Genomic DNA, 53,814 nt, shown 5'->3' on the forward strand with positions numbered 1-53,814 from the left:
AACGCGTTGTTGTTGCGGATATTCATGGATCCAATTGCGACGGAATAAACCCAACGCCTTGCGTCACCTCCAGTGTTTGGGATGCGGACGCTAAGACGTGGCGCTCGTCTGCTGGCGATTGGGAATAAGTTGCATTTGAGAATTGCAGATAAGCCAAAGGAGCTGGTCTGTTCGATGGGTACTCTGTGGCACGTAAACTTATGGGCAAATCGTGCAAAGTTATGCGCAAATACCGCGCAGAGTTATGGGCAATCTTCCAAGATTTTCTTCAATGAAATCAATGTTAGGAATGCAGCGTTATGAGCGCACCTACACGGTTGTAGTTCGGCCCAATACAATACGCGATGCCCCAGTGCGCCATTGCGCAATTTGGATCGGCAGCCACGGCATTCTGAAAGCATACAATCGCTTCTTCGTGGTTGTACGCGTAAATCCAAGCCAAACCACGATCAAACCAAAGCTGGGCTTCGTCCGACGAGGTTGTGATCTTTCGGCTGTAGCTACCGAGATCATAGTATTCCATCACAATAACCCCCTAATCAAAGGTAGGAGGTTACCACAATGGGCTGCTTCTCGATACTGGCGACATCAAAGCCGACCCAAGGCATAGACCCGACTTATATGAGCCCCATTTGATCGAAGCACTCTTCTTGGCGACTGATCAACTTATCGGCTACGTGCGTGACGCACCGTCCAATCCATCCACAGTAGCCCACCGACAAGACCACAAACACCGCTCGCACACCTAAGACGGTCTTTTGAGAAAGCTGATGTCGGCAGTCAGGTTGGTCTTTTCCGCCAACCAACACTTTTGGGGCCTGGTAACGTCGTGCGACAGCTTCTGTTCTAACTGGCGTTGAAAACGTGTAATTTGTACTCATTGCGGGCGTCAAAAATACGGGCACCCTACCCTTCTAGCGTGGCAACTGCATGGTCGTGAGAGGTATGCGGTCGATGCATGTTGAGGATACGTCGAGCTTCATTCGATTGTCCCGATATTGCCAGCGCATGCGCCAATGAAAACTCAATAATGTCGCGTTGCGCCCGGCTACCACCAAGGCGTTCGTGCTCAGACATGACACTTACGAATTTCTCAATCGCTTCATCCGCATTTCCATCCGCCAACGCACGGAATGCGCCTGCGACAGAAGCAACGGTGGGGCCTGCGGGTCCCTTTGCGCCGTCAATGGTTGGTTCCAGACGCTCTCTGTTTCCAGCCATCGCATGCGCAAGAGCAGCGTGAACATCCGCAAAAGCCAAGCCAGGTGAAGGAAAGAACTGAACAGCATAGTCACTGAGTTGTTGCCAACGCTCCTGGGGAATTTGCTCGCCAGCCAAAAAGGCGCGGTGAACAATTGCCACACTATCAGTCAGAACGTTCAGAGGTGGCGCAGGAGGTCGGTCGGGGGAAACATAATCATCGAACAGCTTCCACATACCCGCCACATCGCCGCTCTCAAGCGCCCACAGAGCGACGTGCCAACTGAGATGGCAGTGCAGATACGCTGTGAAGGGATAGTCTTGCCAGAATTCGCGTAGATAAGCGTAGCCAGCGTCCGTTTCCCCGTTCTCATAGTAGAGATGGGCCCTGACATGTGCACTGTGTGCGCTGTCTGGCTTCAACTCAAGCGCGCGCTCGATGTTTTCCGCGGCCGGGCCAATCTGTCCGGCCTCCATCTGGGCAAACGCATGCTGGCAGAGAAACCACCAGTCGTCGCCATAGTGAGGCGTTAACATGGTTGTGTACGCAAGCTGCTCCGCCTCGCGTCCAGCCTGACCTGAAAACCCTATTAAGCCAAATACGCTGGTACATGTCTGTGCCAGCAAAATATCTCGTGGATGGTCTGCGACGTGATCTCGGATGCGTCTATAGGCCTGCGGTACACGCCCCTCAATGAGATCGCTGATAATGTCGATCTGGGCGGCTTCGCGCGGGCTGACGCCATGCGAAAGTTCTTTTGCGACGGCTATTTCACGCTTTGCATCTTGTCCACGCCCGACAGTAACAAGGTAGCGCGCAAGCCCAACATGAGGCATAGCAAAGCCAGCATCTGCCCGCATTGCAGAACGGTAAGCTTCTTCAACATCATCAAAAGCACCCAGAAAACGGTCGATGCCTTTAACATAAGCGTCTCGCGCAGTTTGTGATGTGGTCGTTAGCGGGCTTCCGTACCGATCTTCAAGCATCCAAACCTTCCACTGTCTTTACCAAACCAGTCCGTCAGTGAGCTATATGAGCATGCTTAGACTTAAACGAGTCAAAGGAAATCGACATTACGAGGTGCCATGATTTCTGCATCCGTTCTTTTCGCAAGTCTCATGAAATCATCAAAATGCCGTTCAAACATTGTTGCTTCATCAAATCCCGATTTCCCAAAATTGGACTCCGAAAGCAATTTTGGGGATTATTGCATACGGCTCGACCCGCGTCCGGTTAGAGGAGAACGTAGGTATGACAACCCAAACTCGCCCACTCATTGATACGGCTTGGTTGGCATATAACCTGACTGAACCGAAACTACGCATCATTGATGTTCGCTGGAAGTTTAGGGAGGAAAACGGCAAGGGCGTGGCCTATGACGATAGGAGCGAGTTCCAAGCCGAGCACATTCCTGGCGCAGTGTATGTTGGTATGTCGACAGAGCTTGCAGACAGCACTCAGAACACTCCCGATATGTTGCTCGAGCCAGCGGATTTTGGGAAAAAGATGCGCGAGTTGGGTGTTACTAACGACAGTCATGTCGTGGTCTACGATGACTCCGGGCTTCCATTGGCGTCTGCGCGTCTTTGGTGGGCACTTTCGCACTATGGCCATAAAAACGTGCAGGTCTTGGACGGCGGCTTGCAGCAATGGAAACTCGAAGGTCGGCCCACTGAAACTGGCGATCTAACCGTTGAGCATGGTGACTTTGAACCAACAGTGCAGAGCAATTGGATTGCCCGCAAAGCTGATGTCTTGGATGCGATGGATAAGCCCGGAGTCAGAATTGTGGACTTTCTACCAAACGACCTCTTCCGAGGCGACGGAGTTCACACATGGGGAGGTCGCTCGGGACACATCCCAAGTGCCGTCAACATACCGGCGATATCGAACATCGATCCGGATTTGGCACACATACCCATTGCCGAACGTGCAGCTAAACTAAAGGAACATGGTTCATTCAAGTTGGCGGATCATTCCAAGCTTCTCAAGCACTATCAGGACAAGGGAATTCAAACTGACGATGAGGTCATCGCCTATTGCGGCCGTGGCATAGCTGCTTCTTGTGGGCTCCTTGCGCTGCGCCAAATGGGGTTCGAAAAGTCCCGCCTGTACGATGGTTCATGGGCTGAGTGGAGCGCCGATGAGAGCCTTCCGGTTGAAACCTCGTGAGACTACGATTTTGGGTCACTTTGGGTGGTCCAATTATTGACGCGTCGCTAGGAGGATATTTTGATGACGGACAATTTCCGGCTGACCAAAGAGGCTGCGCAGAAGTACAACAACCATAGTGTGCCTGCGATGTTCGGCCCATTGGCTGAAGCAACAATGCAGAAGGTTCGGCTTCGAAGCGGCACTTGTGTTATCGACATCGCATGCGGCACCGGGGCTTTGACGCGAGAGATTGCAAGGAAACTGACGGGCGAAGGCCGGGTTGTTGGCGTAGATCTGAACGAAACCATGATTGAGGTCGCGCAGTCCAATCAGCCGGATTGTCGTCATGTGCTCGAGTGGTATGCAGCAGATGTAACCGAGTTACCTTTCGGAGATGCTACGTTTGACTATGCCTTCATACAACAGGGGCTTCAGTTCTTCCCCGACAAATCCGCCGCGTTGCAGGAAGTTCATCGGATCTTGCGCAATCACGGTCAGCTATTTTTGACATGTTGGCGTGCAGTGTCGCCCTTCAATGGAGCGCTTGCAAAAGCTCTCGAACGGCATGTTGGAACAGATGCCGCAACAAAGGCCAGAGCGCCTTTTTCGTTTCGAGATGGGGACATCATTTCGAACTTATTGGTCGATGCAGGCTTCGAGATAGCTCGTTACGAGCCGTTGGTACTAGAGCGAAGATTTATTGATCTTCGTGCGCAAATCATGGCGCTGCCAATCGAAACTGATCTTAGGGATGCAGGTGCTGACGTCACCAACAAGGTCGTGGAAGAGGTTGCAGACGCTTTGTCTAAATATGACAAAGAAAGCGTATTGCACGTACCTCAAGAAGCGCACCTTTTTGTCGCCGCGGCATAGGTGAACGACCACTGGCTCAGTTCTCAATTACGATCTTTACCATGGTCGAATGACAATGCGGCATTAGTGGCTGCCGAGCGGGGCTCCGCGTTGACGGTTGAGAGTGCATCAAACTATACTTTTTCCATGGCCAGCGGAAAATACATCGACGATTTGTCGGTTGGCGAAACCTTCGAAACCGGTGGCGTTACGCTGACCGAGGGAGCGATTATTGACTTCGCACTGGTTCATGACCCGCAGCCCTTCCACGTTAACAAAGTGGCTGCCGCAGAGTCGATTTTCGGTGGTCTCATCGCCAGTGGATTTCAGACAATAGCGCTTACTTTCAGGTTGTTCCGCGACACTGGTGTACTTACCGGCACCAACCTGGGTGGACATGGTATGGACGATGTACGGTGGCTGGCTCCGGTGTATGCTGGTGACACGATCAGCGTGTGCGTCACGGTTGAGGCAATTACACCATCACGTTCGAAGCCAGACCGGGGAACGGTCAAATTCCGATACCAGACATTTAACCAGAACGATGTTGAAGTTCTTAACCTGGTCATGCACCACGTGATGGCATATCGGAGTTAAGGCAGTTTGCAGCGGCTTGGGCGCGGCGATCAGTTTGACATCCCGTTGTCATCTTCAAGAGTATCTTTGGGCTCGCCACATAAGGTTTCTATTGCTGCGGTCGTTCGAACGTCTGATCAATGCCTGCACGTCTGGCACTTCCTTGGGGCTTCACCGACGACAATTAAGTACGGACAAAAGAATTGCAGAACCAATTAGGGCGATTGTTACACCAGTCGTGGTCTCTTGAACCGCGACTTTCAAGAAGCCCGTGGAAGAAACTAGGCCGAGTTACTTAGCTCGATCACCCCTTTCTACGCACCACGACGATAAATTGGGTCATCGAAAAAAAGAAGCGTCCAACTTTTGCAAGGCTGAGCTGCTCGTCGAACCACGATTGCGCTATGTTGGGATCAACATGGTCATTTGCGACAGCGTATTGCTTCATGAGGTGCATCATCATGATTGCGAGACCATCAGGCCTTAGCTGGTGATCTGTCATTGTGAACGACAAGACATCTTCCACGTGGTCACCGCGGGCCTTTATTAGTGCAGGCAGTCTTTCCGGAACGGAACCACTCACAAAGTGCTGGTTCCAGGATGTCAGCATCTTTTGCATTCTGTCAGGCTCGCCGCTGAACCAAATCAAGCTACCAAAGTGTAGATCGCTGATGACGAGGCGCCCGCCGGGTTTGACGCACCGCAGCATGTCAGCCAATGCACCGTCTACGTCTTCGATGTACTCAAAGACCTGTACCGAGACAGCCTTGTCAGCACTCTCATCTTCAATAGGTAAGCTATTTGCGGCACCAGCACGAAACTCCACGTTTGCGTAGTTGCTGCATCGTTCTCTTGCGGCTGCTGTCATATCCTCGCTTGGGTCGATCCCGATGACATAGCCATCCGAGCCAACTGCGCGGGCCAACTCCGCTGTTAACATCCCGTTGCCACAACCGATGTCCAAAATAGTTTCACCGGGAGCCGGGCACAGCGCATCAAATGAAGCTTGTCTTCGCCGCGTCAATTCAGCTCCTTGATAGGCGATTTCAAGTAATCTCGTTGTCTCCGCGTCAAACTTAAGCAACTCTCACCCCTTACAAAGCCCACAAGTCTCCAAACCTTATCAGAAAATGGGTTATCTACGAAAAGCAGAGCCGATCATTGAGGCTTGAACATGGATCTACCAAAATAACTGAAGGTGCCGACTGGTATCGACGAATTGGTTAACCTCGGGACGTAAGGACGTTTCTGCCGCTTTATTGTCCCAGCTTTTTGCGGCGGCTCGAACTTTAGAACAACATCAATTCAAGGGATGTCGAGGCCATTCTCCCGGCCGAAATCGGTATAGAAGGTGTCGCTGCGGCATCGGTTTAAAGTGGCCTCGTCCGCTTGTCTTGGGTCGTTGCCAGGACTTTGAACACCTGTTCCTTCTATGAAGCGGTTCACGAGATTAAAGACACCGCACACTTGGATAGCATCAAACAACGCACTCTCCGACCAGCCTGCGGCGTAGACCGCTTTTGCATCGGCTTCCGTCATTCGCGATGGCGAGACGGTGAGCTTTTCAATGTATGCTAGTAACGGTTTAAGATGATCCTCGATGGGCGCCGTATCGCGGTCTTCCATCAGTGCCTCGATTGTCTCGACCTCAACGCCATAGGCTTTGGCGAAAACGATGTGTGCGCCATGGCAATAGGCACAAGCATTCAAGCCCGAGACATAGGCTGCAATCAATTCACGTTGGGCGACCGATAGGTCGCTCTCTCCCCTCATCACCAAGCTTTCGTACGCACAAAGCGGAGAAAGCTTGTCCGGAAAGGCTTGATAAACACTTCCCAGTGTTGCGTTCTCGGGCAGAGATGGAAACAGGCGATTCATTCAATTCTCTTTCAATCTTGTTTTGGATAACTTCGTCTCACGTGAGGAACCAACGATGTTTACGCAACCTTAAAGCAATTCCGGGTTCCGCACAGAGATTCTGTTGGAAACCTGCGAACGGCAGGTTTGCCTGATTGAGTGGCAGCGTGTTCGTCACTTCGTGAAAGGTAATTTCGTGCGGTTCTCATAAAATATGCAAAGTCCGCTTTCTGCGCATTGCTGACCTTATAGCGTAGGGAAGCATTCTGAACTTTGGGTCTAAGGCTGGCACTGACGGAATATTCGCGATTGGCCGATGTGCAGATTAAGCGGGTGGCTGGTTGCCGACAGCGCAAACGCTGCATAATCGCGAGTTTTTCTATTTTTTTCAGTCTCTGGATCGTGGGCAAAGTACCCAATTCTTATACCTGAGATTAATTTCGATCTGCAATGGTTGCCCGGCATTCAACAAGAGGATTGGACATGAAAAAACTTGCAACCATCGACCTGCCCAGAACAAACCCCAACGCTTTTAAAGTGCTGGCACGTTGTCAGATAGCAGCCGAAAAAGCCGGAGTAGGGCAAGCACGAATTCAGGCCTTTCTTGAGGACGCCGTCCAGGGTGACTTTGAGCATTTGTTGCGTGTGGTGAATACCCACTTCGAGGTCTCTAGCTCCGGGCCTTGATTAGAGAGGGCCCGGTATGCCGCCACGAGACCACTAACCCGCAATTGAACAGCGCAATTAGTGGTCTTCTTTCGACTTCAGCAACCAACTCGGCAATCGTCAGGTGTGGTGGTCACTTCAAACAGTCTTTTTGGAGTTCGCACACGACAGGTTGTGAGTGAATTTCATCATTTTCCAGCTTCGTTGGCGCTTTCAAGGCACGCGATCAGTCAATTGAAACTCAGCGGCACAGATAGACGCGTTGTCGTCAATGAACTTACGGAAAAGATGAAAGAGCTTTCCGTTCTGAACGTTGTTTTGCCTTCTTAGCTCTTTAAACCACTCCTCATCTTCCGGCAAAACCTTCAAGTGAAGCTGGCCTGTGTAGGGCGATACTGGGCGCCAGCGGTTACGCTTGCGCACTACGGTGGGAGGTTCTTCTTCCACGCTTTTAGTAGATTGCTCACCCTGACTCGAAACTGCATCCAAAACTTTTTCAGTAACAACTTGGACTAACACAGCGAACTGATCGTCAGACAACTTTTTTGACATGTTCCGTCTTTCCTTGCACGAGCCAGATCAAGTAGATTTTTGGAATCTGCATTCCTAAAGAGTTTCTTTCCGTTCCACTCAGTATTCACAGTATACTTCATAGCCGCAAGCCACTCTTTGGCCCCTTTGTCCTTTTATGGACCGTGAACGAATCGATGACCCAATGATAGCCGCGCTCGCAATCGTGTTGAGACGTCACAGGCAGGCCCAAAAACTCTCGCAAGAAGAACTTGCACACATGGCGGGTAGAAGCATGCGCTACATCTCCCTGCTGGAAAGCTGTCGACATCAACCAACTCTTGCTACCCTACAACGGCTTAGTGATGCGTTGGGTCTTTCCTTGAGCCAATTGGTGTTGGAAATGGAGGCCGAGATTTCCAACCCCAAAGGGTAACAAACCTAAATGCCCCGTTTCGGTGTCCGACAGAGGACAATTTGTCGAGTTCGTCGCACGGGGAAATGTCGATGCCAGGTTGCCCATAATCGGGTAGTGGAGATTGGCGTGGCAAAAGTTTATTGGGGACAATATCCGACTAAGTGCCTACATAAATAATCTACCCTAGGAGCTTTTGCTCGTGACGATTGCTAGCGAAGGTTAAAAATTGAAAACAATTCTGAGCAAACGATTTCGAAAGCGTTTAGACGAGCAAGAACCTTCTGGACAATTGTGTAAACGACCGTTTTGTACATATAATCGAGGCTCATCGACCGTCCGATCTTCCAATGAACCGGTCACTCAATAAGCGTTCTCGCAGACACACAGCCTTGGTATCGGGAGCGCATGATGGTTCAGACCACGCAGCAACATGAAATCTGGACGCAGGCTACGCCCTATAGTAGGCATTGCGGGCAACCTGAGAAAGTTTGTTGCGCCATTTGGTTAAAAGCCAAGCTCTGCTAATTCCACCGACCTTGGAGCAATTTACACTTTGTCTAGCCGCACTGAAAAAGGCGCTGAAACACAGCGTCCGACTACGCTGACTGCAATGGCAGTCGACGTGCTCTCCACGGCGGATGGTCACGCAAAAACAGCCAAATCACGAGCTTACGCTTCTGTTTGGAAAACTGCGCGGACTACGGGTGAAGTTCTTGAACTCGGGTGTTCTATTCCACCAGATCATCCAGCTCGCCCGCAGCACCCAGAGTTGCTCAGTCCCCGCGACGTACCAAAGCGCAAGCCGGGATCTCCAGCAGGAAGAATAGCGCTACTTCATGCCGTCGCTCATATCGAACTCAATGCCGTCGATCTGCACTGGGATATTATCTCACGCTTCGCCCACGTGCCGATGCCGATGGGATTTTATGACGATTGGGTGAAAGCCGCAGACGACGAAGCAAAACACTTCAATCTGATCTGTGATTGCCTGGAAACGATGGGAAGCTACTATGGAGCCCTGCCCGCTCATGATGGAATGTGGCGCGCGGCATCAGATACTGCAAACGACCTACAAGGACGGTTAGCCATCGTTCCAATGGTATTGGAGGCACGAGGGCTAGATGTAACACCGGGAATGATAGACGTTTTCGAGAAAGCTGGAGAGACCGCGGCTGTTGAAAGCCTCAAAACCATATACAGTGAGGAAGTCAGCCACGTGGCGTATGGGGCGAAATGGTTTAACTTCGTCTGTGGCAGGGACAACAGTGATCCAAAAGAAGTATTCCATGCGCTAGTAAAGCGCTATTTCAAAGGAGGTTTGAAGCCTCCGTTTAACGAAGAAAAACGCGCAGATGCCGGATTGCCACCTGACTTTTATTGGCCGCTCGCTGAGGAACTTCCTCCTTATGTTCGCTGAGAAAGTTGGCAGTTGCCTGCGCCACTGAAGCATTTTGCTTGAGGACCTCGTACTTCAAGTAATCACCCTTCGCGCCAATTCATCAGGTAAGAGTTCCGACTCCCAAGGGCGGGACTGTTTCGGCCTGCGGGATCCCGTCCAAGCGACGCAGAAGAATTGCCCAAGTCAAAACCAATGCTCTTCCTGTTTGCCGCTTCTCTCCTCGTTTCAATCAAGACTGGATCTCAAGTGCATGGAACTTTTGATCGGGTTTGGGGGCGAAAAAGTTCCATAATGCACGTGGAACTTTTTGAAGTGGAAGTATTTCAGTTCGATGCATTGATTGTTTTCAAGGGAGTCGCGCTGACAAAAACAATGAAAAATCGATTTTGGTTGGTATAACGATTCCTTGTGCGGGCGCGAGAATGCCGACCCCAAGGATGTATTCCACGCCCTCGTCCGCCGCTATTTCCACGGCGCGCTGAAACCACCATTTAACGAAGAGAAACGGGCCGAGGCCGGACTGCCGCCAGATTTCTATTGGCCCCTGACCGAAGACCTGCCACCACCCGGAGTTGTGTCGGACTGACCGCAAATGCTCGCTATCGGCAAGTTCTCGCCGATCACGTGCGGTAATTCTCCGTTCATAGCTCTTGATTGGTTAACAAACTTGCCCGAATGCCTCGACCGCTTTATGCAATCGCGTCAAGGAGCGGCTACTCACTCACGACCGGCTCCGAGATATGGGGACAATTGAGGTAGGACGCGTGCGGACACGTCTGGCAATTAAACTACACTCACTGCTCGAGCGGCACTTTCCAGAGCGCCGTGTTTTTCTGAAATCTGACAACGACACGCGGTTCATCCGACTGAGTTCTGAAACTCAGATCGCTGCAGTCGCCGGTGTGTCGGTGATGGTCGCCTGGACCGCGATTGCCACGTCAGTTCTGTTGATGGACAGCATCGGATCGGGCAATTTCCGGGAACAGGCCAAGCGCGATCAGGCTACGTATCAAGAACGTCTGAACATCCTGTCGGAAGAGCGCGATGCGCGTGCGGCCGAAGCGCTGGCTGCACATGACAGGTTTAACGCAGCTCTGGAACAGATTTCGGTCATGCAGTCCGAATTGCTGGAATCCGAAAACCGCCGGCGCGAGTTGGAAACCGGCATCGAGGTGATCCAAACCACGCTGCGTGCCACTATGAAGCAACGCGAAGACGCGCGGACCAAACTGGCCGAACTGCAACCCAGCAATGATGCGGACGCGGCTTATGCGATGGCATCGGCAAACCCGGAACAGATGGCATTTATGACCGATGCCCTGGCCCGGACCGCGGCGCAGCGCGACCAGATCGCTGCCGATGCGCAAGGCGCGTTGGACCAGCGTGACGAGCTCGAGCTTGAAATCCGCCTGATGCAGGAGCGCAGCGACGAGATTTTCCGCCAGTTGGAAGAGGCGATGCTGATCTCGGTCGAACCTCTCGACAAGATGTTCCGCAGCGCGGGCATGCCAACAGATCGTATCCTCGACGAAGTTCGGCGCGGATATAGCGGTATGGGCGGTCCGCTGACCCCTTTATCCTTCAGCACCCGCGGTGAGGAACTGAGCCCCGACCAGATCCGCGCCAATATCCTGCTGGAACAGATGGACCAGCTGAACCTCTATCGCATCGCTGCGGAAAAGGCCCCCTTCGCCAGCCCGGTGCGCGCCGCTGTCCGTTATACCAGTGGCTACGGAACCCGCCGCGACCCCAAAACCGGCGGCCGGCGCATGCATAACGGGTCGGATTTCGCCGGTCCTCGCGGGACCGATATCTTTGCGACCGCCGATGGCGTTGTCACCCATGCGGGCTGGCAATCCGGTTTCGGAAAGCTGGTGAAAATCAAACACGCCTTCGGGATTGAGACACTTTACGCTCATAACAGCAATCTTCGCGTTAAGGTTGGCCAAAGGGTCTCGCGCGGGGACCATATTGCTGATATGGGTACCACCGGACGATCGACCGGCACGCATCTGCACTACGAGGTGCGCGTGAACGGAAAACCCATGAACCCAATGACTTACATCAAGGCTGCGAGAAATGTTTTCTAAGAGCAAAATCAACGAACCCGGGTCGAAAGAGACTGAGGCAGCAAAACCGGCCGCTCCGGCCACACCGGCAACACCTGCACCGGCTGAAACAAAGGCCAGCACCCCTCCCAAGCCCAAGCCACCGGCATCGGTGCTATCCTCGGATCTGCACATCACAGGTAACATCAAGACCTCGGGCGATATCCAGGTCGAGGGCACCGTCGAAGGCGACATCCGCGCCCATCTGCTGACCATCGGCGAGACTGCCACCATCAAGGGCGAAGTCACTGCAGATGACGTAGTGGTCAACGGTCGTATCGTGGGCCGCGTCCGCGGCCTGAAGGTCCGCCTGACCTCGACCGCCCGCGTCGAAGGCGACATCATTCACAAGACCATCGCCATTGAAAGCGGCGCGCATTTCGAAGGTTCGGTGCAGCGTCAGGACGACCCGCTGAACCCGGGCCGCAGCGGCAAATCGGGTGCCAACCCGGCGGCGGAAGTGAAGCAGTAAACACTTATCGGCAAGACCAATCAGCAACGCCGCAGGATACCCTGCGGCGTTTTTTTTGTTCTGGGGTGTTCGTCTAAATCTGACAATGACCTCAATGCGGGACGTAGCGGCCTTACACCGCGCAAGTGCCGCAATGCGCTTGGTTGATCAGGAGGGCTTGGTCTGCGCTGCCCCCGCTACTCGTACTGCACGATCATCGAAAGAAAATCATCATCGCTTGTTACTACTGTGTGGTGGCCTTTGCCGTGTTTGTCTTCCATATGCCAGACGTCACCCGGACCAATATCTCTGAATTCCCCGTCGCTCGCGGTCACGCGCACTGAGCCAGAAAGACAAATGAGCTTTTGAGCGACAGGTGTGGGATGAATTGGCTCATCCCAACCCTTCTTGAGTCTCAAGAACATGGTTTGCTTGACAGCTTCTGGCTTTGAAATCTCGATTGCTTTCGCAGGTGGTGCAAAGCTTTGCTCTTCAAGTTCGACTTCGATGTCTTTCCAATGGCTTTCGCCTTGAGCATCCGAATACAGCTTTTTGAACTTCACTTTGATACCCCCGCCACATCGCAAGCCCACAACCGATACCGGACATTGGGGCGCAAAGGAGAAAAACGCAAGTTGGGCCGAGTGTGTCGTTCTTAATCGCCAACACACCGGAATAAGCATATTCCCTAACAGTCCCCCTATCTGACGTGTCTTGAAGGAAAATCCCTCGCATTCTCACAGTTTCACAAAAAGCGTTTTTTGAATTAACCTTAAAGTCATTGATTTCTGGAGGGCTTTTCATGTCATCAAAACTCATGGCCGAATTCTTCGGTACATTCTGGCTTGTGCTGGGCGGCTGCGGCAGCGCGGTGCTGGCTGCAGGTGTGGCCGATGTCGGTATCGGCTGGCTAGGCGTTTCGTTCGCTTTCGGCCTGACCGTTCTGACCATGGCCTATGCGGTCGGTCATATTTCTGGCGGGCACTTTAACCCGGCGGTCAGTCTTGGGCTGATGATCGGAGGGCGGTTCGATGCCAAAGATCTGATCCCTTACTGGATCGCGCAGGTGATCGGAGCGATCGCCGCAGCAGCGGTGCTGTACCTGATCGTCAGTGGCGCGCCCGGCTTTGAAGGTGTCGGAGGATTTGCTTCGAACGGGTATGGCGAGGCGTCACCCGAAGGCTATTCGATGATGTCCGCATTGATCATCGAAATCGTCATGACCGCGTTCTTCATCGTGATCATTCTCGGCGCGACCTCCAGCGGCGCGCCTGCCGGGTTCGCCCCGATTGCGATTGGTTTGGGGTTAACGCTGATCCACCTGATCTCGATTCCGGTGACCAACACCTCCGTAAATCCCGCCCGGTCAACCGGCGTGGCGTTGTTTGCTGACGGTCCGGCACTGGCGCAGCTCTGGCTGTTCTGGGTGGCACCTTTGATCGGCGGTGCGATTGGCGCACTGATCTGGCGGGCGATGTCGGACGACGATTGACCCGGCCGCATCAAGAACCCCCGGCCCGCAGAAGCGCGCCGGGGTTTTCTTTTATTCGGTCACCGTGACCTTTTTCATCGCATCCGGTTGTCCGATCACTGCGCCATTAGGGCCATCGCCCCGCTTGATCGCATCGACCACGTCCATCCCGTCTGTCACCTGACCGACAACCGTGTACTGACCATTCAGGAAAGGGCCGGGCTCGAACATAATGAAGAATTGCGAGTTCGCGCTGTTTGGGTCCTGCGCCCGCGCCATGCCGACGACGCCCCGGTCATAGTTGAAATCCGAGAATTCGGCAGGCAGATCAGGGCGATCCGATCCACCCGTACCCGCACGACGCATGTCGCCACCAACACGGCCAAACTCAACATCGCCGGTCTGCGCCATAAAGCCGTCGATCACACGGTGGAACACAACCCCATCGTACTGACCAGCAGCGGCCAGAGCGGTGATCTGCTCTACATGCTTGGGCGCAATATCCTCGAATAGATCAACGGTGACGGTGCCATTGGCGCCCTCGCCCTCGATCTCAATCTCAAGCCCGGTTGCCAGCGCAGGGCTGGCCAGCAAGGCAAAAACTGCAGCCAGCTTATGCATCGGCAGCCACCTTAACACTGATCATGCGGTCGGGGCTCGCTGGCGGCTCACCACGCACAATCGCGTCTACATGCTCCATCCCGTCGATGACGCGGCCATACACGGTATATTGACCGTTCAGGAAATGGTTGTCCTTGAAGTTGATGAAGAACTGCGAGTTGGCCGAATCCGGGTTGGCCGAGCGTGCCGCACCCAACGTGCCGCGATCATGGGGCAGTTTCGAGAACTCGGCAGGTACGTTCGGCAGCGACGATCCACCGGTGCCCGCCATACGAATGTTGAACCCGTCTTCCATGTCGCCATGCTGCACATCGCCGGTTTGCGCCATGAACCCGTCGATCACACGGTGGAAGGCGACGTTGTCATATTCACCACCACGCGCCAGCTCTTTCATGCGGGCCGAGTGCTGAGGGGCCACGTCGGGCAGCAGTTCGATAACGACATTCCCGTCTTTCAGCTCAATGATGATCGTGTTTTCCGGGTCTTTGATCTCGGCCATCTGGCTCTCCTGTCTTTGAAACTTGCGCAAATACCTATGACGCGGGCGCGCGAATGCCAAGTGACGCATTGACCTGAACGCAAAATGCAGGAAAAGAACCGCTGAAACTGGATGCAATGGGCAAGGATGAGCGCGATGGGCTGGAAATCTCTGGACGATATGGATCTTGGCGGTAAGCGGGTTCTGGTGCGCGTGGATATCAACGTACCGGTCGCGGATGGCGTGGTGACCGACGACACCCGCATTCAACGGATCGTGCCAACCGTACGCGATATCCTCGCCGCAGGTGGTAAACCCATCCTGCTGGCCCATTTCGGACGCCCCGGTGGTCAGCATGTACCCGAGCTGTCATTGAAGCAGCTTGTGCCAGCACTTGAATCCGCTTTTGGGGCTCCCGTGCGCTTTGCAGATGATTGCGTAGGCTATGAGGCTGAAACCGCAGCCTCCGCCCTGACGGAAGGTGAGGTTCTGCTGCTGGAAAACACCCGCTTCCATGCCGAGGAGACCAAAAACAGCGTCCCACTTGCCCAAGGCATGGCAAAGCTGGGCGACATCTATTGCAACGATGCCTTCTCGGCCGCGCACCGCGCCCACAGCTCGACCGAGGCGCTGGCCCGTCTGCTGCCCGCCTGTGCCGGACGCCTGATGCAGCAGGAACTGAGCGCACTTGAGGCCGCCCTGGGCGCGCCCAAGCGGCCTGTCACAGCGGTTGTCGGGGGCGCCAAAGTGTCGACCAAGCTGGACCTGCTGGGCAACCTGATCGAGAAGGTTGACTATCTGGTCATCGGTGGCGGGATGGCGAATACATTCCTACTGGCGCAGGGGATCGATGTCGGCAAATCGCTGGCCGAGCACGCCATGACCGATACCGCCGCCGAAATCCTCGGCAAGGCCGAATCCGCAGGCTGTACGATCGTCCTGCCGCGCGACATCGTCGTGGCCGAAGTGTTCGAGGCCAACGCGCCGCATCAGGTTCTGCCCGCTGATCAGTGCCCTTCGGACGCGATGATCCTGGACGCCGGTCCCGAAAGCGTCGCAGCCGTGTCCGAAGTGCTGGAAAAAAGCCAGACCCTGATTTGGAACGGCCCACTGGGGGCGTTTGAGCTGACCCCGTTCGATGCCGCAACCAATGCGGCGGCGCTGAAGGCGGCTGCACTAACCCGCGATGGCAAGCTGACCTCGGTCGCGGGTGGGGGTGACACGGTCGCCGCGCTGAACGCCTCGGGCGCGGCAACGGATTTCTCATATATCTCTACTGCTGGTGGTGCCTTCCTTGAATGGATGGAAGGCAAGACCTTGCCGGGTGTGGCCGCGCTGGACCCGTAAGCGCTCAAACCTCAGGTCTCAGCTTTTTCTACACAGGGGATTCACAACCCGAATCACCTGTGACATAGTGCGTCGAGACATCCAAAAAGGGTGCGTTTCTGAGGCAGTATTTCACACGGCGGTTAACACAGTGTCCCGTTCCAATCGGCCCGGTTTAGGGGCTTTCATTTTCTTCTCAATCGCCTTCATGCTGGGGGTGTATTTCACCTTTGCCGCCGTTCAAGGGGATTACGGTCTGTTTCGCCGGGTCGAGATTGCCGCCGAGCGCGATGTTTTGTCTCGCGATCTGGCGCAGCTGAACGCCGAGATCGAGCAGATGGAGAACCTGACCCGCCGACTGTCAGACACCTATCTGGATCTCGATCTGCTGGATCAACAGGCCCGCTCAGTGCTCGGCATGATCCGCGCGGATGAGATCGTCATCCGCTGACGAAATTTTTGACTAAGAATCTCTGTACCTTAACGCCCGGAAGATAAGCTGTGGCAGGCCGCAACTCGCGTATCCTGCCCTCGCGTAACATTAGTACTCGCCAGAACGTGTGAAATGCTCTATGAGATAGTTTAACGCTAAACTATCTTGCCGAAAGGGGGAGATCGCCACTATGGCTGCGCGAAAAACCACAAAGAAACCAAATGTTTCTGCGGAAGAACTGACCACATATTACCGCGAGATGCTGCTGATCCGCCGATTCGAGGAAAAGGCAGGTCAACTCTACGGCATGGGTCTGATCGGGGGTTTCTGCCACCTCTACATCGGTCAGGAAGCGGTTGTTGTCGGCCTTGAGGCCGCGGCCAAAGAAGGCGACAAGCGCATCACGTCCTATCGCGATCACGGCCACATGCTGGCCTGTGGAATGGACCCGGGCGGCGTAATGGCCGAATTGACCGGTCGCGAAGGCGGGCTGTCCAAAGGCAAAGGCGGCTCGATGCACATGTTCTCGAAAGAGAAGAATTTCTATGGCGGCCACGGCATTGTCGGCGCACAGGTTCCGCTGGGTGCGGGTTTGGCCTTTGCTGACAAATACAAAGAGAACGGCGGCGTAACCTTCACCTATTTCGGTGACGGCGCGGCCAACCAGGGTCAGGTCTATGAGACCTTCAATATGGCTGCTCTTTGGGAACTGCCGGTGGTATTCGTGATCGAGAACAACCAGTATGCCATGGGCACCGCGCAAGCACGCTCGACCTCTTCGGCCGACATCTACCACCGCGGTCAAGCCTTCGGAATACCGGGTGAAATGGTGAACGGCATGGATGTGCTGGCCGTCAAAGCCGCAGGTGAAAAAGCGGTCGCCCACTGCCGTGCGGGCAAAGGTCCCTACATCCTCGAGGTGAAAACCTACCGCTATCGCGGCCACTCGATGTCTGACCCGGCCAAGTACCGTACACGCGAAGAGGTTCAGAAGGTCCGCGAACAAAGCGACCCGATCGAGCACGTGCGCGAGCTGCTGCTGACCGGCAAACACGCGACCGAGGATGACCTGAAGGCGATCGACAAAGAGATCAAAGAGGTCGTCAATCAGGCCGCCGAATTCTCGAAAGAAAGCCCCGAGCCGTCGCTGGACGAGCTCTGGACTGATATCTACGCCTGAGAGGACGAATAAGACATGGCAACCGAAATTCTCATGCCCGCCCTTTCGCCCACGATGGAAGAGGGCACATTGGCCAAGTGGCTGGTCAAGGAAGGCGACACCGTATCCTCGGGCGACATCATGGCCGAGATCGAAACCGACAAGGCTACGATGGAGTTCGAAGCCGTCGATGAAGGCATCGTCGGTAAGATTCTGATCAGCGAGGGCACCGAAGGGGTCAAAGTAAACACCCCTATCGCGATCCTGGTCGAAGATGGTGAAGACGCCTCCGCCCTGCCCGTGGCTGCGCCCGCAGCCGCAGCGGAGGCCGAAGCCGCCCCTGCGGCGGTTGAGGCCCCCGCTCCTGCCGCAGCAGCCCCCGCTGCTCCGGTTGTGGACCTGTCGCCCGATTGGCCTGCCGACGCCGAGATGGCGCAGCAAACCGTCCGCGAAGCCTTGCGCGACGCGATGGCCGAAGAAATGCGCGGCGACGAAGATGTCTATCTGATGGGCGAAGAAGTCGCTGAATATCAGGGCGCCTATAAAATCTCTCAAGGCCTGCTCGATGAATTCGGTGCCAAACGTGTCATCGACACCCCGATCACTGAACACGGCTTCACCGGCATCGCCGTCGGCTCGGCCTTTGGCGGGCTGAAACCGATTGTCGAGTTCATGACCTTCAACTTCGCCATGCAGGCGATTGATCAGATCATCAACTCTGCCGCCAAAACGCTTTATATGTCTGGCGGTCAGATGGGCTGTCCGATTGTATTCCGTGGCCCTAACGGTGCCGCTGCCCGCGTGGCCGCGCAACACTCGCAGGACTACGCCGCATGGTACATGCAGGTGCCAGGTCTCAAAGTGGTGATGCCCTATTCCGCAGCCGATGCCAAAGGTTTGCTGAAATCGGCCATCCGCGACCCGAACCCCGTGGTCTTCCTGGAAAACGAAATCCTCTACGGCCGGTCCTTCGACGTGCCGCAAGTGGATGACCTGACCATCCCACTGGGCAAGGCCCGCATCTGGCGCGAAGGCTCGGATGTGACCATCGTCAGCTTCGGCATCGGCATGCAATATGCGCTGGAAGCCGCCGACAAGCTGGCCGAAGACGGCATTAGCGCCGAGGTGATCGACCTGCGCACTATCCGTCCGATGGATACTGGCGCGATCATCAACTCGGTGATGAAAACCAACCGTCTTGTGACCGTCGAAGAAGGCTGGCCGCAAGGTTCCGTTGGTAGCTACATCAGCTCGGTCGTCATGCAGGAAGCGTTCGATTATCTCGACGCCCCGGTCATCACCCTCACCGGCAAAGATGTTCCGATGCCATATGCGGCGAACCTCGAAAAGCTGGCGCTGATCACCACTGATGAGGTGATCGCTGCGGTGAAACAGGTGACCTACCGGTAATGGAGATCAGGGGCCGCGATCCAGCAACCGAATGCTACCGTGTCGAGATTGACATCGACAACCGCATCGTGCGGGCGCTTGTACCCGAGCGATTGGCGGCGGATATGCGGTTGATCGGCGCGCGCCCCTCACACCAGACCGCCTATGTCTGGATGGCGGAGAACAAAGACAAAATCGAGGCTGCGATTGCGACACTCGCACGCGGCACCGGGCGCCCCAAAGCGCCCTTTGACCAAATTACTCTGATTGAGGAGCGCTGAAATGCCCACCGAAATCCTGATGCCTGCCCTGTCCCCGACGATGGAGGAAGGCACACTTGCAAAATGGCTCGTCAAGGAAGGCGACACCGTCTCCTCGGGCGATCTGCTGGCCGAAATTGAAACCGACAAGGCAACAATGGAGTTCGAGGCCGTTGACGAAGGCACCGTCGGCAAGATCCTTATTCCTGAGGGAACCGAAGGCGTTAAAGTCAACACCGCCATCGCAGTCCTGCTGGAAGATGGAGAAAGCGCTGATGATATCGGTGCAACGCCAACCGCTGCTCCCGCGGCTGCACCAGCTGCCGCAGCGGGCAACGAGGCTGCCGCACCAGCGGCACCCGAGGCGCCCGCCCCTGCCCCAGCGGCACCGGCCAAAGCGGATGGCGGTCGTATCTTCGCATCCCCCCTTGCTCGTCGGATTGCCGCGCAAAAGGGTCTAGATCTGGCTCAAATCTCAGGTTCTGGCCCTCATGGCCGTATCGTCAAAGCCGATGTGGAAAGCGCCACAGCCGCACCTGCAGCAGCACCTGCGCCTGCTGCTGCAGCCGCCCCAGCCGCCGCCGCTCCCGCAGGTCCATCGGCGGACGCCGTGGCCAAGATGTACGAAGGCCGCGAATACGAAGAGATCAAACTCGATGGCATGCGCAAGACCATCGCCGCGCGTCTGTCTGAGGCCAAACAGACCATCCCGCATTTCTACCTGCGCCGGGATATCAAGCTGGATGCGCTGCTGAAATTCCGCAGCCAGCTGAACAAGCAGCTCGAAGGCCGGGGTGTGAAGCTCAGCGTCAACGACTTCATCATCAAGGCCGTCGCCAACGCGCTGCAGCAGGTGCCCGAGTGCAATGCCGTCTGGGCGGGTGACCGGGTTCTGCAACTGAAACCTTCGGATGTGGCTGTTGCCGTCGCCATCGAGGGCGGTCTGTTCACTCCGGTCCTGCAAGATGCCGACACCAAATCGCTGTCGGCGCTGTCGACCGAGATGAAAGACCTCGCCGGACGCGCCCGCGAGCGCAAGCTGGCCCCGCACGAGTACCAAGGCGGTACTTTCGCAGTCTCGAACCTCGGCATGTTCGGCATCGACAATTTCGATGCCATCGTGAACCCGCCGCATGCAGGTATCCTCGCAGTTGGTACCGGCCTCAAGAAACCCATCGTGGGCGATGACGGAGAACTGACGGTCGCAACCGTCATGTCCGTCACCATGTCGGTCGATCACCGGGTCATCGACGGCGCGCTTGGCGCTCAGCTGCTGCAAGCCATCGTCGACAACCTGGAAAATCCGATGGTCATGTTGGCCTAAGCCCAGAAGATCATGCACAAAGAAGGCCGCCTCGAACCCCGAGGCGGCCTTTTTCGTCTATTCACTCCGAATTACTGGTCTTTCCCCAGCATATGATCCATCGAGATTGACGGCTGATCGCACCCGGCCTCGCCCACGATCTTGGCGGGAATGCCAGCGACCGTCGTGCACGGTGGCACTTCCTGCAGCACCACTGATCCGGCGGCGATACGGCTGCAATGGCCAACCTCGATATTGCCCAGAACCTTAGCACCCGCGCCGATCAGAACGCCGTCACCAATGGTTGGATGGCGCTGTTCTTCTTCCTTGCCGGTCCCGCCCAGCGTCACCGAATGCAGCATCGAAACATTGTCCCCAACCACAGCGGTTTCACCGATCACGATAGAATGGGCATGGTCGATCATGATGCCTTTACCGATGCGGGCAGCTGGATGGATATCAATGCCGAATATCTCGGAAGATCGCATCTGGAAGAAATACGCCAGATCATGGCGCCCCTTGTTCCAAAGCCAGTGGGCCACGCGATAAGCCTGCATCGCCTGATACCCTTTGAAATAAAGGATCGGTTGCAGCAGGCGGTGGCAGGCCGGATCGCGTTCATAAACAGCCATCAGGTCCGCGCGCGCGGCTTCAATCAACGCTTTGTCGTCAGCATAGGCCTCATCCACGATCTCACGCAGTACCATCATCGACATCTCATTCGAGCATAGCTTGGCCGAGATGCGATAGGACAATGCCCTCTCAAGACTGCGGTGATGTAAGATACAGGCGTGTACCAACCCGCCCATCAGCGGCTCTTTCTCAACGGCTGCATGGGCTTCCGAGGTGATGCGGTCCCAAACCGGGTCCACAGGTGTCACTTGGCTGCGCGTTTCGAACATGGCTTTTCATCCTTTGCTGCGCTTAGAATAGCCATCTAGTCGTAAAATTACCAAACGCAAACCCTTGATATGCACTACAACAAAAAATGAACTCAGCCGATCTGGACCATTTTCGGAAGCTTATTCACCAGCGCCTTCGCGATCTGGCCGCGCAATCCGCCGCCGGTCAGGATGCGCAATCAGTTGTGGAGCTGGATCAACAGGCAGTGGGTCGGCTCAGCCGGATGGATGCGTTGCAAAATCAAGCAATGGCCAAGGCGCAACAGGCCCGGCGCGACACCGAAACGCATCGGCTTCGGGCCGCGCTGAACCGGATGGACGAAGACGAATTCGGCTATTGCGAAGATTGCGGCGAGGAAATAGCGCACGGAAGGCTAGAGCTGGACCTTGCCGCCTCAAAATGTGTCAGCTGCGCATCTGGCTGATTTGGAACCGGATCAGTTTGCGCAGAACCATCTCGAAACATTGGCAATATTGCAGATCGTCGAAATTTGGCTCGTCTGCCAAGGGCCGGCAGCGCGCGGCTGCCATCAACGAGCCATTTCCATAAACAGGATGCAACCGCCCTGTTCTGGCGACATGTCGATCCGCCAGTTCGGCCTCAGCAATCAGGAGGGTGCTTATCCTATCGCGGTCGGTTCGCGGCGCGGCCAGCAAAGCCCGCGCCGCCGCGCTGAGATCTCCGTGCAGGACTGGCCGCACGGCTAGCCGACCGAAAGGCGCGCAAACGCCCCGGGTCCGTAGGTAGCCGAAACCTGCGCGACTGCGATATCGTAGGGTCCGGCCAGCCCGTCATCGGCTTTCATCGCGGCAGAATACTGCCAAACCGGATCACTGGTGAAAGTTTCGCGCAACAAAGCACCCTCAGTGAAGACGCGGATCAGATAGGATTCGCTTTCTTCGCCCAGAGGCACATCCAATGCGCTCCAGTCATCGCCATCAATCCGGGTGCGGCGCACCCACGAGATCTTGTCCCCGGTAGCCGACGCAGAAGCCTGCAAATGCACTGGCGCATAAGGTCTCAGCCCATTGCCATCGAACGCTTCAACCAGATGCACATATGCCGGGTCCTCGTAGCCGCGCGTTGCAGGGCCGATACGGTAATGCTTGGCCACGCGGCGTTCGGTGCGCAGCAATCCGGTCTGATAAACACGTTCATCCAGTAGGACAAAGGTAGACGCTTCAGGCCATACATCCGGCATCAGGGCATCCGTACCCAGCTGACCACGCAAGCGGCCTGACAAATTGTAAACGCCAGTCTCCTGCAAGACCGCATCCGAGAACTGAAACACTTCCCAATTGCCCGGTGTTCCGTCACCGATGGCAGCCAGATTGGCACCACTCAGCAACGCCGAGCGGGGACGCGACTCCAACACGCCATCGATCAAGTTGACACGCAACGCGGCCCCTTCGTCCCAGATCCCAGCGCCTGCGCGTCGCAGGGGTGTTTCGGTGAAGCCAATCACCGCCTGCCCCGCGATCACTTGATGCAAGGTATAGTCCTCATCCTGTGCAGCCGAATAGATAGCCACGTTACCGGGCCAGGGCTCGGCCGATATCGCCAGATACGGCGCATGGGGCGCTTCGGATCCAGTGATCAGCGGCAGATCCATGAACACCGGCAGAACTGGCACCGGAGCAATGAACGGCTTGGCTGCCGCCACATCGTCCAGCACATCAGAAGGGGTATAAACGCCGGGTTCGATGCGTACCGCATCCGCCAGCTGCATCTCGGCCTGTTCCAACCGGTCGATCCGATAAAGAGCTCCGTCCCCGGCATCCGGCAGACGCACCACATCCCCGGCCCCAACGTTCAACAGCGACGGCGGCAGCGCAAAACGCGCCGTCTCTCGCGAAATGCGGGATTCGCTCAGCCAGCGCTCGACCGTCTGACGCCCTTCGGCGCGGGTCATCGACAGAGGCATTTCGTTGACGGCGACCGAATGGGTTCTGTCATCCGGCAAAACAGCCTCTTCCGCGACAACATCATGGTCCGCATCCGACTGGACGAACCGCAGACGCACACGCCCGGTCATCTCGGCCTCAGCCTCGCGGCGATGTTCCACTGGCCCGTCGATATCCGCGCTGATGGCGATCTGCTCGGGGTCGATGTCAACGGCCCGACGCCCGTCGCGGGTTTTAAACTTCAGCACCCCGTCCCGCTCGATCGCGTCGAACCCATAGCGCAGCATCAGCGGCTGCAAGGCCTGCCGAGCGTTCATTACGTCCTCAACCGCGTAACCGCGTACCACGCCGTAGAGCTCGGACACATCAATCGCCGTCACCCCTGCCTCATGGCAGATTTCTGTCACGACCGAGGCCAGAGTCCGCGACCCGGACCGCCCGTTCAGCCAATGCCCACGTGCATAGTTATCGCCGTCCGACCACTGCGTCCGCAGGTTCGGGAAAGTCGGGAACGGACGCGCATCCCAAGCCCAGACAAAGGCGTTCGACAGGTCCACCATCGGGCCGTCATAGATATCTGAAACCGGGTTGATCTCAGCATCACCCCAATAGCCAAGGACGGCCCGAAGGTACTGAACCATGATAAAATCATCCCGTACTCCGTTGGAATAGCGCGGTAAATTCGATTCAGACGACTTTGGGTCCAAGAATTTGTTCGGCTGGTTCGTGCCCTTGTCGATGGCCGCGCAGCCCAGTTCGGTGAACCAGATTGGCTTGGACCCCGGAACCCAACCCGTGGGTGTTTGCTGCCGCACGCCCCCGATCCGCTCATGATGTCGGTTCGCCCACCAGTTGCGCAGGTCCTTGTACCGCCAGACCCACGGCTCGCCATGATCGTCATCAGTGATCGGGCTTCGGATCTGCGCTTCGGCTTCCTCCGGTGAGGCATAGTACCAATCATACCCCTCGCCGCCTTCGATATTGCCGCGCAGATAGTCCAGATCGTAGATCGACCCATTCGACACCTCAGCGTCCAGATGCGAGGCCCTATCCCGCCAGTCGGACAGCGGCATATAGTTGTCGATGCCGACAAAATCTATGTTCTCATCGGCCCAAAGCGGGTCGAGGTGGAAATACCGGTCTCCGGTGCCGTCTTGCGGCTGATACCCGAAATACTCGGTCCAGTCTGCGGCATAGCCGACCTTAGTTTCCGGCCCCAATATCGCGCGCACTTCCGCGGCCAGAGACCGCAGCTCCGCAACTGCAGCGAAGCCAGACGCGCCGCGGATTTGCGTTAGCCCGCGCATCTCGGACCCGATGCAGAAGGACTCCACGCCGCCCGCCGCCTTGCAAAGGGCCGCATAGTGCAGAATGAACCGCCGTAATCCCCATTCACTTGGGCCGCGATAGGTCACTTTGCTGCCGCTGGTCGAGAAATGTGACGCGCGCGCCGTACCAAAGAACGCCGCCACCTGCGCATCCGCATCGGCAGTTTGATCCGGCGAGCCTGGCCGCCCCGGAGCAACATCCAAAGTGATCCGCCCACGCCAAGGCAAATGTGGCTGATCCGGCGCATCGGACCACGGATCAGGCAGGCCGTTGCCCTCTGATTGCTCCATCAAAATAAACGGATAAAACATAACCCGTTTGCCCGAGTTCTTCAGGTGCCGGATCGCCTGCACTACGGCCGCATCAGCCGGTGTGCCGCCATAAACCGGACGCCCATCCTGCCATTTCACCTGCCCCGCCGCAGTTCGGGACAGACCTGAAACACTCCAGGGCATGTTTGCGCCCTCGATATTCTTGCGTTCAACCTTGGGGCGGATCTGGCATTCTCCGCAGCGCAAATCATCGCCGAACCACGACACGATCAACGAAGCCGCCTCGCAGCCCGGCAATTCCTGGTCGAGCGCCCGCGTCGAGGTCACCAGATCGGACTTGCCCGATGGTGAATTGACATTCGCCGCCCAACTGCGCCCCCGGCCCTTGGTGTAATTAACCTGAGATGAAGCCAGTGCGTATTCACCCGTACCCGGCATCAAGGCCACCCCCTTGATGATCCGAGACAGCGCGTCCTCGGCATCCGGCATCTCGTCTTGTTCCTGCCGCACCACCTCGAACGAGAATTGCGGCACGCGGTTGCCAAAGGGGCCCAGCGCCAGATCTTCGATCACCACATAAGCCGTGCCGCGATAGGCGGGCACCGTGCCTGCCCCTTCGACCGCTTCAATCAGCGGGTCGGGCAATTGCTCGTGATCGCCGCGATATATCCGCATGTTCAGCGTTCGGCGCTCGACCTCTTCACCATCGGCCCAGACACGCGTGATATCCGCAACCTGTCCCGCGCCCACCGCAATCGCCAGAGACACCGAATAGCTGTAGCTATGCGTGGTTGTCGTTGTCGTCACTTCAACGGGCTTGGGTTTCCCCTTGCCTCCACCGCCACCGCCTGATGTTTGCGTCGTCGTCGAGGTCGATCGGGTTTCCAGAAAGTCCGAGGCCCAGATGACCTGTCCTCCAACTCGCATCCGGCCGTAGACCGTCGCGACGGTCGCACCCTCACCGGTTTCGGTGAGACGGAAACGATCCAGACGCCCGGTCTCGACCACCTCGCTACCGCCACCCATTACGGATTGGCTGGCCATCAGCCGGTTGTCGATCACCCGCCCAAGCGTCGCCCCGACCGCGCGGCCAATCACCGCCGTGGACAGACCCGCAACCGAGCCCCCGATCGAACCACCTATTGCCGCACCTGCAGCAGACAGAACTATTGTGGCCATCAGAAATCCTCCAGCGGGAATTCGAAACAAGCGACCACGCGGCGACGCCAAGGCTCGCTCAGCGTGTTTTCAACAACACCATGCCCGGTATAGGCGTGGATGAATCGCATCGGGTCTTGGGCGCTGACGATGCCCAGATGCTTTGCCACTGCCGCATCCCGCATCCGAAACAGCAATACATCCCCCGGGGCCAAATCATCGGGCGATTTCTCGACTAGATGGCGACGGGCTGCGGCCCACATGCGTTCCTCACCCTGCGGCTCGGACCAATCCATGCTGTAGACCGGCACCGCCTCAGGCTCATGCCCCATCACCGCGCGCCAAACGCCCCGCAGCAAGCCCAGACAATCAGCGCCTGCACCCCGAACAGAGGCCTGATGAACATAAGGTGTGCCCAGCCATCCGCGCGCTTCGTCCAAGATATCTTGTTTTGTCCGCATCATCGCCTGCTTCCCCCTTTGTGTTGACTACTGCGCTTGGGTACGGCCATGATCCAATCCTCGTGCGGCAGGTCAGGGAAGCCCTGAAAATTCAGCATGTTGTTGAACTTCAGTCGGCAAGTGGTCATACGCTTGTCACACCCGGCGATCAGCTGGACCCGGTCCCCAACCGCCAGTCCGCCGCCAATCGCCGACCACAGCGTGACATCGCGGCCATCTCTGACCTGTTCATCCAGCTTGATCGAGGCCCACAGGCCCTGCGCAGCCCCGTCCAGCACATCCAGCCTGCCGCGTTCAAACCAACCCGCATCAGAACTCTCCGCGCCCTGCAAACGCAAAGCCGCGCCGTCCAGCGCGACAATTTCAGCCTCAGCGCGATAACCCGGCGTCTCCAGGGCAAAGCGGCACGCCTTATCCCCCAACACAGCCGTACAGGGCTTCTGATAAATCCGCCCTAAAGGCCGGTTCAGCAGATCGGTCAACCCGCGCAATTCCGCATGAAACGCCCCGCCAGCACGACGCAACTCACCGATCGAACCACGAAACTGCAGCATCCGCTGCTCAGGATCGGCCCAATTGACCAGCCAGGCCCGCACCTCGGCCCCATCAAAGCGCCCCGCCTCGATATCCTCTTCCCGGACCGAGGCATCAGACAGCGCGCCCATCGCCTCGGTATTATCGATCGACAGGCCGGTTGCCTGCTCGATCGCCGCAGCGGTCAGACCGGTACTGGCTTTGAACACCAGCCCGTCAAAGCGCAACTCCATATCGTGATCCGTGAAACCATAGACCTGTGCGTCGCTGCGCGTGATCGCCCAGCAACGACAGGTGGTGGTCAGCCCGCTTTGCAAATGCGCCTGCAGCGCCTGTTTGTCCCCGCTCATCAGACCCGCACCTCGACCACCGGTACGTTCGGGACGTCACCGGCCTGAAAGCTGGCCACGCTGGTCTGGATCTTGTCGGTGTCGAACCGTACCGGAACGTCGAACTCAAACCCGGCTGTAATCTCGACCTGCTCAGGCGGCGGGGCCGAGAACATCACGCGTCCGGTCGCCAGATCGACCTCAAAGTCCACGCCTTCGCGCAGCGCGTCCTGATCCAGCCCCAGTGTCACAGTGCCCAGTACCGGCTTCAGGATTGGCCGCACATAGCTGAACCCGCCCGAGCTGTAGGTCTTGACCAGCTGAAAATCGGTCGTCTCGCCATCCCCGCGCGCAATCACCTGATCGCCCTTGTCGACCTCAGCCGTCGCCGCGCCTGATTTGAAGTCCGACCAGTCCTTCCAGCGAAACCCAAACATCTGGCCCCGTCGCGCCTCAAAAAAAGAGATCAGAGTCTCGATGTCATCCAGCGACCGCATCCCCAGCCCCGCATCATAGCGCCTGCGCGAATGCGCCCAGGGCGTGTTGCGTTCCTCAAACCCATTCGCCAGCGTCACGATATCCGTGCGCCGTTCCGGCCCACCGACCGAGCCAAAGCTCAGGCTGGCGGGAAATCTCACCTCGTGGAAATTCATCGCCTGCTCCCCTTATCTGTTGCGATTGCCACGGCCCAATGCGCGGGTCATCTGCGCCGCGATCTGGCCTTGAGAGCGGCGGAACCCCTGCACATCCGGTGTTGAGATATTCATCACCACGTTGACCGCTCGCCCGCCGCCCTGCGTCCGCACACCCAGCTTGCCATCGGCCCCGCGCGCTAGCGGCATGATCGCCTCGGGACCCGCCTCACCCATCAACCCGGTGCCGCCTCGCATCGGGAACATGGTCGGGCTGCTAACGACCCCACCATTGGCAAACGGCATCACACGGCCCTGAGAAAAACTGCCGCCATCGGCAAAGGGCAGTATCCCCTGCACCAAGCCACCCACCCCATTGGCAAGCATCCCGCCGAAATGATCCGTCACCGGTTTGATCGCCGCCGAATACGCCGTGCGGATCATCGAGTTCTTCAGCACTTCCAGCGCCCCCGACAGGTTCATCCCATCCAGCACCACGCCATCAAAAGCCTTGCGCAACCCGCCCGACATGCCACGCTCGAGCGTGGCCACATCCTTTCCGGTCTCTTCAAACGCGGCCTTGATCCGTCGCATCTGGCCATCAAATGCCGAGGCCATGGTCGCCGCATCGCCCAGCGCGTCACCCAGCGCATCTCCCCGCTCCTGCAGGTCGTCAAAACCATCACGATCCGTCATTACGCTCTCCTTGTGTCTTGTCCGGATAGGCCGCGAGCAGCGCATCCAGCCCTGCCCGGTTCATCGCCGGCATCCCCGCGCCCTGCCCCAGCATCAGCCGCAGCTCGGCCGGGGTCAGACGCCAGAACTGATCCGGCGTCAGGCGAAGGCCGAGGAACCCGGCCCGCATCAGTACGGGCCAGTCGAACCCGCTCACTCGGGCACCATGAAGGCCCGCGCCAGCAACTCGGCTGCCGCCTTGGCCCCCGCCATCGGCCCACCCGCAATCTCGGCATGCAGCAGATCATCGCGCGTGACCTGCGCTCCGCCGCCCCGCAACCCGGCAACCAGCAGCGCCAGCACATCACCGCTGGAGTAAGCCCCGCCTTCAAACCGCTGCACCAGTTCGACCAGAGACCCGGCCTGCAGCTCTTGTTCCAATTCCGCCAAAGCACCCAATGTCAGCTTGAGCACCCGCTGCTCCCCATCGATGGTCAACGCCACCTCGCCCGTCCACGGATTGGCCATCAAAGCGCCGTAAAGCTCAGTGCACCGGCGCTTGCCATGCTCATCTCATAGGTCGCCTCACCGTTATGCGAGCCCGCATATTCGATGCTGCTGACCTGAAACGGGCCTTCGACAATGCCGAAATCGGGGATGATCACCTGAAAACCGGGCGTCTCACCGTCAAAAAACAGCTGGCGCGCACGCTCATCTGTGCCCGCATCCTTGAACACGCCCGAGCCCGAAATCGCGGCCGATTTGACCCCGGCCCCCGACAGCAGCTCGCGCCACCCGCCTTGGCTTTCCAGGCTGGTCACATCCACACTTTCCGCGTTGAAACTGATCCGCGTGGCGCGCAGCCCCGCGATGGTCTCGAACAGGCCGGTGCCGTTCATATCCACTTTGACCAACAGGTCTTTTCCGTTCTGGGCAGCCATATGCTCACTCCGTTGATTGCTTAGTCGTCTTCCACGCGGGCGCGGAATCTCAGATCGATCTGGCGGATCGCGCCGCCAGTTCCCGTGCGTCGGGCGCTAGCGCGTTCGAACCACAGCCCCACCAGATGGCCCCGGTCCAATGTCAACGCCGCGCCTTCCAGCGCGTCACACACTGCGCCCGCCAATGTCTTGGCCGCGCCAAAGCCCGCCGCTTCGGACACCACTGAGACCGTGAACCGATGCACCGCGCCTGCACCCGTCCGGTCCGACGCGTCGCGCACCTCTTCCGGGCCAAGTGTCACGTAAGTTTGCGGCAACACTCCCGACGGCACCGCGTCATAGATCGCACCACCCGAAAGGGTGCTGACCTGCGCATCGCCCGCCAATTGTTGAAACACAGCCGCCTGCAAAGCGGCTGCAACGCCATAGCTCATGCGGCCACCTCTTCATCTGCGAAACAAGTCAGGTACTGGCCGCGTGGATCGCGCTCGGCCACTGCACGAATGACAAACCGGCGCGCCCCCTCAACAAATCGCTGATCAGGCGTGGGCCGCATGGATGATCCCTCAGGTGCGCCCCGGACTACGATCCGATAGCCAACCCGCGACACCGAGGCGCCACCGACCGCGCGTTCCGCCCCGCTACGTGCCGTCACCTCGGCCCAAAGCGCGCCCAGCGCAGCCCATGTCTCTGTATAGCCGCCCGCACCATCGGCACTACGGATCGGAGCCTCCAGCACCAGCTTGCGATTCAGTCGCGGCGCGCTCATTGCGTCACCCCCGCGCCGAAGCGCACAGTTCGATAACGCTGGATCAGACTGGTGACACCAAATGGCATGCACCCCGCGCCCAGCGCCGTCTCATCGCGGTATTCGTAGTAATGCGCCGCCAGCAGCAGCACCGCCTGCCCAAGGTCAGCGGGCAGCCCGCCCCAATCCGTGGCCATCCCGACAGTGAAGGCAATCTTCACCGAGCCGCCGGTCTGCACCCTTGGCAAACAAGCGCCAACCGGACGCAACCGAGGGCGCTGCATGTCGCGCTCCAAACGGTAAGCTTCGGCATCCACAACCGTGTCGGTCCCCGCCGCATCCGTCAGCGTGATCACAGCAACCGAGACCACCGGGGCCACCGGCAGCACTTCACCTGCTGGATCGCGCCAACCGTTCAAGCTCCACGAGAAATCCCGTTCTATCAGCACCTTACCGGTGCGCGCCTCAATCGCCGCAATGGCCGCACGCAGAAAGCCATTCAACACCTCGTCCTGCACATTGCCCTCGGCAAACCCCGTGCCCAGCCGCAGATGCGCCTTGAACTGATCCACCGGCAGCGCCGCATCCGCGATGGCGGTTTCTTCGATCAACATCATCCATTCACTCCGCAATCTCGGACCCCTCCGGGGCCGTATCCTTGGAAAATGACGGGCACGCGCCGCCCCACGTTGCTCGGACGGAGGGGAGCAGCTAGACAACGCGGGGGATCTCACCCCGGCCCGCGCCCGCCGCCCGAGGGGCTTGCAGCCCCCCGGATCCGCCACCGCTTAGGCGATGCCGAATTTCAGCAGTTTGATTGCAGCAAAATCGCTCACATCACCGCCCACGCGCTTGGTCGCGTAGAACAGGACATGCGGCTTGGCGCTGAACGGATCGCGCAGCACCCGCAGATCGGGACGTTCGGCTATGGTGTAGCCCGACTGGAAGTCACCGAAGGCAATCGAATAGCTGTCGGTTGCCGCATCCGGCATGTCCTCGGCAATCAGCACCGGATAGCCCATCAGACGCGCAGGCTCACCAGCGGCTAGGCCATCCGACCAAAGGAAGCGGCCATCGCTGTCCTTCAGCTTGCGGATCAGACCCGCGGTTTTCGAGTTCATCACGAAAGTGCCGTTCACCCGGTACTGCGCGCCCAGGGCATAGACCACGTCCACAATCGCATCCGCATCGACGCCACCATCAATGCCCGACGCGACATAACCCAGACTATCCCAGCCCCAGCTGCCGTTTTCCATCGTGCGGTGGGTCAGGATACCCTTGGGCTTGTCCACACCGTCGCCATTGATAAACGCCGCTGCCTCGGCCCGGGCAAACTTGTCGGCGATACGACCGGCCAGCCAACCTTCGACATCAAACGCACTGTCATCCAACAGACGCTGCGACGCCTTGGGCAGCGCGCTCAGCTCGTGCAGCGGGATCGAAATCCGATCAATCGATGGGGTCGAGGTCTCAGCCGTGGCCGAGTTTTCATCCGCCCAACCCGCGCCCACATCGGTGTGGTCGATCAGCACGTCGAACGAGTTCGCCTCGACATTCACAACTGACGCAATCGAACGGATCGAAGCGGTTGAATTCAACACCGACTTGATCATCTCAGCCGTCTGCGGATCGACCAGATAGCCACCGTCGCTGTTCACCGCCGTCGAAAGCGACTTGGCCTCAATCTCCAGCCCGCGCAGCCCGTCATCCTCGCCCGAACGCACATAGGCGTCAAAAGCCTTCTGATGCGGGGCGCCTTCTTCGATCGATGCCGCAAGGTGCGGACGCGCCGCGATGGTTGATTTACGATCCAGCATGGTCAGTCGCTCTTCTGTCTGTTGCAGTTGGGTTTTAACTTCGGCCTTGAGGCCGTTGAATTCATTCACGAAGCCAGCCATCGCCTGCTTCACCTCCTGAACCAGGGACGCACCCTCTCCGGTCAAGGCCGGGGTCTCGGTCTTGCTCATCAGCACTTCCTTATTGGGGGGTTAGAGGCGCTAGATTCGCGCCAGCTCCTGCCGGGCGTCGTTGAACACCTCAGCAATACTGCGCCAGGTGTTTTCAACGTCAGGCTCCACGCCTTTCGCCGCCACCCGCGCACTGGGCAGCATCGGGAACGTCACCAAAGACACCTCCCACAGCTCCAGTTCGGTCAGGACCCGCTGGCCCTTGTCATTTTTCACGGCCCGTTTGGTGCGATAGCCAATCGACAGGCCGTCCATTGCCCCCGCCCGGATCAATTCGGCCGCCTCACGGCCCTTTTGTGTGGACTCCAGCAGACGTCCCTTGACCCACAGGCCCTTGTCATCCTCGCGCACCTCGTCCCAGACACCGATGGGCTGCGCCGGATCATGCTGCCACAGCATCTTGACCCGCTGGCCCGCCTTGGACAGCCCGTCAAGCGAGCCCCTATACGCCCCGCGCTGCACCACATCGCTGCCCTGATCGACCTGCCCGAACAGGCTGGCATAGCCCTCGATCACCGCATCCTCGGACACCGACAACCCGTCGCCAAACCGCGCGAATTTATGTTCCAAATCCATGAACTTCTCCATGTAACTCACTGACATTATGGCGTTACCACAAGGAATGATTGAAACGCCTGCGCCAAAATCACCGCCGCCACGCCGTACACTGTCAGCCATAGCCGCTTCTCCAGCCGCTCCATCATCTCTTCGATCTGATCCAACCGCCGACACAGGTGGGCGTGCTGGATCTCGGCCACCCGCTCATGCGCGGCCAGACGCAGGCCCGGCGCGCAGTCGAACGGAGGATACCCGTCACCCATCGCCACGCTCCGGCAGCCCCAGCAACGCGCGTTTCTCGGCATCCGTCAGGAAATCCGCCCCGTTGACCCGCGCCCATTGCGCATCCCGTTCCGCCGACAGCGCCGGCACCTGATCCAGATCAGGCTTCAGCATCAGATCCTCACCGATAAAGCCCGCCAGCCATTCTGACACCGCCGCCGCCACCCGCGTCACCAGGGGCAGCACGGTCAGGCGATAAAACGCCCGGTTGGCCTCCTGATAGTTCGAATAGGTCGCATCGCCCTGGATCCCCAGCAGCATCGGCGGGACTCCAAAGGCCAGCGCGATCTCGCGGGCGGCGGCTTCCTTGGTCTTTTGAAACTCCATGTCGGACGGAGAGAACCCCATCGGCTTCCAATCCAAGCCCCCTTCCAGAACCATCGGACGCCCAGCATTGCGCGCCCCGCGATAGTTCTGCTCGATCTCATCCGACAAACGCCGGAACTGATCCTCGGCCATCACCCCATGGCCGTCACCCTTCCACACCAGCGCCCCCGAAGGCCGCGCCGCATTGTCCAGCAGTGATTTCGACCACCGAGACGCGCTGTTATGCACATCAATCGCCATCGCCGCCGCCTGCATCGGTGAAAATCCGTAATGATCATCCTGAGGATGGAACGATTTGATATGACAGATATTTTCCGCCGCAAACCGGTGCTTCTTGCCACCAACCGCGTAATCATAAGCCTTGGGCCACCCATCCGCACCCGGCACCACGCTCATCCGATCCGAGCGCAGCACATGCAGCTCAACCGGCAGGCCTTCCTCGGCCTGCACTGCCTCAACATAGGCATTGCCCGACAGCAACAACTGCCCAAACAGAGCTTCCATCAACTCCGCCCGCCCCTGCGCCGCATTCGGACGGCGCATCAGGGACAGGATCGGATGGGTATCATAGCGCTGAGCCTGATCCTGCAGCACCAGTGGCAAGGCCGCCGCCGCCTCGGCAATCAGTTTGACGGATCGAAACCCCACCGGGTTCCCCGAAAACCCTGTCCGCGTCAGCGACATTGCATCCCTGGGGCTCCACGCCACGCGCCCGCCCGTCTGCCACGCCACCACAGGCCCCGCCGCGCTCGCCTTCGCCTCGGGCGCTGCCTCAGCCGATCCACGACGCAAGAAATCGAATACCATCTTTGCTCCTTTCTGCCGCCGCTCAGCTCGGCTTGTTGAAAGGAGTTATGACGGATAGAAGTTTAAGCCCCGGGAATGATGCGTACGGGGGGTGGGCAACGGACAGAAATGATCATTAATCTCGTCTACTAGAGCCAATTACTTTAGCCAGCATTTCTCTCCAACGGCTCGCCTCAAACCCGCCGATGTTTCCAAACTTGAAGTACCAAACAGCCGCGGCAAAACACCGATAAGCATTCTCCATTTCGGCGTCAGTACTATCATGAACTGAAACGACCAAATTTTGCGTACGAGAGCCGTCTTGCACCAACAGTTTGAAGCCTTGAACATAACAAACGTCAGTATTGGTAGGCAGATTAACTACTGCATCAACCAATTCTCTAGGAAACTGCTCGAGTGCTTTGATAGAAACTCTATCATTCTCAATAAAACCACGTCCGGAAGCAAAGAAAAAGCTAAGTTCAGCATCCTGGGCGTTAGGCTCAGATCCTACTTTTTCTTGATTGTCCAAAATCTGAACCGCAGTGGCGATGGAGTGAATACCAGCCTGATCACCGCTGTCCTCAACCCGCAAAACGAATGTGAATTTCCCGTAAGGGCTGCCCAGAAGTTGCGCCGATGCCAAGACGGGAAACACGGCGATGCACGTCAGAAGATAGCCCAGAATCCTATTGCTACTCATTTGACTTTACTCGCATTCAGCCCAATTCCGAAGCAGGTAAACGCTGCCGACAAAGATATGCAAGTCGGGATTAACAGTAACAGAGCGCAGAAGAAGCATTATCTCTTACAAAGCCCTTACCCGAGGACGCCGATGCGCCCCTGCTGGCCCCACCACCGACCCATGCAGCGCCCTGACCAGCGCGTCGACCCGATCAGGCCAATCCTGTCCCTGAATCCATCATGGCCAATTGTAAGGCTTAGCGGCTTGCTGGACACTTAACTTAAATCCTTTGCAATCACCGCCAAGTTCTTGTGATTTCATGCCACGGCAATTGTCTGCGTTTCACATGCCCCCACGTGTGCTTCAAATTGAAGAGGCCACCCGATGACTGAAAACGAACCTGCACCGTCCGGACACTCCGATACGAACAATAACTGGACCAAGGAACCTACTGCTGCCGACAAACACGTCTACGAGGTGTTTGCCTCCAACGTAGTCGTTCTTGTGCAGCTACTTGATGACTACAAGACCATGATGTCGCCGGATGTCCACGCAAGGCTGTTTTCTTCGCTGCTGACGTTGTCGAGGTTGCTCGGCGAATACGAGGACAGTTGGAATCAAGAGTACCCAACGTCCTGAACCTAGATGCATCCCGTGAAGGACCAATTCTCTAGGCGATGTATGAATGTTTGTAGAGCACCCCTCAAAATGCTCACAAACTCCGCACCCTAGGCCGCCGATACGTCCTCGCAGGTCCCACAACCAGCTCATGCAGCGCCCAGACCAGCGCGTCGACCCGGTCGGGCGAACCCTGCCCCTCGAAACCACGCGCGGTCATCTGGCACATCTGCTCCTCCAGCGCGTCGAGCCCGGCCACATGGCGCACCCGCCCCTGTTCGTACAAGGCCGCCACAGGCTCAGCCCGCGCGACCTTCCCGCGTGACGCCCGCACCGCGCGATAAGGCACCAGAGGGTCCACCTGCCGCACGACCTCTTCCACCAGTTGCCCGCCCTGATTGACCTCGGCCACCAGCCGTTCGGCCCCGAACTCATCCATCGCGTCAATCGCCGCCTGCGCCCAGCCCGCCGGGCCAACGCCCTGCACCGTCCGGTCAGCCAGCACATAGGCCCGCCAGTCCTCGGGCGGCCCCTCTAGCTGAGCACCAACGACCACGATCCCGCAAGCATCTGCATCCGCCCTCGCCGTTACTGCCGGGTCCAGTGCCACGACGATGCGGTCCAGCGTAGGCACCCGCGTACAGCGCGCCGCCTCCAGCATCGAACCCGTCCACAACGCGCCTTCGGCATCCGACAGCAACACCCCGTCTAATTCCTGCCGCCCCAGCCGCGTGCCTGCATAGCGCGCGCGTACCTCTTCCAAAAAGGAACCCGCCAGATTGGCCCGGTTCGCCTCGGTCGGCGCGTGGGTCTGCACCGTGGACGGAGACGCCAGCAACTCCTTCAAAACCTTCACATTGCGCGGCGTCGTGGTCACACAGACCCGCGGCCGTTCCCCCAGCCGCAGCGCAAATTGCAACATATCCCAGGTCTCGCCCGCCTTCTTCCACTTGGCCAGCTCATCCACCCAGGCCGCATCAAACTGCGGCCCCCGCAGCCCCTCGGGATCATGCGCCGAAAACGCCTGCGCCTCGGACCCGTTAGGCCAAACCAGCTTGCGTTCAGACGCCTTCCAAACAGGCCGCCGATCCGGCGGTGAACACTGCAATATCCCGCTATCCCCAAAGATCATCACATCGCGCACCTGATCAAATGTCTCACCGACCAGAGCCACACGACACGCCTGCCCCCGATCCAGAGGCAATGACCCCTCGACCACCGACCGCACCCACTCGGCCCCCGCCCGCGTCTTACCGGCCCCGCGCCCGCCCATGATCACCCACGACCGCCAGTCGCCCTCGGGCGGCAACTGATGCAGCAGCGCCCAGAACTCGAACAGGAAAGGGAGGGCACACAGCCCCCCCTCCCCGATCTCACTCAGAAATCTGTCCTGCACCGCAGCAGGCGCGGAGGCGAGCCAGCCTGCACCCGATCTCAGATCGTGCCCGATCAAGGTCGAGCGCATAGCCCCCTTGGGCAATTCCGGCTTGTCTGTGATGTTGTTCGACAAAGCTTGTCTCCACTTTCTGGCAACTACGGATCAGCCCCTCTAGCTGACCCAGTTGCTTGCCTGTTCCGGCAAGGTCTGCATCCTCCCCGGCACCGATCTGTTTTCGCAGTTCTTCCGCCGCTTGGCGCAGATCGCGAATGGATCGCTCAAGCGACTGCAATAAATCAGCCGTCTGAGAAATCCGCTCTTCCGGGGTAATCAAAGTCATGTTTGCCTGTGACCTCATGCGTGAGTTTTTCCGCACGAGAGAAACGAAAAACGACCGCCGGGTCGCCCCGGGGCCGTTGCCCACCTCTTCTAGCATGACATAATTTATACCAAGAAAAGCGCGCAAAGTCAATGCGTTACGCAACGCGGACGCAACACCCGGCGTCCGATCCGTTAACGATCAGCCCCGCATGACCTCAAGAAACGCAGCGCTTACGATCAAAGCCGCACCCAATGCTTCTCTCATCCCAAACGGCTCGCCCGAGAAGACCGCCGCCGAGATCAGGCCCACCACAACTTCGCTCATCAGCAGTAGACCAACGCGTGCCGGGGTCAGCTTGGTTGCGGGCCAAATCGTCAGAAAAAACATCGGCAAGGTGTACAGGACCGACAGCAACGCGACCGGGCCGATTCGTATAACCATCTCGCCGACTGCCTCTGATGACGCCAAACCGCCGCCGAATGGAAGGCTCAGCAGAGACAACACCAAAGCGCCTGAAACAAAGGCAAAAACCTGCCCCGGAACAGAAATACCGGACGTCCGATAAAGCCCCAGCGATCCCATCGCCCAAGTGATCCCCGAGATCAGGGCCAGCCAGTCTCCAGTATTGCGCGGCCAGGGAAACCCCTGTTCTCCGCCAAGCACGATGAACATGCCACCCAGACCGCAGAGTAAGCCCAGCACGCGCGCCGGGCCAAGACGCTCACCCAGAAACACCATTCCAAGGATCGTTCCCCAGACCGGTGTCAGATAGAACAGCAGGATTGACCGGACGACATCTGTGTAAACCAGACTGATGGTAAACAAGCTGAACGCAGCACCGGTGAACATCCCGCTGAAGATCAGCCCGCGCCAATCTTTCAAAAGCGCTTGCCGTTCGCGCATCAGGAAAGGCGTCAGTACGATCAACGCCGAGGTGTACATCACAATACCCGGCCATGGGCCATCCAGTCCTTGGTCGACAAAGTAGCGAACCGGAATCCAGTACAGCCCCCACATCATCCCGCCGATGACAAGGGCGACGCTGGCGGTCCTCAAATCCGCTCCATGTAAAGCTCTGAATGTCATGACCCGACTCATAAAACCTTCCGAACCGTATCTGGCAAACGCGCAACCCGCGCAAGCTTATGGCCGACACGGCGCTTGACAATCGCGACCGCAAGGCGCATGTGCCCCTCAAACAGCGCTACCGCGTGAGCACGTGGGCGACACCGCCCCCAACAGCGCCCGATTCACCCATAGTTCCCCATCACGCAGGGTTCTTGACGCGTCAACCAGATGCTGCAGGGAACGCCTGCACGTCCTGAGGTTTCGCACAACCCCTGCCGGTCGCGGATGCGGCCCATCACGACTTGCCCGTGGACCTTTGCCTCGGGCTGTAAAGGATAGATATTTGTTCGACTTCGATATGCTGGGCCTTGCGCCCGCTCTAAATGATGCGCTCAAACGCGCCAACTTCACTCAACCGACCCCGATCCAGAACCAGGCGATCCCGCTGGCCCTGAATGGTCACGATATCCTTGGCCTCGCCCAGACCGGTACAGGTAAGACATTGGCCTTTGGCCTGCCGCTGATCGACCATCTGCTGGCCCAGCCCGGCAAGCCCGATCCCAAAACCGCCAAAGCGCTGATCCTCGCGCCCACCCGCGAGTTGGTCAACCAGATCGCCGACAGCCTTCGCAACTTGACCAAGAAAACCAAGATCCGCGTCGCGACCGTGGTTGGTGGTCAGTCGATCAACAAGCAGATCATGTTTCTGGCGCGCGGCACCGACATTCTTGTCGCCACCCCCGGTCGCCTGATCGACCTGATGGATCGCGGTGCGGTTAATCTGGGTTCAGTCAAGCACCTCGTGCTGGACGAGGCTGACCAGATGCTCGATATGGGCTTCATACATGCCCTACGTCGGATCGCGCCGGAACTGGGCACGCCGCGCCAAACCATGCTGTTCTCAGCCACCATGCCGAAGCAAATGGAAGAGCTCAGCCGCGCTTACCTGACCAACCCGCAACGGGTGCAGGTCTCGCCCCCCGGCAAAGCAGCCGACAAGATCACGCAGGCGATCCACTTTGTTGAAAAGCCTGCAAAACCCGCCAAACTGCGCGAGATCCTCTCGGCTGACATGGACGCGCTGACGTTGGTCTTCTCCCGCACCAAACACGGGGCCGAAAAGCTGATGAAGGGGCTTGTCGCCGATGGCTACAATGCAGCCTCGATCCACGGCAACAAAAGTCAGGGCCAACGCGACCGCGCCATCAAGGCGTTCCGCGCCGGTGAGGTCAATGTTCTGGTCGCTACCGACGTCGCCGCGCGCGGCATCGATATTCCGGGCGTGGCCTATGTGATCAACTACGACCTGCCCGAGGTACCGGACAACTATGTCCACCGCATCGGCCGCACCGCTCGTGCAGGCCGCGAGGGCGAGGCCATTGCCTTCTGCTCGGCGGAAGAGGTCGACCTGCTGCGTCAGATTCAGAAGCTGATGAAGATCGAAATCCCGGTCGCCAGCGGTGAGATGCCTGAAGCAATCTCACCAAAGAAAACCCCGCGCCGCCCAAGCAACCGCCGTCGCAGCCCGAAACCTCAGCACTCTGGTGCGCCCAAACCGGGCGGTCAGAAACGCCGCCGACCGCGTCGCGCGAAAGCGGCCTGAATAAGAAACGGCCCGGTCGATTGACCGGGCCGTTGCTTTATCGGGGTCAGAGATTCGTGTTGTACAAGTCGGACAAAGTGCCGTTTCAAACCTGTACAACACGGACGATTGAATCAGTTCCCGGAATTCCGCTCGGCCTCGATCTCACGCCACTTTGCGACGTTGCGATTGTGCTCTTGCAGGGTCTCGGCAAAGGCATGACCACCGGTTCCGTCCGCAACAAAGAAGATGAAATCCGTGTTGTCAGGTGCCACCGCAGCCTCAAGGCTCGCGAGACCCGGATTGGCAATCGGGGTCGGCGGCAGCCCTTCGATGACATAGGTGTTCCAAGGCGTCGCACGGCGCAGTTCGCTTTGCCGCAAACCGCGACCCAAAGTACCCTGCCCTTTGGTTACACCATAGATCACCGTCGGGTCTGTCTGCAGCCTCATACCTTGGTTCAGACGGTTAACGAAAACGCTGGCTACCTGGCCACGCTCTTCCGGCTGACCTGTTTCTTTTTCGATGATCGAAGCCAAAATCAGCATCTCTTCGGGGCTGTTCAGAGGTAAACCATCCTGACGCCCCTCCCACGCTGCGTTGATTCTAAGCTGCTGTTTTTCCTGCATTTCAGCAAGTATTGCATTCCGATCTTCACCGGGTCTGACCTCATAACTGTCAGGGGCCAACATCCCTTCAGCTGGCAATTCGGCTACTTCGCCGGTTAGCAAATCCATCGCTTTCAGCGACTCGACAATCTGCCAACTGGTGACGCCTTCAGCTAACGAGATGCGATAACGCGTATCCGCCTCACCGCGTTTTTCTGCATAAACTTCCGGGGCGTCCTCTTCGCCGATCACAAAGGAAGCCACCTCATCAAAATCCAGCGTCGCCGGGTTCAGTTCGCGCACGCGCGTCTGCATACGTGTCACGCCGATACGGTATTCGATCTCGGTCCCGCAGGTGCTGGCGCCGCTACGGGTAATGTCGTCGACGATTTGCTCCATCGACGTGCCTTCACGCACCAAGAAGCTGCCCGCTTTCAATTGCTGAGATTTGTCTGCGTAATCAGCAGCTAAGCGGAAAATCAACCCACTGCTGATCGCACCCTGATCCTCGAGGTCACGGCTGACCCGTGTCATGTTGGAGCCTGGCTTTACCTGCAGGCAGATCGCGGTTTCCAGCGGTCCTTCGGACTTGTATTGCGACTGCCCCCACAGGACGACACCGCCCATCAGGAACAGCCCAACGATCAGTATTGTCAACGCGTTCGAAGCGAGCGCTCGCCACATTTAGTTGACCTTTCCGAAGATCACACTTGCATTGGTGCCGCCGAAGCCGAACGAATTTGACAAGGCCACGTTGATCTCACGCTCGCGCTTGGCATTCGGGGCCAAATCGATCGGAGTTTCAACTGCTGGATTGTCCAGATTGATCGTCGGTGGTGCAACCTGATCGCGGATCGCAAGGATTGAGAAAATCGCCTCAATCGCGCCAGCGGCGCCCAGCAGGTGACCAGTGGCCGATTTGGTCGAAGTCATCGTCGCGTTGCTGGCGTGATCCCCCAGCAGGCGTTCTACCGCGCCCAGCTCAATCGTATCCGCCATGGTCGAGGTCCCATGCGCGTTAATGTAATCCAGATCCTTCGGCTCAAGCCCCGCACTACGCAGCGCTGCTTTCATCGAGCGTTCGGCCCCGTCGCCATCCTCGGACGGCGCGGTTATGTGATAAGCGTCACCCGACATCCCATAGCCCAGAACCTCGGCATAAATCTTGGCACCGCGCGCTTTGGCGTGTTCGTAATCCTCAAGAACTACAATGCCTGCACCTTCGCCCATGACGAAACCGTCGCGGTCGATGTCATAGGGGCGGCTCGCTTTCTTTGGATCATCGGCGTATTTGGTCGACAGCGCCTTGCAGGCGTTGAAGCCGGCGATACCGATTTCGCAAATACAGCCCTCGCCTCCACCTGCGATCATCACGTCTGCATCCCCGGCGCGGATGATGCGGCTGGCATCACCGATCGCATGAGCACCGGTCGAGCAAGCAGTCACGACCGAGTGGTTCGGCCCCTTGAACCCATGACGGATCGAAACCTGCCCCGAGGCCAGATTGATCAGCGCGCCCGGGATAAAGAACGGAGAAACCCTGCGCGGACCTTTGTCGCGGATCAGGTTGGCCGTGTTGGCAATTGATCCCAGCCCACCGATACCGGACCCAATCAGAACGCCCGTGCGCAGGCGGTCTTCTTCGTCTTCGGGCAGCCAATTGGCATCCTTGCAAGCCATCTCGGCTGCAGCGATGGAATATAGGATGAAATCTTCAATCTTGCGCTGTTCTTTCGGCGGCATCCAATCGTCAGGATTAAACGTCCCGTTGGTGCCATCTCCGCGCGGCACTTCGCAGGCATAGGTCGTGGTGACCCCGCTTGCCTCGGCATCAAACTGCGTGATTGGTCCTGCGCCGGATTCTCCATCCAGCAGCCGTGACCATGTTTCCTCGACCCCACTGGCCAAAGGAGTGACCAATCCAAGACCGGTTACAACGACTCTGCGCATGAAGTGCCTCTTGCCTGCTTCCTGTTATGAGAACCGCTCATACCCCGGCCCGGGGTGCGGGGGCAAGAGCAACGGCATATTCTGAACCGGCATCCTTGTGCCGTAACCTGTTCAAATCCTCTGTCAATTGAGTTGAACGATGCCTGAAAGGCAAAAACCCGCCCTTCCTTCAACGGGAAAGGCGGGTCGTCTGGTACTGAAGTTTACTGGAACTCGGCGACTGGCTCGTGTGCCGATTGGGCGACCTCCAATGCTTCGGACAGATCGACGGACTTGCGGAACAGTGCCCGGCCAACGATCGCACCCGAAATATTCGAGATATAGGCGAGACGAGAGATATCGTCGCTGGTACGCACGACACCGCTGGCTATGATCGGTGTACGCGATTTTTCGGCCAGTCCTGAAATCAGACCCAGCTGCGCCTCGACATCTTCCATATCACTATCGATATCGGTCACCAAAATTGCTGCAAGAGGCGTATCCGCGAAAGCTTCGATGAAGGCTTCCGGGGTAAACGCACTTTGGCTGCGCCAACCTTCGGTCATCACTTGCCCTTGCCAAACATCGACCGCCAACACGATCTGGTCGGGATAAAGCTTGGCCAGTTCCTTAACTAACTGCGGGTCCCAGGCCGCAAGTGTGCCAATCACGATTCGGCCAGCCCCTTTATTGATCCAATGTTCAACATGCTCGCGGGTCCGCATCCCCCCTGCCAACTGCACTGACATTTCAGAGGAGCGAATGATTTCTTCGATCAGTTCGGAATTGGTATCTCGGCCTTCGATCGCATCAAAATCCGTAAGCTGCATCCATTCCGCTCCAGCCGCAGACCAGCCGCGCGCGGTCTCGACCGGATCTACATGCCAGATCATCGCTTCATCCAGACGCCCCTTGTCCAGCGTAACGCACCGACCGTTCTGCAACTCCATCGTGGGGTAAATCATCATGATTCATATCCTCCGCTGAATCATTCCGTAATTCCACGATAGCATAGAGTCTCAGCTTGCCGCTTTATTTCACAAGATCGGCAAAGCTCGTCCATTTTGCGGCATCGCACTGCCCAATGCGTTTCACACCCGTGTCGGAGGTCCGTCACGGCGAAACAGATGAACGGGGGTGTCGCGGTATTCAGCTTCGCGCAACAGCTTGTAGCCCAGCTTTTCAGCCAATCGCTGTGAGGCTGCATGGTCCGCGTCGATCAGCGCAACCAACGGGCCCGGAATGATCCGGTCGAACCAGTCGTGCGCCGCCTGCGCGGCCTCACACCCGTATCCTTGCCCCTGCATGTCCGGGGCCAGAACCCAGCCGGCTTCGGGAAAACCATCAAAATCATCGCCCAGAGACCGGTTGCCATAGAAGAACCCGGCTTGCCCGATCAGAGTACGATTCGACTGCAGCATCACACCCCATTGACCGAACCCGGTCATCTGCCAATGTCCAGCGTTGCGCAGGAAAGAATCCCACGCCTCGCCGCGCGTTTTCGGGGTGCCTCCGATATGGCGTACAACTTCGGGGTCGCGCCAGATTTCGGCGAACCGGTTGAAATCCTCGGGGCGCATTGCACACAAGGTCAGACGCGCCGTGTTGATCATCGGGGTGGATCTTATCATGCCCTTGCCCGCTCAGAAACTTGCCTCAGGTGTCAGAGTGCGGAGCCTCAACGCCTCAAAGCAAGCGCGAAATGTGGCAGAGCATAAAAAAACGGCGCTTCCGTTGCCCGGAAGCGCCGTTTTTGCCTCAGTCAGGTCAGCTTAGGAAGCTTCGCTGATGAATTTGACCGCGTCGCCAAAGGTCTGGATGGTCTCGGCTGCGTCGTCCGGAATCTCGATGCCGAACTCTTCTTCGAACGCCATTACCAGCTCAACGGTGTCCAGGCTGTCTGCGCCCAGATCGTCGATGAACGAGGCGTTTTCGGCAACCTTGTCCTCTTCAACACCCAGGTGCTCAACAACGATCTTCTTTACGCGATCTGCGACGTCGCTCATGTCTATTCCTCATTTCAATTTCAGGGCTGTCCGCCCGGTTCTGCCCTTGCCCGTTCGGGGTGGACTTGTTTTGCCCTTTCCGGGCGGTTTGGGTCCCGGGTCCCCGGGAAATCAGAGAACCGGCCCTTGGACCGGTTCCTGCGCATATGCGCCGCCTATAGCACAGACAACGCACAAGGCAAACGCTTTCGCGCCCACCCTGAATTGCGATTACAACATGGCCATACCGCCATTCACATGCAAGGTGCTTCCGGTAACATAACCTGCTTCAGGGCTTGCCAGATACAGCACAGCGGCTGCGATTTCCTGCGGATCACCCATACGACCGGCCGGAACCTTGAGCAGCAGACCCTTCTTTTGCTCATCCGTCAGCTTCTCGGTCATCGCGGTGGTGATAAAGCCCGGCGCAACCGCATTAACGGTAATGCCACGGGTCGCAACCTCATGCGCCAGCGCCTTGGAAAAGCCGATCATGCCGGCCTTGGAGGCAGCATAGTTCGCCTGCCCTGGGTTTCCGATCGCAGCCACAACGGACGAGACATTGACGATCCGACCCCAGCGCGCCTTCATCATGCCCCTGATCACGCCTTTGCACAGCTTCATCGTTGCGGTCATGTTCACGTCGATCACGCTCTGCCATTCTTCATCCGACATGCGCATGAACAGGTTATCGCGTGTGATGCCTGCGTTGTTCACCAGAATATCAACCGAGCCCATCGCCTCAGCCGCTTGTTTCGGCAGGGCCTCGACGGCTTCGGGATCGCTCAGGTTACACGGCAAGACATGCGCACGATCGCCAAGGCTGTCGGCCAGAGCTTGCAGAGGCTCCACGCGCGTTCCGGAAAGGCCAACAGTTGCACCAGCGTCGTAAAGCGCGCGGGCGATATCGCCGCCAATACCACCCGAAGCACCGGTGATTAGCGCATTCTTACCTGTCAAATCAAACATCTATGTTTCCTCTCTGGCCGCCGAATCCGGCGGCTGTCCCTTGTTCATGCGCCGGGGTTAACGGCTTTTTGTACATCTTCAGGCGTCCCGACCGCTGTGCACGCCAATGCTCGATCGATCTTGCGGATCATTCCCGACAGAGCTTTGCCCGCGCCGATCTCCCACGCTTCGGTCACACCCTGCGCGACCATGTACTGTACGCTCTCACGCCACCGAACCGAGCCGGTGACCTGTTCCACCAGCAACTGACGGATCATATCTGGATCAGCCACAGCTTCGGCGCGAACATTCGCAACCAAAGGCACGGCAGGCGCTTTGATTTCAACCGAGGCCAAAGCCTCTGCCATTACATCTGCCGCAGGCTGCATCAGCGCACAGTGAAATGGAGCACTTACCGGCAACATAATTGCACGCTTGGCACCTTTTTCCTTGGCGATCTCGGCTGCGCGCTCAACAGCGGCCTTTGAACCAGACACAACAACCTGGGTCGGGTCGTTGTCATTGGCTGCCTGACAGACCTCATCTTGCGCGGCCTCTTCCGCAACGGCGCGCACCGCTTCAAGATCGAGCCCCAGAATGGCGGCCATTGCGCCCTCGCCCACCGGCACTGCACTTTGCATGGCCTGCCCGCGCGTCCGCAGCAGGCGGGCAGTATCGGCAACCGTCAAGGCTCCGGCCGCAGCCAGCGCCGAGTATTCACCCAGCGAGTGACCCGCCACATAAGATGCTATTGAAATCGAAACGCCTTCGGCCTCAAGTGCGCGCATTGCGGCCATCGAGGTTGCCATCAGCGCGGGCTGTGCATTCTGAGTCAGGGTCAGCTCTGCGATATCGCCGTCCCAGATCAGATCGCTCAGTTTTTCGCCCAAGGCCTCATCGACCTCATCGAAAACGGCGCGGGCGGCTGGATATGCCTCAGCCAAGGCCTTGCCCATTCCGATGGTCTGGGCGCCCTGCCCGGGGAAAACAAACGCGCGTGTCATTGGTGCCTCTTGCGTGACGTCAGATTTCGGCGGGGTTTAAACTGACAATCGGCGCGGCACAAGCATTGCCTGCGTTCTGCATCAGGACACCTTTACTGTGCATTTCTCTGTCTTGTGTCCACACGGCATCCATTTAACTTACCCTCAATTCAGAAACTCGGAGAGCCAATCGATGCCCCTTACCAACACCCGGTCCAGCTATGGTGGTGTAACCAAAGCATTTCACTGGCTGACCGCACTACTGATCCTGACGGCTCTGCCGCTGGGCTGGTTCGCGAACCAATTGGCCCATGCGATTTACGATCCGAGCATTCCCACGACCGAGGATGACATCGCCCGCGCCGCCCAGCTGTTTTCACTGCACAAAACCATTGGTGTTACCGTGTTCTTCGTCGCACTGGCCCGAATCCTTTGGGCTGTTACCCAGACGAAGCCGGGCTTGCTGAACGCTGAAAACAAACCCGAGGCCTTCGCCGCCGAAACTGTGCACTGGCTGCTGTACGGCTCGCTTGTACTGGCTCCGCTCAGCGGCTGGATCCACCACGCCGCCACCGACGGCTTCGCGCCGATCCTATGGCCCCTTGGTCAGAACCTGCCGCTTATTCCGAAGTCAGCTTTCCTTGCCGACATCAGCGCCAGCCTGCATTGGCTTTTCGTCTGGGCCCTGGGTGTGGCGCTCGTGCTGCACATAGCGGGCGCGCTGAAACACCATGTCGTGGACAAAGACAGTACCCTGCGCCGTATGCTGCCCGGCCAATCGGACGCGCCGGAACCCCCGGCGCAGCACCATTCCATTGTTCCCGCCTTCGCCGCCTTGGCAATCTGGGGCGCGGTGCTGGTCGGAGGTTGGTCCACCGGTGTCTTTGACGACCAGTCCAAAGCAACCGAAGACACGGCCGAACTTGCGCAAGTTCAATCGGAATGGGAGGTCGAAGACGGATCCCTGTCGATTACTATCTCGCAATTGGGCAGTCCCGTAAGCGGCGAGTTTGCTGACTGGACTGCAGCGATAGCGTTTGAGGATCCCGCCGAGCCGGGGTTGGCCGGTTCCGTCGATGTAACGATTGCCATTGGCTCACTCAGCCTCGGCACAGTCACCGACCAAGCGATGGGTGCGGATTTCTTTGACAGTGCGCAGTTTCCTACGGCTCAATTTAAGGCCGACCTGTTCAAAACGGATGCGGGTTATGAGGCGCGAGGACCTCTGACAATCCGGGACAAATCTATCGATGTCGTCCTGCCATTTACGCTGGAACTGGCCGACGATGCAGCGACGATGTCGGGGAATCTGGAACTCAACCGAATGGATTTCGACGTTGGAACATCGCAACCCACCGAAGATTCGTTGGGGTTCACGGTTATCGTGGCAGTCGAATTGACGGCAGAACGCGACAACAAATAAAAAACCGCCGGGGCGCATAACCCCGACGGTTTCTTTTTGGGATCATGAAGGGATTAGTCGGCCTTCTGCGCCTCGATCGAAATCTTGACCTCGACCTCGTCACCCACGAATGGAGCGAATTGGCCCAAATCAAAATCGCTGCGCACCAGCGTCGTGGTGGCGTCAAATCCGGCCCATGGCTTGCCCGCCATCGGGTGTTCACCCACTTGGTTCAGCTTGGCATCCAGAACCACGGATTTGGTGACACCATTCATGGTCAGATCACCGGTGATGTTGGCTGTGTTCTCGCCAGTGACCTCAATACCAGTTGAAGTGAAGGTCACCAGATCACCTTCGGCTGCGCCAAAGAAATCTTCGGTCATGAAGTGATCTTCGCGCGGCTTCCAACCGGTGATCATCTCAACGACCGGCATCGAAACAGTCACGCTTGATGCTGCCGGGTCTTCCTGATCAAACATGATTTCGCCCTCAAAGCCCGAAAACATGCCCGTGGTGGTCGAAAAGCCAAGGTGGTTCCAACTGAAGATGACCTGGCTATGGCTGGAGTCCAAAACGTATTTTTCAGCACTGGCGAATGCTGTGGTCGCCGATACGGCCAAAGCAGCAGCAATAAGGGTGGATTTCATAACAATCTCCGCAATGGTGTTGTTGCAAACCGGGTGGGTTGCTCACCTACGAAAATGTGCCGCCCAAGGGCGGCACACAAGTTTTTTTGATTCACAACTTCTGTTCCTTTTTGAACAGAATAAAAATCAGGCGAAAATTGTTACGTTTTGGCTGAGTTGACCTTTGAGCGCTGAGCCAACATCCGCCGATTCCAGGGGCAGCTTCATCAGCAGGCTTCCGTCTACATCGTACAGTTCGACCTGGTCGTCAGCGAAACGCGCGCCACCCAGCGAGTCGTAGCTGCGGCGCAATACCGTTTGCGGCCGACCGTTTTCGTTTTTCTGAAGAATGCGAACCTCGCGGCGGATTGGGTCAAAATAGGCGTCTGGGCGCGCATCCATCACCTCGATGGTCAGCAGGCTGACGCCAACAATCAAGAACATCAGTGAAGCGACCAACTTGATAGGCCAAACCTCGGCTCCCATAACCGAACCCGGCATCAACCACATCGAAAAGGCCGACACGATCAGAAAGACACCAACGGCACGCAGAAGAAACATCCGAGCCCGCCAATTCGGCGCAAACGTAATCAGAACGGGGACGGATTTATCAAATACCGCAGCAGGCGTCGATTGTTCAAAAGTGTTTGTGTTCATGACGGCCATTGTCTTGCCCTGTCTATGTTTTCCAATCTACCGGGTCCTCCCGGCTTCATGAACAACCTCGGGGCGAAAAGCGTCAGGAATTGGGCGCACCAGTGGAAATAGGGCGACTTCACAAAGGCATATGTGGCAGGGCTTGCCCCGCCCGCTCAAACGTGTATACGGGGCCATCCTTCGCAGAAGTTATGAATCGCGCAGCCTCTCGTGGCAGGGTCGCGAAGGACCATATGGCCCCGCCTTTGAAATGCGCCTTGATATAAACAGGAGTGCACATGCCACTGTATGAGCATGTAATGATCGCGCGTCAGGATTTGTCCAACGCGCAGGCAGAAAGCCTTGTCGAACATTTCGGCACCGTTCTGGCTGACAACGGCGGCAACGTCGTCGAAAGCGAGTACTGGGGCGTCAAGACGATGGCTTACAAGATCAACAAGAACCGCAAAGGCCACTATGCCTTCCTGAAAACCGATGCCCCTTCGGGTGCGGTTCAGGAAATGGAACGCCTGATGCGCCTGCATGATGACGTGATGCGCGTTCTGACCATCAAGGTCGACGAGCATGCCGAGGGCCCCTCGGTCCAGATGCAGAAGCGCGATGAGCGCGAAGGCCGCCGCGAGCGCCGCTGATCAACGCCTGACGAAAGGACATAAACCATGGCCGCAAAACCATTTTTCCGCCGCCGCAAGGTCTGCCCGTTCTCGGGTGAGAACGCGCCGAAAATCGACTACAAAGACACCCGTCTGCTGCAGCGCTACATCTCTGAGCGTGGCAAGATCGTACCTTCGCGCATCACCGCCGTTTCGGCGAAAAAGCAGCGTGAACTGGCCCGTGCTATCAAGCGCGCCCGCTTCCTCGCCCTGCTGCCCTACGCCGTGAAGTAAGGAGAGACTGACATGCAAGTTATCCTTCTGGAACGCGTTGCGAAACTGGGTCAGATGGGCGACGTCGTTGACGTCAAGCCCGGCTACGCCCGCAACTTCCTGCTGCCCCAAGGCAAAGCGCTGAGCGCATCGAACGCCAACATCGCGTCGTTCGAAGCCCAGAAAGCCCAGCTTGAGGCACGCAACCTGGAAACCAAGAAAGAAGCTGAAGCGCTGGCTGAAAAGCTGGACGGTCAGCAGTTCATCGTGATTCGTTCGGCATCGGATGCCGGTGCTCTGTACGGTTCGGTCACCCCGCGTGATGCCGCAGACGCCGCAACCGAAGCTGGTTTCACCGTCGACAAGAAACAGATTGCCCTGATCGCTCCGATCAAGGAACTGGGTCTGCACTCGGTCGCAGTCAACCTGCACCCCGAGGTAGAAGTCGAGATCAAGATGAACGTCGCACGTTCGGAAGAAGAAGCCGAACTGCAGGCATCGGGCAAATCGATCCAGGAACTGGCTGCTGAAGAAGAAGCCGCTGCCGAATTCGAGATCGCCGAGCTGTTCGACGACATAGGCTCTGCCGCTTCGGAAGACGAAGATCTGGTTGCCGAAGAAGCTCCGGTCGAAGAAGACGAAGCAAAAGCCTGATCTGGCTGCATATCCAATATCAAAGGGCCGCGCTTTTACGCGGCCCTTTTTCTTTTTGTTACATCGCAAGCAAAATTCGGCCCGATTGTTCGCCTGGCCTTGCAGACCGGCGAGGGTTTCATATCATCGCCATTCGCAATCAGGAGTATTTTGATGACCCCCCTCCTTCGTCGCCGCGTCTTAACCTTGTTGCTTATGGCACCGCTTGCAGCTTGTGGCAGTCCTGGCAGCTCGGGTTCCGGCGATACGTTCGATCCCCCCCTCTACCCCAATGAAACACCCGAGCTTCGCGCCTCGATCAATAAATGGGCTGACCACTACGAGCTCCCGCGGGAGTTGGTGCACAAGCTGGCGATCCGTGAAAGCACACATCGGCCGTGGGCGGTGAACCGCCCCTATTATGGGCTTCTGCAAATCCTCCCGGCCACTGCGCGATCAATGGGTTATACTGGAAATGCCAAAGGCCTGCTGGACGCCGATACCAATCTGGAGTTTGCCGGAAAATACCTGCGAGGCGCCTGGCTTTTGTCTGATGGAGATCAGCAGCGTGCCATCTTTCTTTATGCCAAAGGATATTGGCCCGAAGCAAAGGCCAGGGGCATGCTCGTCGAGACGGGTCTGGTTTCTGCCACAGAATAGGCATGTTTAATTCGCATTTCGATTGTAATGCACATACATAACCTTCGAAATGCCACGGCGAATCCCATGACCTACTGCACAACTCTGACGTTAAATCTTTTAAAGGTGCGTAATTGTGTGCCCGAAAGGCACATTTACCTATAAAAGGCAGACATTTCCCACATCTTCTTGTCTTGACAAGCGAAATGTGGTGTCCTGCTTGACGTCAGGGAAGACAGTATCATTTTCCTGGCCAAGGGGATCCGCCCGCTCACTCGGGTCTAACTGGTCGTTACCGTATGGATATTGTTGATCTCAGCACTCTTCCCGAACAGGATACTCGGTATGACGAGTTCCTGCGTCAGGTCTGTGACAAATATGAAATGGACCACGCAGCCTATGCGGGTATGAATCCTGCTGCAGGTACGATTCACGGCCATGTGACTTATGGGGACGACTGGAAAACCCACTATCAAGAGCAAGGCCTGCACCTGATCGATCCGACGCTGCACATGAGCCAGCGCAGTATCGCTCCGGTCGACTGGAGCCGTCTGGAACGCGGTAAAGATTTCCAGCGCGTTTTTCGCGATGCACATGATTTTGGCATTCCAGATCAAGGCATTACGATTCCGGTTCGCGGGCCGTACGGAGATATCGGCTTGCTTAGCGCAGTGCGCGAGTGCAGCCGGGATGAGTGGAAGAAACTGGTGCCCAACGTGATAAGTGACCTGCAATCATTGGCCGTACACATCCATGACAATGTCATGACATCGGATACGATCAGCCGGATGCTGTACCACCCGACCCTCTCCAGCCGAGAATTGGAGATTTTGCAATGGGCCGCAGCGGGTAAATCGCAACAAGATATCGGCGATATACTGTCGATTTCGCACCGCACGGTTGAGGTGCACTTGCGCTCTTCTCGCGAAAAGCTTAATGCACTGACGACTCCGCAGGCTGTCGGTCGGGCCATCGGAATCGGCTTAATCTACCCAGGATAAAGCCAAATTTTGCCGAAATTGGGCTAAAAAAAGCCAATATTACGGGAAACCCCCAATAGATTCGCTGTGGAAACCGGGTAACGTCTTATCCACAGACAGATCACTCGAAGGGGGTTAACATGATTTTGGTAGTTGATGGGCTGAACAGACATCTGTTCACCGAAGTTCTTGACGATATGTTCGAACTGCGCGCTCGGGTTTTTGGCGGGCGACTTGGATGGGACGTCCACATCGAAGACGGCAAAGAAATCGATCAGTTCGATCATCTGGATCCTGCATACGTAATTGGTCTCGACGATGAGGGGAACGTCGTAGCCGCAGTACGTGCACTCCAGACAACCGGCCCGCACATGCTTTCAGATGTGTTCTCGGATATCTTATGCGGCGAAGCGCCAATGCGCAGCGCGACCATGTGGGAATCCACCCGCTTCTGCGTCGACACGCAGCGACTGACCCGAGGAAAAGAGAAGAACTCGGTTTCTTACGCGACCTGTGAGCTGATGATCGGATCTCTGGAATACTGCCGTAGTGCGGGTATCCAGGACATCATCACCGTGATTGACCCGGTTATGAACCGCGTTCTCAAACGCTCGAACTGTGCGCCTTACGACTATGTGGGCGAAACCGTTCCGATGGGCAAGGTACCGGCCATGGCGGCGTTGCTGGATTGCACAGAAGAAAGGATTTCGGGCCTTCGCGAATTCGCAGACATTCACCACGATGTCTTTATCGAAGAAGAAAAGGCGTTAGAGTTCTTCGAGGCCAAAAAGGCCGCCAAACTCAGCCCCGCAAATCGCGACCACAAGCCGCTCACCGATCTTGAGAAGTACTTTGTCGAACAGATGAGTGCGGCCAAGACGGAAGAAGAAAGGCAGGCAGTGCTGAAACTGATCGAAGCGCTGTCCGACACATTCACCCCAGAGCAGAAGACCGCTCTGTTACAGACCCCCCGTGCTTTTGCTCATGAGGCCTGACCCCCTCACCTCATAGTACAAAGCCACCCATGCGGAGCCGTCTAATTCGAGACGGCTCCGCTTTTTTTTGACCCCTAATGGGGGAAGGAAGAGGATTATTCCTCTTCCAGTGCCTCAACGGCTTTTTGCAGATCGTCCTTGCTGACTTCTTTGTCCGCAACCTGAGCCAGTTCGAAGACGTAGTCGACAACCTTGTCTTCAAAGATAGGCGCACGCAGCTGCTGCTGCATTTGGGCGTTCTGCTGCACAAATTCAAAGAACTGGCGCTCCTGGCCCGGGTACTGACGCGCCTGGTTCATGATCGCTTGTGTCATTTCCGAGTCGGTCACTTCAACCTCGGCCTTCTGGCCCAGTTCGGCAAGCAGCAGGCCCAGACGCACGCGGCGTTCGGCAAGCTTGTTATGCTCGTCGGTTGGTTCGATCGGATCGTGATCGTGACCTTCAACGTCAGGGTTTTCCTCGTGCCACAGCT

Annotated in this window: 63 protein-coding genes and 2 pseudogenes (1 of these 65 only partly in view); 26 read left to right on the forward strand and 39 right to left on the reverse strand. The window is 57.5% G+C overall.

All coding sequences use genetic code 11. The annotated features are described in order from the left end of the window. Nucleotides 1-316: 316 nt before the first annotated feature. Together AC2TEM_RS18845 and AC2TEM_RS18850 are read right to left on the reverse strand one after the other, a co-directional pair. Nucleotides 317-523, reverse strand: a pseudogene (locus tag AC2TEM_RS18845) (hypothetical protein); the annotation flags it as partial. Nucleotides 524-906: 383 nt separating this feature from the next. Next, nucleotides 907-2,187, reverse strand: coding sequence for a tetratricopeptide repeat protein (locus AC2TEM_RS18850; protein ID WP_480856358.1), 1,281 nt, complete (start codon nucleotides 2,185-2,187; stop codon nucleotides 907-909). A 265-nt stretch (nucleotides 2,188-2,452) separates the two neighbouring features. On the opposite strand from AC2TEM_RS18850, the gene AC2TEM_RS18855 reads away from it, so the two are divergent. The 3 genes from AC2TEM_RS18855 (at nucleotide 2,453) to AC2TEM_RS18865 (ending at nucleotide 4,804) form a co-directional block, all read left to right on the forward strand. Beyond that, complete coding sequence (locus AC2TEM_RS18855; RefSeq protein ID WP_480856359.1) at nucleotides 2,453-3,373, forward strand: sulfurtransferase; 921 nt, start codon at nucleotides 2,453-2,455, stop codon at nucleotides 3,371-3,373. Nucleotides 3,374-3,436: 63 nt separating this feature from the next. Beyond that, the gene (locus tag AC2TEM_RS18860; protein ID WP_480856360.1) at nucleotides 3,437-4,228 is read left to right on the forward strand and encodes a class I SAM-dependent methyltransferase; all 792 of its coding nucleotides are present in this window, start codon (nucleotides 3,437-3,439) and stop codon (nucleotides 4,226-4,228) included. Next, nucleotides 4,229-4,804 carry a MaoC family dehydratase gene (locus AC2TEM_RS18865; protein WP_480856361.1) on the forward strand — a complete coding sequence of 192 codons (576 nt, stop codon included), beginning with the start codon at nucleotides 4,229-4,231 and terminating at the stop codon, nucleotides 4,802-4,804. 283 nt (nucleotides 4,805-5,087) lie between these two features. Here the strand turns inward: AC2TEM_RS18865 and AC2TEM_RS18870 are convergent, their stop codons facing one another. Continuing rightward, entirely contained in the window at nucleotides 5,088-5,867 is a 780-nt protein-coding gene (locus AC2TEM_RS18870) for a methyltransferase domain-containing protein (RefSeq protein WP_170594466.1), read from the reverse strand. Nucleotides 5,868-6,088: 221 nt separating this feature from the next. Next, nucleotides 6,089-6,661, reverse strand: a complete 573-nt coding sequence (locus AC2TEM_RS18875; RefSeq protein ID WP_480856362.1) for a carboxymuconolactone decarboxylase family protein — start codon at nucleotides 6,659-6,661, stop codon at nucleotides 6,089-6,091. A gap of 462 nt (nucleotides 6,662-7,123) precedes the next feature. On the opposite strand from AC2TEM_RS18875, the gene AC2TEM_RS18880 reads away from it, so the two are divergent. Next, entirely contained in the window at nucleotides 7,124-7,327 is a 204-nt protein-coding gene (locus tag AC2TEM_RS18880) for a hypothetical protein (protein WP_480856363.1), read from the forward strand. A gap of 192 nt (nucleotides 7,328-7,519) precedes the next feature. Here AC2TEM_RS18880 and AC2TEM_RS18885 read toward each other — a convergent pair whose 3' ends face one another. Next, nucleotides 7,520-7,858 (reverse strand): hypothetical protein, encoded by a 339-nt coding sequence (locus tag AC2TEM_RS18885; RefSeq protein ID WP_480856364.1) that lies wholly within the window; start codon nucleotides 7,856-7,858, stop codon nucleotides 7,520-7,522. Between the two features lie 163 nt (nucleotides 7,859-8,021). Here AC2TEM_RS18885 and AC2TEM_RS18890 point away from each other — a divergent pair, with 163 nt between their 5' ends. From AC2TEM_RS18890 to AC2TEM_RS18910, 5 genes and pseudogenes are all read left to right on the forward strand, one after another. After that, nucleotides 8,022-8,252 carry a helix-turn-helix domain-containing protein gene (locus AC2TEM_RS18890; protein WP_480856375.1) on the forward strand — a complete coding sequence of 77 codons (231 nt, stop codon included), beginning with the start codon at nucleotides 8,022-8,024 and terminating at the stop codon, nucleotides 8,250-8,252. 592 nt (nucleotides 8,253-8,844) lie between these two features. Continuing rightward, nucleotides 8,845-9,651, forward strand: a complete 807-nt coding sequence (locus AC2TEM_RS18895) for a ferritin-like domain-containing protein (RefSeq protein WP_480856365.1) — start codon at nucleotides 8,845-8,847, stop codon at nucleotides 9,649-9,651. Between the two features lie 373 nt (nucleotides 9,652-10,024). Next, nucleotides 10,025-10,219, forward strand: a pseudogene (locus AC2TEM_RS18900) (DUF455 family protein); the annotation flags it as partial. Nucleotides 10,220-10,397: 178 nt separating this feature from the next. Next, the gene (locus tag AC2TEM_RS18905; RefSeq protein WP_170422207.1) at nucleotides 10,398-11,723 is read left to right on the forward strand and encodes a DUF5930 domain-containing protein; all 1,326 of its coding nucleotides are present in this window, start codon (nucleotides 10,398-10,400) and stop codon (nucleotides 11,721-11,723) included. Beyond that, nucleotides 11,713-12,213, forward strand: coding sequence for a bactofilin family protein (locus AC2TEM_RS18910; RefSeq protein ID WP_170396528.1), 501 nt, complete (start codon nucleotides 11,713-11,715; stop codon nucleotides 12,211-12,213). Before AC2TEM_RS18905 ends, AC2TEM_RS18910 begins: the two co-directional genes overlap by 11 nt. 176 nt (nucleotides 12,214-12,389) lie before the next feature. Here AC2TEM_RS18910 and AC2TEM_RS18915 read toward each other — a convergent pair whose 3' ends face one another. After that, on the reverse strand, nucleotides 12,390-12,755 hold the full coding sequence (locus AC2TEM_RS18915; RefSeq protein WP_008758336.1) for a cupin domain-containing protein: 366 nt from the start codon (nucleotides 12,753-12,755) through the stop codon (nucleotides 12,390-12,392). Between the two features lie 239 nt (nucleotides 12,756-12,994). Between AC2TEM_RS18915 and aqpZ the strand changes: the two genes are divergently transcribed. Continuing rightward, nucleotides 12,995-13,684 (forward strand): aquaporin Z, encoded by a 690-nt coding sequence (gene aqpZ / locus AC2TEM_RS18920; RefSeq protein ID WP_170403069.1) that lies wholly within the window; start codon nucleotides 12,995-12,997, stop codon nucleotides 13,682-13,684. A gap of 51 nt (nucleotides 13,685-13,735) precedes the next feature. Here aqpZ and AC2TEM_RS18925 read toward each other — a convergent pair whose 3' ends face one another. Together AC2TEM_RS18925 and AC2TEM_RS18930 are read right to left on the reverse strand one after the other, a co-directional pair. Then, a complete protein-coding gene (locus AC2TEM_RS18925; RefSeq protein ID WP_170422208.1) occupies nucleotides 13,736-14,284 on the reverse strand; it encodes a peptidylprolyl isomerase in 549 nt (182 codons plus the stop codon). Next, nucleotides 14,277-14,783, reverse strand: a complete 507-nt coding sequence (locus tag AC2TEM_RS18930) for a peptidylprolyl isomerase (RefSeq protein ID WP_170396522.1) — start codon at nucleotides 14,781-14,783, stop codon at nucleotides 14,277-14,279. Before AC2TEM_RS18930 ends, AC2TEM_RS18925 begins: the two co-directional genes overlap by 8 nt. Before the next feature lie 135 nt (nucleotides 14,784-14,918). Here AC2TEM_RS18930 and AC2TEM_RS18935 point away from each other — a divergent pair, with 135 nt between their 5' ends. The 6 genes from AC2TEM_RS18935 to AC2TEM_RS18960 all read left to right on the forward strand — a co-directional run bounded on the left by AC2TEM_RS18935 (nucleotide 14,919) and on the right by AC2TEM_RS18960 (nucleotide 20,653). Continuing rightward, nucleotides 14,919-16,109 carry a phosphoglycerate kinase gene (locus tag AC2TEM_RS18935; protein ID WP_170422210.1) on the forward strand — a complete coding sequence of 397 codons (1,191 nt, stop codon included), beginning with the start codon at nucleotides 14,919-14,921 and terminating at the stop codon, nucleotides 16,107-16,109. Between the two features lie 130 nt (nucleotides 16,110-16,239). Next, nucleotides 16,240-16,539, forward strand: coding sequence for a septum formation initiator family protein (locus AC2TEM_RS18940; protein ID WP_170396518.1), 300 nt, complete (start codon nucleotides 16,240-16,242; stop codon nucleotides 16,537-16,539). A gap of 172 nt (nucleotides 16,540-16,711) precedes the next feature. Then, a complete protein-coding gene (gene pdhA / locus AC2TEM_RS18945) occupies nucleotides 16,712-17,701 on the forward strand; it encodes a pyruvate dehydrogenase (acetyl-transferring) E1 component subunit alpha (protein ID WP_170396516.1) in 990 nt (329 codons plus the stop codon). A 15-nt stretch (nucleotides 17,702-17,716) separates the two neighbouring features. Further along, nucleotides 17,717-19,090: a pyruvate dehydrogenase complex E1 component subunit beta gene (locus AC2TEM_RS18950; protein WP_170396514.1), complete on the forward strand. Its 1,374-nt coding sequence runs from the start codon at nucleotides 17,717-17,719 to the stop codon at nucleotides 19,088-19,090. Then, nucleotides 19,090-19,350: a hypothetical protein gene (locus tag AC2TEM_RS18955; protein ID WP_170403080.1), complete on the forward strand. Its 261-nt coding sequence runs from the start codon at nucleotides 19,090-19,092 to the stop codon at nucleotides 19,348-19,350. Before AC2TEM_RS18950 ends, AC2TEM_RS18955 begins: the two co-directional genes overlap by 1 nt. Nucleotide 19,351: 1 nt before the next feature. Next, complete coding sequence (locus AC2TEM_RS18960) at nucleotides 19,352-20,653, forward strand: pyruvate dehydrogenase complex dihydrolipoamide acetyltransferase (protein WP_170422211.1); 1,302 nt, start codon at nucleotides 19,352-19,354, stop codon at nucleotides 20,651-20,653. A gap of 71 nt (nucleotides 20,654-20,724) precedes the next feature. On the opposite strand, the gene cysE is transcribed toward AC2TEM_RS18960, so the two are convergent. After that, nucleotides 20,725-21,534 carry a serine O-acetyltransferase gene (gene cysE, locus AC2TEM_RS18965; protein WP_170396508.1) on the reverse strand — a complete coding sequence of 270 codons (810 nt, stop codon included), beginning with the start codon at nucleotides 21,532-21,534 and terminating at the stop codon, nucleotides 20,725-20,727. Nucleotides 21,535-21,620: 86 nt separating this feature from the next. Between cysE and AC2TEM_RS18970 the strand changes: the two genes are divergently transcribed. Continuing rightward, a complete protein-coding gene (locus tag AC2TEM_RS18970; RefSeq protein ID WP_170396506.1) occupies nucleotides 21,621-21,959 on the forward strand; it encodes a TraR/DksA C4-type zinc finger protein in 339 nt (112 codons plus the stop codon). Here the strand turns inward: AC2TEM_RS18970 and AC2TEM_RS18975 are convergent. The 17 genes from AC2TEM_RS18975 to AC2TEM_RS19055 all read right to left on the reverse strand — a co-directional run bounded on the left by AC2TEM_RS18975 (nucleotide 21,940) and on the right by AC2TEM_RS19055 (nucleotide 35,084). Continuing rightward, on the reverse strand, nucleotides 21,940-22,236 hold the full coding sequence (locus AC2TEM_RS18975) for a DUF7742 family protein (RefSeq protein ID WP_170403088.1): 297 nt from the start codon (nucleotides 22,234-22,236) through the stop codon (nucleotides 21,940-21,942). The two genes, AC2TEM_RS18970 and AC2TEM_RS18975, sit on opposite strands and share 20 nt — an antisense overlap. 2 nt (nucleotides 22,237-22,238) lie before the next feature. Continuing rightward, a complete protein-coding gene (locus AC2TEM_RS18980) occupies nucleotides 22,239-26,219 on the reverse strand; it encodes a baseplate multidomain protein megatron (protein ID WP_170422212.1) in 3,981 nt (1,326 codons plus the stop codon). Then, complete coding sequence (locus tag AC2TEM_RS18985; RefSeq protein WP_170422474.1) at nucleotides 26,219-26,659, reverse strand: NlpC/P60 family protein; 441 nt, start codon at nucleotides 26,657-26,659, stop codon at nucleotides 26,219-26,221. Before AC2TEM_RS18985 ends, AC2TEM_RS18980 begins: the two co-directional genes overlap by 1 nt. Further along, a complete protein-coding gene (locus AC2TEM_RS18990) occupies nucleotides 26,659-27,543 on the reverse strand; it encodes a baseplate hub domain-containing protein (protein ID WP_170422213.1) in 885 nt (294 codons plus the stop codon). The genes AC2TEM_RS18985 and AC2TEM_RS18990 overlap by 1 nt, the downstream gene beginning before the upstream one ends. Next, complete coding sequence (locus tag AC2TEM_RS18995; RefSeq protein WP_170422214.1) at nucleotides 27,543-28,175, reverse strand: DUF2460 domain-containing protein; 633 nt, start codon at nucleotides 28,173-28,175, stop codon at nucleotides 27,543-27,545. Before AC2TEM_RS18995 ends, AC2TEM_RS18990 begins: the two co-directional genes overlap by 1 nt. Before the next feature lie 12 nt (nucleotides 28,176-28,187). Beyond that, nucleotides 28,188-28,850 carry a phage tail tape measure protein gene (locus tag AC2TEM_RS19000; protein ID WP_170422215.1) on the reverse strand — a complete coding sequence of 221 codons (663 nt, stop codon included), beginning with the start codon at nucleotides 28,848-28,850 and terminating at the stop codon, nucleotides 28,188-28,190. Beyond that, entirely contained in the window at nucleotides 28,837-29,046 is a 210-nt protein-coding gene (locus AC2TEM_RS19005) for a rcc01693 family protein (RefSeq protein WP_170422216.1), read from the reverse strand. Before AC2TEM_RS19005 ends, AC2TEM_RS19000 begins: the two co-directional genes overlap by 14 nt. Further along, nucleotides 29,043-29,357, reverse strand: a complete 315-nt coding sequence (locus tag AC2TEM_RS19010) for a gene transfer agent family protein (RefSeq protein WP_170422217.1) — start codon at nucleotides 29,355-29,357, stop codon at nucleotides 29,043-29,045. Before AC2TEM_RS19010 ends, AC2TEM_RS19005 begins: the two co-directional genes overlap by 4 nt. Then, nucleotides 29,357-29,770: a phage major tail protein, TP901-1 family gene (locus AC2TEM_RS19015; protein WP_170396490.1), complete on the reverse strand. Its 414-nt coding sequence runs from the start codon at nucleotides 29,768-29,770 to the stop codon at nucleotides 29,357-29,359. Before AC2TEM_RS19015 ends, AC2TEM_RS19010 begins: the two co-directional genes overlap by 1 nt. Before the next feature lie 20 nt (nucleotides 29,771-29,790). Next, entirely contained in the window at nucleotides 29,791-30,204 is a 414-nt protein-coding gene (locus AC2TEM_RS19020) for a DUF3168 domain-containing protein (RefSeq protein ID WP_170422219.1), read from the reverse strand. Beyond that, nucleotides 30,201-30,539, reverse strand: a complete 339-nt coding sequence (locus tag AC2TEM_RS19025) for a head-tail adaptor protein (protein WP_170422221.1) — start codon at nucleotides 30,537-30,539, stop codon at nucleotides 30,201-30,203. The genes AC2TEM_RS19020 and AC2TEM_RS19025 overlap by 4 nt, the downstream gene beginning before the upstream one ends. Continuing rightward, nucleotides 30,536-31,135 carry a head-tail connector protein gene (locus AC2TEM_RS19030; protein ID WP_170422223.1) on the reverse strand — a complete coding sequence of 200 codons (600 nt, stop codon included), beginning with the start codon at nucleotides 31,133-31,135 and terminating at the stop codon, nucleotides 30,536-30,538. Before AC2TEM_RS19030 ends, AC2TEM_RS19025 begins: the two co-directional genes overlap by 4 nt. A gap of 171 nt (nucleotides 31,136-31,306) precedes the next feature. Further along, nucleotides 31,307-32,485 (reverse strand): phage major capsid protein, encoded by a 1,179-nt coding sequence (locus AC2TEM_RS19035; RefSeq protein WP_170396482.1) that lies wholly within the window; start codon nucleotides 32,483-32,485, stop codon nucleotides 31,307-31,309. A 30-nt stretch (nucleotides 32,486-32,515) separates the two neighbouring features. Continuing rightward, entirely contained in the window at nucleotides 32,516-33,061 is a 546-nt protein-coding gene (locus AC2TEM_RS19040; RefSeq protein ID WP_480790365.1) for an HK97 family phage prohead protease, read from the reverse strand. 26 nt (nucleotides 33,062-33,087) lie between these two features. Continuing rightward, entirely contained in the window at nucleotides 33,088-33,306 is a 219-nt protein-coding gene (locus AC2TEM_RS19045; protein WP_010442100.1) for a GTA head formation protein, RCAP_rcc01685 family, read from the reverse strand. Beyond that, complete coding sequence (locus AC2TEM_RS19050; RefSeq protein ID WP_170422225.1) at nucleotides 33,299-34,459, reverse strand: phage portal protein; 1,161 nt, start codon at nucleotides 34,457-34,459, stop codon at nucleotides 33,299-33,301. Before AC2TEM_RS19050 ends, AC2TEM_RS19045 begins: the two co-directional genes overlap by 8 nt. Nucleotides 34,460-34,574: 115 nt before the next feature. After that, nucleotides 34,575-35,084, reverse strand: a complete 510-nt coding sequence (locus AC2TEM_RS19055) for a hypothetical protein (RefSeq protein ID WP_170422228.1) — start codon at nucleotides 35,082-35,084, stop codon at nucleotides 34,575-34,577. 423 nt (nucleotides 35,085-35,507) lie between these two features. Here AC2TEM_RS19055 and AC2TEM_RS19060 point away from each other — a divergent pair, with 423 nt between their 5' ends. After that, nucleotides 35,508-35,762 carry a hypothetical protein gene (locus tag AC2TEM_RS19060; protein WP_170422230.1) on the forward strand — a complete coding sequence of 85 codons (255 nt, stop codon included), beginning with the start codon at nucleotides 35,508-35,510 and terminating at the stop codon, nucleotides 35,760-35,762. Between the two features lie 73 nt (nucleotides 35,763-35,835). Here AC2TEM_RS19060 and AC2TEM_RS19065 read toward each other — a convergent pair whose 3' ends face one another. The 3 genes from AC2TEM_RS19065 to AC2TEM_RS19075 form a co-directional block, all read right to left on the reverse strand. Then, the gene (locus AC2TEM_RS19065) at nucleotides 35,836-37,206 is read right to left on the reverse strand and encodes a DNA-packaging protein (protein WP_480856366.1); all 1,371 of its coding nucleotides are present in this window, start codon (nucleotides 37,204-37,206) and stop codon (nucleotides 35,836-35,838) included. Then, nucleotides 37,115-37,459 (reverse strand): hypothetical protein, encoded by a 345-nt coding sequence (locus AC2TEM_RS19070; protein ID WP_039536221.1) that lies wholly within the window; start codon nucleotides 37,457-37,459, stop codon nucleotides 37,115-37,117. Before AC2TEM_RS19070 ends, AC2TEM_RS19065 begins: the two co-directional genes overlap by 92 nt. A gap of 180 nt (nucleotides 37,460-37,639) precedes the next feature. Further along, nucleotides 37,640-38,527 carry a DMT family transporter gene (locus tag AC2TEM_RS19075; protein WP_170422233.1) on the reverse strand — a complete coding sequence of 296 codons (888 nt, stop codon included), beginning with the start codon at nucleotides 38,525-38,527 and terminating at the stop codon, nucleotides 37,640-37,642. Between the two features lie 325 nt (nucleotides 38,528-38,852). Here AC2TEM_RS19075 and AC2TEM_RS19080 point away from each other — a divergent pair, with 325 nt between their 5' ends. After that, complete coding sequence (locus AC2TEM_RS19080; protein WP_170422235.1) at nucleotides 38,853-40,112, forward strand: DEAD/DEAH box helicase; 1,260 nt, start codon at nucleotides 38,853-38,855, stop codon at nucleotides 40,110-40,112. Nucleotides 40,113-40,225: 113 nt separating this feature from the next. On the opposite strand, the gene mltG is transcribed toward AC2TEM_RS19080, so the two are convergent. The 7 genes from mltG to fabD all read right to left on the reverse strand — a co-directional run bounded on the left by mltG (nucleotide 40,226) and on the right by fabD (nucleotide 46,565). Further along, the gene (gene mltG, locus AC2TEM_RS19085; protein ID WP_170422236.1) at nucleotides 40,226-41,383 is read right to left on the reverse strand and encodes an endolytic transglycosylase MltG; all 1,158 of its coding nucleotides are present in this window, start codon (nucleotides 41,381-41,383) and stop codon (nucleotides 40,226-40,228) included. After that, the gene (fabF, locus tag AC2TEM_RS19090; RefSeq protein ID WP_170403139.1) at nucleotides 41,384-42,649 is read right to left on the reverse strand and encodes a beta-ketoacyl-ACP synthase II; all 1,266 of its coding nucleotides are present in this window, start codon (nucleotides 42,647-42,649) and stop codon (nucleotides 41,384-41,386) included. Nucleotides 42,650-42,852: 203 nt separating this feature from the next. Then, nucleotides 42,853-43,596 (reverse strand): 1-(5-phosphoribosyl)-5-[(5-phosphoribosylamino)methylideneamino]imidazole-4-carboxamide isomerase, encoded by a 744-nt coding sequence (locus AC2TEM_RS19095; protein WP_170396463.1) that lies wholly within the window; start codon nucleotides 43,594-43,596, stop codon nucleotides 42,853-42,855. A gap of 123 nt (nucleotides 43,597-43,719) precedes the next feature. Next, the gene (locus AC2TEM_RS19100) at nucleotides 43,720-44,259 is read right to left on the reverse strand and encodes a GNAT family N-acetyltransferase (protein WP_170403143.1); all 540 of its coding nucleotides are present in this window, start codon (nucleotides 44,257-44,259) and stop codon (nucleotides 43,720-43,722) included. Between the two features lie 141 nt (nucleotides 44,260-44,400). Continuing rightward, nucleotides 44,401-44,634: an acyl carrier protein gene (locus tag AC2TEM_RS19105; RefSeq protein WP_008756330.1), complete on the reverse strand. Its 234-nt coding sequence runs from the start codon at nucleotides 44,632-44,634 to the stop codon at nucleotides 44,401-44,403. A 210-nt stretch (nucleotides 44,635-44,844) separates the two neighbouring features. Further along, the gene (gene fabG, locus AC2TEM_RS19110; protein ID WP_170396459.1) at nucleotides 44,845-45,582 is read right to left on the reverse strand and encodes a 3-oxoacyl-[acyl-carrier-protein] reductase; all 738 of its coding nucleotides are present in this window, start codon (nucleotides 45,580-45,582) and stop codon (nucleotides 44,845-44,847) included. 44 nt (nucleotides 45,583-45,626) lie between these two features. Beyond that, nucleotides 45,627-46,565 carry an ACP S-malonyltransferase gene (gene fabD / locus AC2TEM_RS19115; protein ID WP_170422238.1) on the reverse strand — a complete coding sequence of 313 codons (939 nt, stop codon included), beginning with the start codon at nucleotides 46,563-46,565 and terminating at the stop codon, nucleotides 45,627-45,629. A gap of 172 nt (nucleotides 46,566-46,737) precedes the next feature. Here fabD and AC2TEM_RS19120 point away from each other — a divergent pair, with 172 nt between their 5' ends. Further along, on the forward strand, nucleotides 46,738-47,967 hold the full coding sequence (locus AC2TEM_RS19120; protein ID WP_170396455.1) for a cytochrome b/b6 domain-containing protein: 1,230 nt from the start codon (nucleotides 46,738-46,740) through the stop codon (nucleotides 47,965-47,967). 53 nt (nucleotides 47,968-48,020) lie between these two features. Here the strand turns inward: AC2TEM_RS19120 and AC2TEM_RS19125 are convergent, their stop codons facing one another. Beyond that, nucleotides 48,021-48,593: a YceI family protein gene (locus AC2TEM_RS19125; RefSeq protein WP_170422240.1), complete on the reverse strand. Its 573-nt coding sequence runs from the start codon at nucleotides 48,591-48,593 to the stop codon at nucleotides 48,021-48,023. 126 nt (nucleotides 48,594-48,719) lie between these two features. Then, on the reverse strand, nucleotides 48,720-49,229 hold the full coding sequence (locus AC2TEM_RS19130) for a hypothetical protein (RefSeq protein ID WP_480459283.1): 510 nt from the start codon (nucleotides 49,227-49,229) through the stop codon (nucleotides 48,720-48,722). 278 nt (nucleotides 49,230-49,507) lie between these two features. Between AC2TEM_RS19130 and rpsF the strand changes: the two genes are divergently transcribed. From rpsF to AC2TEM_RS19160, 6 genes are all read left to right on the forward strand, one after another. Next, entirely contained in the window at nucleotides 49,508-49,861 is a 354-nt protein-coding gene (gene rpsF / locus AC2TEM_RS19135) for a 30S ribosomal protein S6 (protein WP_068332653.1), read from the forward strand. A 27-nt stretch (nucleotides 49,862-49,888) separates the two neighbouring features. Then, nucleotides 49,889-50,116: a 30S ribosomal protein S18 gene (gene rpsR / locus AC2TEM_RS19140; RefSeq protein WP_005608650.1), complete on the forward strand. Its 228-nt coding sequence runs from the start codon at nucleotides 49,889-49,891 to the stop codon at nucleotides 50,114-50,116. Between the two features lie 12 nt (nucleotides 50,117-50,128). Then, nucleotides 50,129-50,749, forward strand: coding sequence for a 50S ribosomal protein L9 (gene rplI / locus AC2TEM_RS19145; protein ID WP_170396450.1), 621 nt, complete (start codon nucleotides 50,129-50,131; stop codon nucleotides 50,747-50,749). 153 nt (nucleotides 50,750-50,902) lie between these two features. After that, on the forward strand, nucleotides 50,903-51,388 hold the full coding sequence (locus AC2TEM_RS19150) for a lytic transglycosylase domain-containing protein (protein WP_170396448.1): 486 nt from the start codon (nucleotides 50,903-50,905) through the stop codon (nucleotides 51,386-51,388). 278 nt (nucleotides 51,389-51,666) lie between these two features. Then, nucleotides 51,667-52,368, forward strand: a complete 702-nt coding sequence (locus tag AC2TEM_RS19155) for an autoinducer binding domain-containing protein (RefSeq protein WP_170396446.1) — start codon at nucleotides 51,667-51,669, stop codon at nucleotides 52,366-52,368. Nucleotides 52,369-52,487: 119 nt separating this feature from the next. Further along, nucleotides 52,488-53,342 (forward strand): acyl-homoserine-lactone synthase, encoded by an 855-nt coding sequence (locus AC2TEM_RS19160; RefSeq protein ID WP_170396444.1) that lies wholly within the window; start codon nucleotides 52,488-52,490, stop codon nucleotides 53,340-53,342. 95 nt (nucleotides 53,343-53,437) lie between these two features. Here the strand turns inward: AC2TEM_RS19160 and tig are convergent, their stop codons facing one another. Continuing rightward, nucleotides 53,438-53,814, reverse strand: partial view of a trigger factor gene (tig, locus tag AC2TEM_RS19165; protein ID WP_170422480.1) — the 3' end only. The gene runs 955 nt beyond the window's last position; the window shows 377 of its 1,332 coding nt (coding positions 956-1,332); its start codon lies off the right edge, out of view; it ends in the stop codon at nucleotides 53,438-53,440.

Source organism: Ruegeria sp. HKCCD3925, assembly GCF_057221175.1.

What these genes read in the sequence shown, in the direction of transcription:
- AC2TEM_RS18890 (WP_480856375.1), top strand. Translation starts at nt 8,022, where the DNA reads ATGATAGCCGCGCTCGCAATCGTGTTGAGACGTCACAGGCAGGCCCAA.
- AC2TEM_RS19015 (WP_170396490.1), bottom strand. Translation starts at nt 29,770, where the DNA reads ATGGCTGCCCAGAACGGAAAAGACCTGTTGGTCAAAGTGGATATGAAC.
- AC2TEM_RS19040 (WP_480790365.1), bottom strand. Translation starts at nt 33,061, where the DNA reads ATGGATTTGGAACATAAATTCGCGCGGTTTGGCGACGGGTTGTCGGTG.
- AC2TEM_RS19010 (WP_170422217.1), bottom strand. Translation starts at nt 29,357, where the DNA reads ATGGCCAATCCGTGGACGGGCGAGGTGGCGTTGACCATCGATGGGGAG.
- rpsF (WP_068332653.1), top strand. Translation starts at nt 49,508, where the DNA reads ATGCCACTGTATGAGCATGTAATGATCGCGCGTCAGGATTTGTCCAAC.
- AC2TEM_RS19095 (WP_170396463.1), bottom strand. Translation starts at nt 43,596, where the DNA reads ATGATGATTTACCCCACGATGGAGTTGCAGAACGGTCGGTGCGTTACG.
- AC2TEM_RS18875 (WP_480856362.1), bottom strand. Translation starts at nt 6,661, where the DNA reads ATGAATCGCCTGTTTCCATCTCTGCCCGAGAACGCAACACTGGGAAGT.
- AC2TEM_RS19050 (WP_170422225.1), bottom strand. Translation starts at nt 34,459, where the DNA reads ATGGTATTCGATTTCTTGCGTCGTGGATCGGCTGAGGCAGCGCCCGAG.
- AC2TEM_RS18950 (WP_170396514.1), top strand. Translation starts at nt 17,717, where the DNA reads ATGGCAACCGAAATTCTCATGCCCGCCCTTTCGCCCACGATGGAAGAG.
- AC2TEM_RS18960 (WP_170422211.1), top strand. Translation starts at nt 19,352, where the DNA reads ATGCCCACCGAAATCCTGATGCCTGCCCTGTCCCCGACGATGGAGGAA.
- AC2TEM_RS19105 (WP_008756330.1), bottom strand. Translation starts at nt 44,634, where the DNA reads ATGAGCGACGTCGCAGATCGCGTAAAGAAGATCGTTGTTGAGCACCTG.
- AC2TEM_RS19100 (WP_170403143.1), bottom strand. Translation starts at nt 44,259, where the DNA reads ATGATAAGATCCACCCCGATGATCAACACGGCGCGTCTGACCTTGTGT.
- AC2TEM_RS18990 (WP_170422213.1), bottom strand. Translation starts at nt 27,543, where the DNA reads ATGAGCGGGGACAAACAGGCGCTGCAGGCGCATTTGCAAAGCGGGCTG.
- AC2TEM_RS18880 (WP_480856363.1), top strand. Translation starts at nt 7,124, where the DNA reads ATGAAAAAACTTGCAACCATCGACCTGCCCAGAACAAACCCCAACGCT.
- AC2TEM_RS18860 (WP_480856360.1), top strand. Translation starts at nt 3,437, where the DNA reads ATGACGGACAATTTCCGGCTGACCAAAGAGGCTGCGCAGAAGTACAAC.
- AC2TEM_RS18980 (WP_170422212.1), bottom strand. Translation starts at nt 26,219, where the DNA reads ATGGCCACAATAGTTCTGTCTGCTGCAGGTGCGGCAATAGGTGGTTCG.
- AC2TEM_RS19000 (WP_170422215.1), bottom strand. Translation starts at nt 28,850, where the DNA reads ATGACGGATCGTGATGGTTTTGACGACCTGCAGGAGCGGGGAGATGCG.
- aqpZ (WP_170403069.1), top strand. Translation starts at nt 12,995, where the DNA reads ATGTCATCAAAACTCATGGCCGAATTCTTCGGTACATTCTGGCTTGTG.
- fabG (WP_170396459.1), bottom strand. Translation starts at nt 45,582, where the DNA reads ATGTTTGATTTGACAGGTAAGAATGCGCTAATCACCGGTGCTTCGGGT.
- rplI (WP_170396450.1), top strand. Translation starts at nt 50,129, where the DNA reads ATGCAAGTTATCCTTCTGGAACGCGTTGCGAAACTGGGTCAGATGGGC.
- AC2TEM_RS18855 (WP_480856359.1), top strand. Translation starts at nt 2,453, where the DNA reads ATGACAACCCAAACTCGCCCACTCATTGATACGGCTTGGTTGGCATAT.
- AC2TEM_RS18895 (WP_480856365.1), top strand. Translation starts at nt 8,845, where the DNA reads ATGGCAGTCGACGTGCTCTCCACGGCGGATGGTCACGCAAAAACAGCC.
- AC2TEM_RS19075 (WP_170422233.1), bottom strand. Translation starts at nt 38,527, where the DNA reads ATGACATTCAGAGCTTTACATGGAGCGGATTTGAGGACCGCCAGCGTC.
- AC2TEM_RS18970 (WP_170396506.1), top strand. Translation starts at nt 21,621, where the DNA reads ATGAACTCAGCCGATCTGGACCATTTTCGGAAGCTTATTCACCAGCGC.
- AC2TEM_RS18885 (WP_480856364.1), bottom strand. Translation starts at nt 7,858, where the DNA reads ATGTCAAAAAAGTTGTCTGACGATCAGTTCGCTGTGTTAGTCCAAGTT.
- AC2TEM_RS19130 (WP_480459283.1), bottom strand. Translation starts at nt 49,229, where the DNA reads ATGAACACAAACACTTTTGAACAATCGACGCCTGCTGCGGTATTTGAT.
- AC2TEM_RS19030 (WP_170422223.1), bottom strand. Translation starts at nt 31,135, where the DNA reads ATGATGTTGATCGAAGAAACCGCCATCGCGGATGCGGCGCTGCCGGTG.
- AC2TEM_RS19020 (WP_170422219.1), bottom strand. Translation starts at nt 30,204, where the DNA reads ATGAGCTATGGCGTTGCAGCCGCTTTGCAGGCGGCTGTGTTTCAACAA.
- AC2TEM_RS18935 (WP_170422210.1), top strand. Translation starts at nt 14,919, where the DNA reads ATGGGCTGGAAATCTCTGGACGATATGGATCTTGGCGGTAAGCGGGTT.
- AC2TEM_RS19160 (WP_170396444.1), top strand. Translation starts at nt 52,488, where the DNA reads ATGATTTTGGTAGTTGATGGGCTGAACAGACATCTGTTCACCGAAGTT.
- fabF (WP_170403139.1), bottom strand. Translation starts at nt 42,649, where the DNA reads ATGCGCAGAGTCGTTGTAACCGGTCTTGGATTGGTCACTCCTTTGGCC.
- AC2TEM_RS18925 (WP_170422208.1), bottom strand. Translation starts at nt 14,284, where the DNA reads ATGCATAAGCTGGCTGCAGTTTTTGCCTTGCTGGCCAGCCCTGCGCTG.
- AC2TEM_RS19045 (WP_010442100.1), bottom strand. Translation starts at nt 33,306, where the DNA reads ATGGGTGACGGGTATCCTCCGTTCGACTGCGCGCCGGGCCTGCGTCTG.
- pdhA (WP_170396516.1), top strand. Translation starts at nt 16,712, where the DNA reads ATGGCTGCGCGAAAAACCACAAAGAAACCAAATGTTTCTGCGGAAGAA.
- AC2TEM_RS19065 (WP_480856366.1), bottom strand. Translation starts at nt 37,206, where the DNA reads ATGCGCTCGACCTTGATCGGGCACGATCTGAGATCGGGTGCAGGCTGG.
- AC2TEM_RS18955 (WP_170403080.1), top strand. Translation starts at nt 19,090, where the DNA reads ATGGAGATCAGGGGCCGCGATCCAGCAACCGAATGCTACCGTGTCGAG.
- AC2TEM_RS18985 (WP_170422474.1), bottom strand. Translation starts at nt 26,659, where the DNA reads ATGCGGACAAAACAAGATATCTTGGACGAAGCGCGCGGATGGCTGGGC.
- rpsR (WP_005608650.1), top strand. Translation starts at nt 49,889, where the DNA reads ATGGCCGCAAAACCATTTTTCCGCCGCCGCAAGGTCTGCCCGTTCTCG.
- AC2TEM_RS19155 (WP_170396446.1), top strand. Translation starts at nt 51,667, where the DNA reads ATGGATATTGTTGATCTCAGCACTCTTCCCGAACAGGATACTCGGTAT.
- AC2TEM_RS19150 (WP_170396448.1), top strand. Translation starts at nt 50,903, where the DNA reads ATGACCCCCCTCCTTCGTCGCCGCGTCTTAACCTTGTTGCTTATGGCA.
- AC2TEM_RS18910 (WP_170396528.1), top strand. Translation starts at nt 11,713, where the DNA reads ATGTTTTCTAAGAGCAAAATCAACGAACCCGGGTCGAAAGAGACTGAG.
- AC2TEM_RS18930 (WP_170396522.1), bottom strand. Translation starts at nt 14,783, where the DNA reads ATGGCCGAGATCAAAGACCCGGAAAACACGATCATCATTGAGCTGAAA.
- AC2TEM_RS19125 (WP_170422240.1), bottom strand. Translation starts at nt 48,593, where the DNA reads ATGAAATCCACCCTTATTGCTGCTGCTTTGGCCGTATCGGCGACCACA.
- AC2TEM_RS19035 (WP_170396482.1), bottom strand. Translation starts at nt 32,485, where the DNA reads ATGAGCAAGACCGAGACCCCGGCCTTGACCGGAGAGGGTGCGTCCCTG.
- AC2TEM_RS18850 (WP_480856358.1), bottom strand. Translation starts at nt 2,187, where the DNA reads ATGCTTGAAGATCGGTACGGAAGCCCGCTAACGACCACATCACAAACT.
- cysE (WP_170396508.1), bottom strand. Translation starts at nt 21,534, where the DNA reads ATGTTCGAAACGCGCAGCCAAGTGACACCTGTGGACCCGGTTTGGGAC.
- AC2TEM_RS19070 (WP_039536221.1), bottom strand. Translation starts at nt 37,459, where the DNA reads ATGACTTTGATTACCCCGGAAGAGCGGATTTCTCAGACGGCTGATTTA.
- AC2TEM_RS19025 (WP_170422221.1), bottom strand. Translation starts at nt 30,539, where the DNA reads ATGAGCGCGCCGCGACTGAATCGCAAGCTGGTGCTGGAGGCTCCGATC.
- AC2TEM_RS18995 (WP_170422214.1), bottom strand. Translation starts at nt 28,175, where the DNA reads ATGAATTTCCACGAGGTGAGATTTCCCGCCAGCCTGAGCTTTGGCTCG.
- AC2TEM_RS19060 (WP_170422230.1), top strand. Translation starts at nt 35,508, where the DNA reads ATGACTGAAAACGAACCTGCACCGTCCGGACACTCCGATACGAACAAT.
- fabD (WP_170422238.1), bottom strand. Translation starts at nt 46,565, where the DNA reads ATGACACGCGCGTTTGTTTTCCCCGGGCAGGGCGCCCAGACCATCGGA.
- AC2TEM_RS19120 (WP_170396455.1), top strand. Translation starts at nt 46,738, where the DNA reads ATGCCCCTTACCAACACCCGGTCCAGCTATGGTGGTGTAACCAAAGCA.
- mltG (WP_170422236.1), bottom strand. Translation starts at nt 41,383, where the DNA reads ATGTGGCGAGCGCTCGCTTCGAACGCGTTGACAATACTGATCGTTGGG.